This is a genomic window from Nocardia sp. CA-136227, from assembly GCF_050955695.1.
Classification (GTDB): domain Bacteria; phylum Actinomycetota; class Actinomycetes; order Mycobacteriales; family Mycobacteriaceae; genus Nocardia.
In genome coordinates, this window is record NZ_CP192081.1 from 6,436,368 (window position 1) to 6,492,178 (window position 55,811).

Genomic DNA, 55,811 nt, shown 5'->3' on the forward strand with positions numbered 1-55,811 from the left:
CTTGGATTCGGTGGCGGAGGCGTCGGTGTAGCCGTCGAACGGCGAGCGGTCGGTGACCTTGGCCAGCAGCAACCCGACCCCGCCCGCGGGCACCCGGCGCAGCCGGCCGTCGGGGTGGCGCAGCGCTTTGCCGGTGGCGTCGTCGTATTCCACGATGGCGAAGGGCAGCGGGGTGAATCCGGCGGTGCGGGCGACCGAGAAGGCGTTGATGAAGGCGACGTTTCCCTCGCTGGCGCCGTAGAACTCGACGATCCGCGCGATGCCGAACCGCTGCTGGAACTCGTCCCACAGTTCGGGCCGCAGGCCGTTGCCGACGCACAGCCGGATGGTGTGCTGCCGGTCGGTGGGCTTGGCGGGCTGGTTGAGCAGGTAGCGGCACAGTTCGCCGATGTAGACGAAGGCGGTGGCCCGATTGGCGATGGCCTCGTCCCAGAAGCGGGTGGCCGAGAACTTGCGGCCCAGCGCGAAGGTGGCGCCGCCCGCGATCACCGAGGACAGGGCCACCGTGAGGGCGTTGTTGTGATAGAGCGGCAGGCAGCTGTAGAGGGTGTCCTTGCCGTCCAGTCGCACGCCGAGCCCGCCGATCCCGGCCATGGACTTGGTCCAGCGCATGTGGGTCATGACGCTGGCCTTGGGCAGGCCGGTGGTACCGGAGGTGAAGATCAGGTAGGCGCGTTCCTTGGCCGTGATCTGTTCGGTGACAGCGGGATTCGAGGGGTCGGCGGTGGCGGCCTCGGCTTCCAGCTGTTCGGTCCACAGCAGGGCGGGTCGCGTCTCGGTGAGGGTGTCCAGCGCGTCGGCGCACTCCTCGCCGATGACGTCGAGCACCGAGTTCAGCAGGCCGAAGCTGTGCTGCAGCACCACATCTCGCTGATTGTGGTTGAGCAGGCCCGCGGTGGCGCCGAGTTTCACGGTGGCGAGCACGGTGAGCAGCGCCTCGGGCCGGTTCACCATGAGGATGCCGACCACGTCGCCGCGCGTGACGCCGTGCGCGGCGAGCACCTTCGCGTACCGATTGACCAGCGCGTTGGCCTCGCCCCAGGTGTATTCGCGCCCTTCGAATCTCAGGAAGGGCCGGTCCGGGTGCTTGGCCGCGCCGCGCTGGAAGAACAGCCCGATCGAGGCCTGGTCGCCGGGTTTCACCATCAGGTGCCCGACATTGCGGACCATGCCGGGGGCTTGCATCGCCATGCCGGGCAGGGCGCGAACCAGGTCGAGCAGGCTCACCGTCGATCGGGCGTCGGTACTCACTTCGTTGTGCTCCTCACCGGGTCGTGCGCACGCCCCGCTCTCGTGTGCCTACCCTGACCGATTCGTCCGATCTTGTCGAGTGAAACCGTGGAGTTCCGGTCAGCGGGTGAGACGCAGTCCGGCGAAGGCGGTGTCGAAGCTCTTGGTCACCAGCACCCGGTCGATGGCCTCCAGTCCGGCGTAGCCGCGCACCCGCAGCTCCCCGATCCAGTCGAACAGGCCGCGGTAGTGGTCCTGCGGGTCGAGCACCACCACCGGTTTGGCGTGCACGCCCAGGTAGGCGCCGGTCCAGGTTTCGAAGAGCTCCTCGAGCGTGCCGATGCCGCCGGGCAGGGTGAGGAAGGCGTCGGCGCGTTCGTCCATCACCTGTTTGCGCTCGCGCATGGTATCGGTGACGACCAGCTCGTCGGCGTCGGTGTCGGCGACCTCCTTGTGCACCAGGTGCTTGGGGATGACCCCGACGGTGTGCGCCCCGGCGGCCCGCGCCGCCTGCGCGACCGCGCCCATCATGGATACGTTGCCGCCGCCGGACACCAATTGCCAACCGCGACGGCCGATCTCGGCGCCGACCCGGGTGGCCAGGTCCAGCGCCGCCGGATCGTCGACGCTGGCCGAGCAGTACACGCAGACCGCGTAGGCGTCGCTCACCACTGCTCCTCCACCCCTGTCTCGTCCATCTCCCGGCGCGCCCGCGCGGCCAGGGTGACGATCTCCACCACCTCGTCGACGCTGTCGGTGACGTGCAGCAGCCCCAGGTCGCCGGCCGCGATCTTGGCCGTGCCGAGCAGCGAGTCGCGCATCCAATCCACCAGTCCCGCCCAGTATTCGGTGCCGAACAGGATGATCGGGAAGCGGGTGATCTTGCGGGTCTGCACCAGGGTCAGCGCCTCGAACAGCTCGTCGAGGGTGCCGAAACCGCCCGGCATGCACACGAACGCCTGCGCGTACTTGACGAACATGGTCTTGCGCGCGAAGAAGTACCGGAAGTTGATGCCGAGGTCGACCCACTCGTTGAGGTGCTGCTCGAACGGCAGCTCGATGCCGAGGCCGATCGAGTAGCCGCCCGCCTCCGACGCGCCCCGGTTGGCCGCTTCCATCGCGCCCGGCCCGCCGCCGGTGATGACCGCGAAACCGGCATGGGCCAAGGCGCTTCCGATCGCGACCCCGGCCTCGTACTCGGCCGAGTCGGCGGGCGTGCGGGCGGAGCCGAAGACGGCCACCGCGCGCGGCACCTCCGCCAAAGCGCCGAAGCCCTCGACGAATTCGGCCTGGATGCGCAGGACGCGCCACGGGTCGGTGTGCACCCAGTCGACCGGACCGCGCTCGTCGAGCAGATGCTGATCGGTGGTTCCGATCCCCTTCTTGCGGTCCCGCCGCAACATGATCGGGCCCCGGAATCGTGGTGTCTTCGACAAACCCGCACCCTCGTTTTCGCCGTCAGCAGACATACAGGCAACCGTACAGCGAGCGCATGACCGCTGTCGGTCGCCCGTTCAGCGTGGTGCTGAACAGTTCATCGGCTTTTCTCGCCGGTGAGGTAGCTGCGCAGCATCGAGGCCACCTGGGTGATCTGCTCGACGGGCAGGTGCTCGTCACGCTTGTGCGCCAGGTTCGGGTCGCCGGGACCGAAATTCACCGCGGGCATGCCGCGCGCGGCGAACCGCGAGACATCGGTCCAGCCGTACTTGGCGCGCACCCCGCCGGAGCCGTGCGTGTGCACGATCTCGATGAGGTCCTTGGCGGCCGGATTCGACAGGCCGGGCAGGGCGCCGGGCGCGCCGTCGGTGCGCTCGAATTCCAGTTCCAGTCCGGCGAACACCTCACGCACGTGCTCGGTGGCCTGGTCCAGGGTGCGGTCGGGGGCGAAGCGGAAGTTCACGTCCACGGTGGCGACGTCGGGCACGACATTGCCCGCCACGCCGCCCTCGACGCGGACCGCGGACAGGCCCTCGCGGTAGGTGCAGCCGTCGATCTCGACCTCGCGGGCCTGATATCCGGCCAGCCGCTCCAGGATCGGGGCGAGGCGGTGAATGGCGTTGTCCCCCAGCCAGGCTCGCGCGGTGTGGGCGCGCACGCCGGCGGTGGTGAGCCGCACGCGCAGGGTGCCCTGGCAGCCCGCCTCGATCCAGCCGCCGGACGGCTCACCGAGAATCGCGAGGTCGCCCTCCAGCCATTCGGGCAGTTCGCGTTCGATGCGGCCCAGCCCGTTGTACTCGGCCGCGATCTCCTCGCAGTCGTAGAAGATGAGGGTCAGGTCGTGCACCGGGTCGGCGACGGTGGCGGCCAGGTGCAGGAAGACCGCGTCGCCGGACTTCATATCGACGGTGCCGCAACCCCACAGCTGTCGTTCGCCGTCGGCGGTGGTCTCGAAGTGGCCGGGCACATTGTCGGCGATCGGCACGGTGTCGAGGTGCCCCGCGAGGATCACGCGGCTGGGCAGGCCCCGATTGGTTCGCGCCAGCACGGTATTGCCGTGGCGCAGAATCTCGAATCCGGTGGTCTGTTCGCGCAGGGCCTTTTCGACGATGTCGGCGATGACCTTCTCGTTCCGAGAGACGCTCGGAATATCCACGAGCGCGGCGGTGAGTGAAATCGGGTCGGCTCTCAGATCGATGGTCACTCGATCCACCCTAAAGGAGGAATAACCGCAGTTCTTCGCACGGTGGCTGCGTTGGCACAAATCGGCACCGCATGCGGTATGAATTCGCAGCCCGGTAACGTGTGGGAACGTGAGTACTCAGGGAGCAGCAGCAGTCGGCATCGCCACCATCACCGTCAATGGGACGGTCCTCGACACCTGGTACCCGTACCCGACGCTCGGCGAATTCTCCGCCGACGAGGTGGGCACGGTGCGGCTGGACGCCTCCGATCCCGAGTACGCCAAGTTCGCCGCCTCGGCGGGCGTCGACGAGGACCGGCGGGTCGAGACCGTGGCGGTCCGCACCGTCATCGCCGACCTGTCCGCCGCGCCGATCGACACCCACGACGCCTACCTGCGCCTGCACCTGCTCTCGCACCGCCTGGTCCGCCCGCACGGCGCGAACCTCGACGGCGTCTTCGGGCTGCTCGCGAACGTGGTGTGGACCAACCACGGTCCGTGCTCGACCGAGGAGTTCGAGCTGACCCGCCTGAAGCTGCGGGCCCGCGGCCAGGTCACCGTGTACGGCGTCGACAAGTTCCCGCGCCTGGTGGACTACGTGCTGCCCTCCGGTGTCCGCATCGCCGACGCCGATCGCGTGCGCCTGGGCGCGCACCTGGCCTCGGGCACCACCGTCATGCACGAGGGCTTCGTCAACTTCAATGCCGGCACGCTCGGCAATTCCATGGTGGAGGGCCGTATCTCGGCCGGTGTGGTGGTCGGTGACGGCTCCGATGTCGGCGGCGGCGCGTCCATCATGGGCACCCTGTCCGGCGGCGGCAAGCAGGTCATCTCGCTGGGCGAGCGCTGCCTGCTGGGCGCGAACTCGGGCCTGGGCATCTCGCTCGGCGACGACTGCGTGGTGGAGGCGGGCCTCTATGTCACCGCGGGCACCAAGGTGGCGCTGCCCGACAGCCAGATCGTGAAGGCCGGTGAGCTGTCCGGCAAGTCGAACCTGCTGTTCATCCGCAACTCGCTGACCGGCGCGGTCGAGGTGCGGCCTCGCAAGGGCACCGGCATAGAGCTGAACGCGGCCCTGCACGCCAACGACTGAGTCGTAACAGACGAAAACCCCTGCCGGCTTGGGCCGCAGGGGTTTTCGTCGTTTCGGGGCTCAGCCGCGGGGCGCGCTCACTTGTAGAGGGCGCACCACGGAGCGGGCTGTCCGTCGAGCGGAGGGATCGGGCCGGTGTTGTTGCACTGGCCCGAACCGGTCTGGAGCGCCTTGATCAGGTTCGAGGAACCGGCCGCGGACGGATCGAACGATCCGGTGCCGGTGGGCCCGGTGTTCACCGATCCGGTGGTGGTGGTCCCGGCGACCGGCTCGGCGGGCTGAAGCATCGGGGTGAGCGACAGTGGCGCGGCGGTCGCCGCGGCGGCGGGGGCCAGCAGTCCGGCGAGGACGGCGGTGGCGGCCATGGTGGTGCGCAGTGCGGTGGGCATCGTTCGGCCTTCCTGGATGACGAGAAACAACCTCCAGGACGCTAGAGGCGGCCCCGATCCGCGGCCAGACCCCGAAACCCTCGGCAGCAGAACCTCGGTGTCAGTCGATGCCGAAGGCGATGACGCGCTCCGGGGTGATGCGGATGATCTCCGGGGACAGGCCGGGGTAGAACGGTTCGACATCGCGCAGAGCCTGTGCGGTGCCGCGGATTTCGAGGCAGCGCACGGTCCACGGGTCGACGGACGGGACGTCGTCGACGACGAAGGCGATCCGGTCCTCCTTCGACAGATTGCGGAACTTCTGGCTGGCGCCCATATGGTGGCCGCCGATGTCGATGGTGCCGAGCGCCGCGTTGTAGCGATAGCCGACCGGATTGTTCTGCGGGGAGCCGTCGGGCCGGACGGTGGCGAGCCGTCCGAGCCGCTGACTGTTCAGGTAGTCGATCTGCGCGGGCGACAGGGATGCGGTCATGTCGATCACGCTAGAACCTCGACCGCGCTTCAGGTCAAGACAAGAGCTTCTTCTGCACCTTGCCCATGGCATTGCGCGGCAGCGCGTCCACCAGGCGCACCTCGCGGGGCCGCTTGTGCACCGAGAGTTCCCCCGCCACGTGGGCGATGAGCTCGTCGGCGAGCGCGGCGTCCGCGGCGTCGCGCGGCACCACGTAGGCGACGATGCGCTGTCCGAGGTCCTCGTCCGGGACGCCGATGACGGCGGTCTCGGCCACCGCGGGATGCCCCAGCAGGGAGGTCTCGATCTCGCCCGCGCCGATCCGGTAACCGCCGGATTTGATCAGGTCCACCGATTCCCGGCCCACGATGCGGTGGAAGCCCTCGGCGTCGATGACGGCCACGTCACCGGTCTTGAACCAGCCGTCGGCGGTGAAGTTCTCGGCGGTCACCTCCGGCTTGCCCAGGTAGCCGGCGAACAGCATGGGGCCCCGAACCTGCAGTCCGCCAACGCTTTCCCCGTCGTGCGGCACCGGCGCGCCGGACTCGTCGCGCAGCCGGGTCTCCACCCCGGCGACCGGGGTGCCCACCCAGCCGGGGCGACGTTCGCCGTCGGGCCGGGTGGAGAGGGTGATCATGGTTTCGCTCATGCCGTAACGCTCGATCGGGGCGTGCCCGGTGAGGTCGGCCAGCCGCTCGAACACCGGCACGGGCAGCGGGGCGCTGCCCGAGATCAGGATGCGCGCTTTCACCAATTCCCGTGCGGCGTCGGGCTCTTCGACGATCCGCGACCACACGGTGGGGACGCCGAAGTACATGGTGCCATGCGCGTCGGCGTAGGCGCGCGGGGTGGGCTTGCCGGTGTGGACCAGCGGGCTACCCGCCCGCAGCGGACCGAGCAGGCCCAGGATCAGGCCGTGCACGTGGAACAGCGGGAGGCCGTGCACCAGAACGTCGTTCGAGGTCCAGCCCCACGCCTGGATCAGGGCGTCCAGCCCGGCGGCGATGGCGGCGCGGCTGAGCATCACCCCCTTGGGCGCGCCCGTGGTGCCGGAGGTGTAGAGCACGAAAGCCGTTGCGGTCCCGGCGGGTTCGGCGTAGCGGTGCCAGGATCGGGCGTGCTTGCGGACCGGGATCACCGGCAGTTCGGAGCCTTCGGGGGCCTTGCCCAGCCAGGCCTGTGCCTCGGAGTCGCGCAGGATGTGGGCCAGTTCCGCGCTGCCCGCGTCCGGCGGGACCGGGACCACGGTGACCCCGGCGATCAGGCAGCCGATCACCGCGAGCACAGTGGTGACGGTCGGCTCGGCCAGCACCGCGACCCGGCGGGCCTGGGCGACGCGTTCGGCGACCGAGGTGGCCGCGCCGAGCAGATCACTGCGCGACAGGGTCTCCCCGTCGATGGTGACGGCATCGGGGATATCGGCTCCGGCGGCGATGGCGACCGGATTCAGCGAACTCAGCAAGAGCGGCGACACGGGCTCACGCTACCCGAGGCCGCGGTCCGCCGACCCGCCGCGCGGCGCGCAACGGTTCGCTTGCGAAGCCGTCGCGCCGGTTGACAGACCACCCGAGTGGGTAAGACAGTTTCTGTACAACCTTCTCACCCGAGGATGTGGTCAACGATGACCAGGCCGCTGCCCCACCCTGTCGAATCCGGCGCGCCCGCACCGGAGATCGATGTCTGCCGCTACCTCGACGGCGCGGCCGGTTTCTTCGGCGCCGCCGCGAACGTGATCATGCAGCTTTCCAATCCCCCGGTCGGCTACGGCGTGGTGGAGAGCCCGGTGGAGTCCGGGAACGTCATGGTCCACCCGTTCAAGCGGTTGCGCACCACCCTGACCTACCTGGCCGTCGCGCTGCTGGGTACCGAGGAGGACCGCGCCGCCTACCGCGAGGCGGTCGACGCCGTGCACAAGTACGTCCGTTCCCGCCCGGACAGCACCGTGAAGTACAACGCCTTCGATCCGAGACTCCAGCTCTGGGTGGCGGCCTGCCTGTACTGGGGCGCACGCGACATCTACGAGCGCATGCACGGCCCGATGGACGACTACGACGCCGACGCCTTCTACCACCACGCCGCCCGCCTGGGCACCACCTTGCAGGTGCGCCCGGAGATGTGGCCCGCCGACCGCGCCGCCTTCGACCGGTACTGGGCCGAGAACCTCGCCAGGACCCGCATCGACCCGAAGATCAAGGCGTACTTCGACGATCTCATCGACCTGAAGATGCTGCCCCGCCCGCTGCGCCCGCCGTTCGCCGGCGCGCACCGCTTCTTCGTGACCGGGCTGCTGCCGCAACATCTCCGGGACGAGATGGGTATGACCTGGACGCCGGGTCAGGACCGGGCGCTGGCCGCCATGCTGAAGACGGCGGGCGCGGTCGAGTCGGTGGTGCCGGCCCCGCTGCGCGCGTTCCCGCTCAACGTCTATCTCACCGATATGCGGCTGCGCCGCCGACTGGGCCTGAAGCTGGTGTGAAACTCGTTGCCGGTCAGAGGATTCGGAAGCCCGGAATCACGTGCTCGCGGGCGAACTTGCGCAGCGCCTCCGGATCGTCGAGCGGGATGACGGTCTGCGGGGTGAGCGCCAGCGAGAGCGCGGCCCGGGCGGTCATCTCCGCCAGCGGCAGCGGATCGTACTGCGGCAGTTTGCCTTCCGCCTGGAGCCGGGCGGTGAACTCGGCCACGTAGTCGCGGCCCAGTTCGATCACCGGCGCGCCCTGCACGGTCAGATAGGGCAGCACGATCTCGGGTTCGGTCTTGAGCAGCCGGTCCAGCAGCTGGTTGTTGCGCAGGCCCTCGGTGAAGGCCACGAACAGCGCGACGATCTGCTCCTCGGCGCTGGCGTCGGCCTCGATCGGCCCCTGCACGGCGGCGTCCACGTCGTCGATGAACTGGCGGGCCTGCCGTAGCCCGACGGCCTGGATGAGATCGTTCTTCCCGGCGAAGCGCCGGTAGAGGGTGGCCAGCGAGAGTCCGCCGCGCCGGGCGACCTCGACCATGCTGGTGCGTTTGATGCCGAAGTCCAGGAAGGCGAGCAGGGCGGCGTCGAGGACCTTGGCCTGATTGCGGTCCTCGGGGCCGGATCCGCGGACGAGTGGCAGCAGTTTGGCCAGTTTGGCCATGGTCCGGGCCCTTTCCGGTCGCAAAGAAACGGTGAGGCACTAATCTTCGCACATTGACACCGGCACCCCATGATGAGAAGGTGAGTGGCGAAATTTCTCACACTCTCCTCACCGGCGAGGAGTGACGACGAGGAGTCGAGTCAACGATGACCGCCCCGCTGCGCAAATTCGACGAGTTTCCCCCGGCCTATCAGCCGTTGACCCCCGCGGACATCCGCGAGCACATCGACGGCGTCGCGGCCTTCCTGGGCGGCGCGGCCAATGTGGTGATGCAGCTGTCGCTCAAGCCGGTCGCCTACGGCGTCATGGAGAGTGACGTGGACAGCGGCAAGGTGACCCTGCACCCGGTCAAGCGGCTGCGCACCACCCTCACGTACCTCTCGGTCGCCCTGCTCGGCAACGACCTGGACCGCAGTACCTACCGCGAGGCCGTGAACGGCGCGCACCGCAGCGTGCACTCCAAGCCCGGCAGCGCGGTCAAGTACAACGCCTTCGACCCCAAACTCCAGTTGTGGGTGGCGGCCTGCCTGTACTGGGGTGTGGACGACCTGTACCACCGCATGCGCGGCCCGATGGATCCCGAACTGGCCGAAGCCTTCTACCAGTACTGCGCCCGCCTGGGCACCACGCTGCAGATGCGCCCGGAGATGTGGCCCGCCACCCGCGAGGACTTCTACGCCTACTGGGACGAGAACCTGGCGACCAAGTCCATCGACGGGCCCACCCGAAAGTACTTCAACGACCTCACCGATCTGAAGATGGTGTCGTGGCCGGTGCAGTTCGCCCTGGGCGGCCTGCACCGCTTCATCGTCACCGCGCTGCTCCCCCAGCACCTGCGCGACGAGATGTCCATGACCTGGAGCGCCCGCGACGAGCGCGTCTTCACCGGCTTCCTGCGCGTGATCTCCGCGGTCTGGACCCGCATGCCCACGGTGCTGCGGATGTTCCCCTACAACTTCTTCCTGGCGGACATGCGTCTGCGCCGGCGCTTCGGCCGTCCGCTGGTCTGAATCCGACCGGCGGCCGGAGGGCCCTCAGCCGCGCTCGGTCAATGCGCGCAGGAAGAAGCCGAGATTGGCCGGGCGTTCGGCGAGACGGCGCATGAGGTAGCCGTACCACTGGGTGCCGTAGGGAATGTAGACGCGCAGCGAGTGGCCGTCGTCGACCAGGCGGCGCTGTTCGGCGTCGCGGATGCCGTAGAGCATCTGGAACTCGAAATCGCCTGGTTCGCGGTGGTTTTCGGCGGCCAGCGCGAGGGCGGCGGAGATCATGGCCGGGTCGTGCGAGGCGATCATGGGGTACCAGGCATTGCGGAGCAGCACCTCGAGGCAGCGCAGGTAGGAGGCGTCCACCTCCGCGCGGCGCTGGTAGGCGACGGTGTCGGGTTCCTGATAGGCGCCCTTGCACAGGCGGATTCGGGTGCCGTCGGCCGCCAGGTCGCGGGCATTGTGCTCGGCCTGGCGCAGATAAGTCTGCAAAGCTACCGCCAGCCACGGGAATTCGGTGCGGGCATTGCGGACCGCTTCGAGAGTCTCGGCGGTCGTGGTGTGGTCCTCGGCATCGACGGTCACCCAGACGTGGCGTTCGACGGCCTTCGCGCACAGCTTGTGCAGGTTCTCCGCGGCGATGGCCGGGCCGTCCTGCCCCAGGGACTGGCCCAGCGCCGACAGCTTGAGCGAGACCTCCACCCGCGGGATGTCGGTGAGCACCCCGGCGGCCGTCCGGTCCGCCTCGGCCAGATCGTCGATGAGCGAGAAGTATTCCGCCACCGCGGCATCCGCCTGGGCGCGGTCGGTGGTGTACTCGCCCAGGAAGTCGACGCTGACCGAGCGCCCGCTCTCCAGCAGCGCCCGCGCGACCGGCACCATGTCCGCGCGGGTCTCCCCCGCGACGAACCGCCGCACCACCGCGGCGGTCACCGGCACCTTCGTGATGACGTCCTTGATCCGGGACGACCCGGCGGCCGCCAGGATCGCCGGGCGCAGTGGATTCATCACGCCTCCATGTGGGGGTAGCGGTACTCGGTGGGCGGGACGAACGTCTCCTTCAGGGTGCGGGGCGCGACCCAGCGCAGCAGGTTGAGGTGGGAGCCCGCCTTGTCGTCGGTGCCCGAGGCCCGGGCACCGCCGAAGGGCTGCTGGCCGACCACCGCGCCGGTGGGCTTGTCATTGATGTAGAAGTTCCCGGCCGCGAATCGCAGTGTGCTGGTGGCGGATTCGACGGCCTGGCGGTCGCGGGCGAAGATGGCGCCGGTGAGGGCGTACGGGGAGGTCCCGTCCACCACGTCCATGATCTCCTCGAAGGCGTCGGGCGCGCCGTCGTCGTAGACGTAGACCGACAGGATCGGCCCGAAGTACTCGGTCTCGAAGGACTCGTCGCCGGGGTCGTCGCTGAGCAGCACGGTCGGCCGCACGAACCAGCCCTCGCTGTCGTCGTAGCCGCCACCCGCCGGAATCGACACGCCCTGCTCGCGGGCGCGCCCGATGGCGGCCACGCACTTGGCGTAGGAGCGGTCGTCGATCACGGCACCACCGAAATTCGAGAGATCGGCGACATCCCCGTAGGTCAGCGACTCCACCTCGGCCAGGAAGTCCGAGCCCATCCGCCGCCACACCGATTTCGGAATATAGGCGCGCGAGGCGGCCGAGCACTTCTGGCCCTGATACTCGTAGGCGCCGCGAATCATGGCCACGCGCAACGCATCCGGATCGGCGGAGGGGTGCGCGAGGATGAAGTCCTTGCCGCCGGTCTCGCCCACCAGCCGCGGATAACCGTGGTATCGGCCGATATTCGAGCCCACCGTCTGCCACAGGTATTGGAAGGTGCGCGTCGATCCGGTGAAGTGGATGCCCGCCAGGTGTGGATCGGCCAGCACGACCTCCGACAACTGCGCGCCGGCACCGGTCACCATGTTGATGACCCCCGGCGGCAGTCCGGCCTCCTCCAGCAATTTCATGGTGTAGTAGGCCGAGAGCGTCTGTGTCTGCGACGGTTTCCAGATGACCGTATTGCCCATGAGCGCGGGCGCGGTGGGCAGGTTCCCGGCGATGGCGGTGAAGTTGAACGGCGTGATGGCGCACACGAACCCTTCCAGGGGCCGGTAGTCCATCCGATTCCACACGCCCGGTGAGGATTGCGGCTGTTCCCGCAGGATCCCCCGCGCGAAGGCCACATTGAACCGCCAGAAGTCGACCAGCTCGCACGGTGCGTCGATCTCGGCCTGCTGCACCGATTTCGACTGTCCGAGCATGGTGGCGGCGGCGATGGTCTCGCGCCAGGGCCCGGCCAGCAGGTCGGCGGCGCGGAGCAGGATGGCGGCCCGTTCCTCGAAGGGCATGGCCCGCCAGCCGGGCGCGGCCGCGGTCGCCGCGGCGATGGCCGCCCGGGCTTCGTCGTGGGTGGTGTTGGCGTAGGTCCCCAGTACGTGCCGGCGCCGGTGCGGCATCACGATATCGCGGCGTTCACCCGCGCCGGGCTGATGTTTGCCGCCGATCACCAGCGGCACTTCAACGGCTTCGGCGGAGAGTTCGGCCAGCCGCCCGGCCAGCAGCTCGCGTTCGCGGCTGCCGGGGGCGTAGGTGTGCACCGGTTCATTGACGGGAGCGGGGACAACCGTGACAGCGTCCATATCCAACACTATCGCGATCACCCCCGCCCGGCCGGACAGAACACGCCCCGACGGCCGCTACAGCGGAATATTTACGTCAGTGAAAGTCCTCCGCGATGATCTTCTCGATATTCCGTTCCGCCAGAGCCGTAATGGTTACGAAGGGGTTCACGGTGGTGAAGCCCGGGATCAGGGAGCCGTCGATGACGTAGAGGCCCGGGTAGGACGAGAGGCGGCCGTAGTTGTCGGTGGCCACATTGAGCACGCAGCCGCCGAGCGGGTGGTACGCGAAGTCGTCGCCCCAGGTCTTGTAGGTACCGAACAGGTCGGTCCGGTAGATGGTGCCTTCCTTGCTGTTGATCTTGTCGAAGATCCGCTTGGCCGCGTCGATGCCGGGCTGGTTCCAGGCGGTCTGCCAGTTCAGGTCGACACCGCCGCTGCCCGAGTTGTAGGTGAACTTGGCCCGGTTCGGGTTCTTGGTGATCGCCAGATACAGGCTGGCGAAGGTCTCGATCCCGGCCGGGAACGGCGAGACCTCGGCGAAGGCCGGACCGCCGCTGTCGGCCAGGTTGTCGATGCCCAGGCAGGGGATGCAGGACTGCAGGCTGCCGGTGGCGTCCCAGGCTTGGTTCTGCCGGGCCACCATGACATTGCCGTTGTTGCCCCAGCCGGCGCCGACCGAGTCGGGCAGGTTGGGCAGCTTGCCGGTGGCCTTCTGGGTCACCAGCAGTTTGCTGGTGCCCACGCTGCCGGCCGCGAAGAAGACCTTCTGCGCCGTAACCGTTTTCGACTTCACGGTGTTGCCGCTGGTGTCGATCTGGTTCATCACGACCGAGAACCCGCCGCCGTTGGCCGGGGACACGGTGGTGACCACGTGCTGCGGGACGATGGTCACCTTGCCGGTGGCCGAGGCGTCCGCGAGATAGGTCTTGTCGAGGGAGTTCTTGCCGTAGTTGTTGCCGTAGATGACCTCGGCGTTGAGGGCGGAACGCGGCGCGGTGTTGGCCTGCTCCTGCTTCATGTAGTTGAAGTCGTAGACGTTGGGGACGAAGGTCCACTTGAAGCCGGACCGCTCGGCCTGCTTACGGCCGACGCGGGCGAACTGGTAGCAGTCGGCGTTCTCGAACCAGGTCGAGTCGATGTTGTTCACCTTCAGCCCGGCATTGGCGCGCGGGTAGTAGGTGTTGTACATCTCGCCCGGGTCCACCGAGGGCAGGATGGTCGGGAACCAGCTCTGCTGCGGCGTCACCGCCATACCGCCGTTGACCAGCGAGCCACCGCCGACGCCGCGGCCCTGGTAGATGCGAATCCCGCTGAACTGCTCGGAATCCAGCACGCCGGTGTACCGGGAGATGGACTTGTTGTAGGGCGCGCCCATGAAGTGGTTGACGGGCTGGTCGGTCTCGGTGCGCAGCCAGAACGAGCGGCCGTCGGGCTTGAGCATGTTGCAGAAGACCTTGCCGTCGGAACCCGGCTGACTCCAGGACATGCCCTTCTCGACCATGACCACGTTCTGACCGGCCTGCGCGAGCCGCAGGGCCGCGACCGCGCCGCCATAACCTGTTCCAATTACCAGGACCGGCATCTGATCGCCGTCATTGACCGACCCGGCAGGTAAGGCCCGGGCCGCTGGGAGCTTCCCTAGTAGCGCGGCCGCCCCGAGAACAACCCCCGTTGCAGCTAGGAACCCTCGTCGGCTGACATTGCTGCCGTAAACACTCTTGCCGGGGGTTTCATAAGACAATCCACGCACTGAAATACTCCTCATCGAGTTGCGATGAGAACTTGTTATAGATGTTCTGGAGAGAACGTGTGTCAGTTTTCACAAAACGAGAGCTGACAACATATCTCGCTAACGGCGAGCAACCGAGGACGCAGCCGGAGGCAGAACAGCAAAAAGCCTCCCCACCGAAATCGGTGGGGAGGCTTTCACACTTGCGACCCTGACGGGACTCGAACCCGCGACCTCCGCCGTGACAGGGCGGCGCGCTAACCAACTGCGCCACAGGGCCTTACGAATCGCTCAGCCTTCGGCCTGGCGACGTCGTAGACGGTATCACGCGGGCCCGGGTAACCGAAAATCAGCTGGTCAGGCGATCAGCCGCAGTCGCGATGCGCTCGTCGGTGGCCGTGAGGGCAATGCGCACATGCTGATTCCCGCGCGGTCCGTAGAACTCGCCCGGGGCCGCCAGGATGCCGCGCGCGGCCAGCCAATCGAGGGTGGTGCGGCACGGCTCGTCGCGCGTCGACCACAGGTACAGACCCGCCTCGGAGTCGTCGATCCGGAATCCCGCGCGCTGCAGCGCATCTCGCAGCACCACCCGGCGGGCACGATAGCGGTCCTTTTGCTGGACCTCGTGCGCGTCATCGCCGAGCGCTGCGGTCATGGCCGCCTGGATCGGGAACGGCAGCATCATGCCGGAGTGCTTGCGCACCTCCAGCAGCTCCGCCACCAGCTCCGGGTCACCGGTCACGAAACCCGCGCGGTAACTGGCCAGATTCGAGGTCTTGGACAGCGAGTGGATGGCCAGCAGACCGGTGTGATCACCGTCGCACACCTCGGGATCGAGGATCGACACCGCGCGGCCCTCCCAGGCCAGGCCCAGGTAGCACTCGTCGGAGGCCACGATCGCACCGCGCTCGCGGGCGAACCGCACCACCTTGCGCAGATGGTCGACGCCGAGCACCTTGCCGGTCGGGTTGGACGGCGAGTTCAGGAAGATCAGCGCGGGCCGCTCGGGGCCCAGCGCCACCGTGCTGTCGGCGCGCAGGTACCGGGTGCCGGCCAGCAGCGCGCCCACCTCGTAGGTCGGGTACGCGACCTCGGGGATGACCACCAGATCCTCGGCGCCCAGCCCCAGCAGCCGCGGCAGCCCGGCGATGAGCTCCTTGGTGCCGATGGCCGGCAGCACCGCCGCCGGGTCCACCCCCGTGATCCCGAATCGCCGTTTCAGGGCCGCCACGACGGCCTCACGCAATTCGGGCGTGCCGTGCGTGGTCGGGTACCCGGGCACCTCCGCCACCGACGAAAGCGCCTCGCGGATCAGCGGATCCACCGGATCGACCGGGGTCCCGACCGAGAGGTCGACGATGCCGTCCGGATGCGAAGCGGCCTTCGCCTTCACGGAAGCGATGGTGTCCCAGGGGAAATCGGGTAGCAGTGCGCTGACCCGGCCACGCGCGGTCAAATCTCGGTCCTACTCGCTCGCCATCGGCGGCAGCGCGGCGATGAACGGCGGGTCGTAGTCGACCTTGCCGACCTTGGTGGCGCCGCCCGGGGAACCCAGGTCGTCGAAGAAGTCGACGTTGGCGTTCACGTAACCGGCCCACTGATCCGGGGTGTCGTCTTCGTAGAAGATGGCCTCCACCGGGCAGACCGGCTCACACGCACCACAGTCCACGCACTCGTCGGGTTGGATGTACAGCATGCGTCCGCCCTCGTAGATGCAGTCCACGGGGCATTCCTCGATGCACGCCTTGTCCTTCACGTCAACGCACGGTTCAGCGATGATGTACGGCACTGCCGCTCTCCTAGTCTGTCCACACCTGAGGGGGATACCTCCCCCCGGCGAAACCCTATCCCGGCCAGCCAACATTACTCTTGCACAGCCTGCCCTAACTTCGCGCGGTCACCTCGGGACCCCGTCCGGGCCGCGGGAGGTCGTCCCAGTCCTGCCACGGCAGGCCCTTCGGCCGCACGTCGGCGGCCAGACCGGTCACCGGATCGACCAGCGCGGCCACATGGCCCGCGATGCGCGGATCGATCCAGGGTTCGCCGGCCAGCACGTATTCCGGGTGGGCGGTGACGCGCTCGGTCAGCACGTACCCACAGTCGGCGGTGATCCGCGCCAAAGTGTCCAGGTTCGGCCACGGACGTTCCGGATTCACGTGGTCCGGGGTCAGCGGCGAGACCCCGCCCCAGTCGTCGATGCCCGCCCCCAGCAGCGCCCGGCACTCCTCGAGCGACACCAGGTTCGGCGGCGCCTGGATGCGCATCCCCGGGCCCATCACCAGCCGGGTCACCGCGATGGCGGCGCGGAACTCCTCCATCCCGGCGTCGGGACTGTGCCGCATGGCGGTGTCGTGCTTGGCCAGGAAGTTCTGCACGATGACCTCCTGCACGTGCCCGAAAGCCTTGTGCAGCTGGTGAATCGCGAGAATGGACTCGGCCCGCTCGACGATGGTCTCGCCGATGCCCACCAGGATGCCGGTGGTGAACGGCACCGCGAGTCGACCGGCGTCGGTCAGCGCCCGCAACCGCACCGCCGGATCCTTGTCCGGCGAACCGTAGTGCGCCTGGCCGGGTTCGGTGAACAGCCGGGTGGAGGTGGTCTCCAGCATCATGCCCATGGACGGCGACACCGGCTTGAGCCACGCCAGTTCCTCGTGGCTCATCACGCCGGGGTTCAGGTGCGGCAGCAGCCCGGTCTCCTCGAGCACCCGGATCGCCATGGCGCGGATGTAGTCCAGGGTGGAGGCATAGCCGCGTTCGTCGAGCCACTGCCGGGCCTCGGGCCAGCGGTCCTCGGGACGGTCGCCGAGCGTGAAAAGCGCTTCCTTGCAACCGAGTTCGGCGCCCTGGCGGGCGACGTCGAGGATCTCCTCGGGCTCCATGTACATGCCCTTGCCCTGGGCGCGCAGCTTGCCGGGCACGGTGACGAAGGTGCAGTAGTGGCAGCGGTCGCGACACAGGTGCGTAATGGGGATGAACACCTTGCGCGAGTAGGTGATCGGCAGAGTCTCGCCCGCATACCCGGATGCCCGCAGCCCGGCGTCGCGCACCCGCGCCGCCGACTCGCACAGCTCGACCAGGTCCGCGCCGCGCGCCCGCAGCAGCACGACGGCCGTATCCAGGTCGAGCGTCGCGCCGTCCCGGGCCCGTCCCAGTGCGGCCCGCATGACCTCGGCATCGGGTGTCACCTGCTCCCGCGGCGCGCTGGGCAGGCTCGGGGTGGGTAGATCCGTCACGTCCACGATCATGCGCCATCCATCCCGTTGATCCGACTCGGGTGCCATGGAACGAGGCAACCCGCGAGCCCGCCGAGGTTATTCCGATGCAATTACTTGCATCCTCGAGTACATCTATTCAAATCTCGGAAACGATCCAATAGCCTCGCGGGCGACTACTTCCCAGCAGAAAAGGGAGAGATCTTCGTGCTCGCGCAAATCCGACGTGCCGCCGTCGTCGCCGGCCTCGGCGCCACCGCCCTGCTCACCATCGCCACCAGCACCGCATCGGCCTTCGGGCCGCTCCCACCAGCAAATCCCTATCTGGGACCGGTCGGCACCGCGACCATGCACGGCGATTCGGAAGCCTCCGACACCACCCCGCTGCCGGGCGTCGGCACCGGCGGAGTGAACGCCGACTTCCACGAACAGGGCGCGGCCTGCCCGACCATCCTGCAGGGCGCGGACGGCCTCCCGCAGGCCCTGTGCACCAAGATCACCGATCGCGCGCCCGAGGTGCTGCTGCTGGATCCGGGCAACGGCAACACCCTCGCCAAGCTCGACCTCACCAAGGGCAGCCTGCTCGGCGGCGTCTACGCCTACCTCGACAACCAGGACCGGATGGTCACCGTCGACGGCTCCGGCAACCTGCTGCGGATCGGGCACCAGCGCGGCTCCGACGGCAAGTGGTCGCTGTCCATCGCGTCCAAAACCGATGTGACACAGGCGGTCACCGGGCACTGCGGCGGCGGCGACTGCGACGCGGTCAGCTCCGTCTCCCCCGACTACCAGGGCCGGGTCTGGTTCGCCACCGATGGCGCGGCCGCCGGATTCGTCAACCTCGACGGCAGCGCGCGCTCCATCGTGCTCGCGCCCGGCGAGAACGTGGCCAACAGCATCGCCACCGGACCCCAGGGCATGGCCGTCGCCACCGACCACGCCCTCTACCTGCTCGACGTGGACGGCGGCGGCAACCCGCGGATCGTCTGGCGGCAGGCCTACGACCGCGGCCCCGCCCGCAAACCCGGCCAGCTGAGCTGGGGCACCGGCGCCACCCCGACCTTCTTCGGCCCCGGCGACGGCACCGAATACCTGGCCATCACCGACAACGCCGCCACCAAGGAGAACCTGCTCGTCTACAACACGGCCACCGGCACGCCCGTCTGCTCGGTGCCCGCCATCGACGGCACCGAGAACTCCCCCATCGGATCCGGCAACAGCGTGTTCGTGGCCAGCACCTACGGCTACCCGTACCCGGCGCTGCCGCCCAACGCGGGCACCAGCCAGCCCGCCAGCGCGCCGATCTCGGGCGGCATGACCCGCATCGACGTCACCGGCTCCGGCTGCACCGTGGTGTGGACCAACACCGTGCCGTCCTCGGCGGTGCCGCGCCTGTCCGTGGCGGACGGCAAGATCTACACCTTCACCCGGCACTCGCTGCTCGGTAGTGGCAGCAGCGCGCTCGGCAGCGGCAGTTCCGCGCTCGGCAGCGGCAGCGCGGGGCTGGGCAGCGGCAGCGCGGGCGTCACCGACAACTACAGCTTCGCGGTGATCGACGCCAATACCGGCAAGGTCGACTCCGAGCAGTTCGTCGGCGCGACCACGATCAACGACACCCTCGAGATGGTCGGGACGATCGCGCCCGGCCGAATCCAGTACCAGGGCACCACGACCGGGCTGTACCGAGTCACGCCCAAGTAGACGGTCCGCCGCGGCGGCGGAGGCGATAGAACCGAGCGTTCGGTACTCGCTCGCAACAACCGCCTCCGCGGCCCGATTCATGCAAGCATGGGCACCATGTCCCAGCCCCTCGCTCCCGGCGGCCTGCCGGCCGACCCGGCCCGGCGGCCCAGCCCCCGCGCCAAACTGCTGTGGGCGCTGAGCGCCGCCCTGTCCTGGGTGGTGCCGGTCCTCGGGGTGGGGGTCTGGGCGTTGTTCGACACGCACCGGCGCGGGTTACAGGGACTGGTGCTCGGAATCGTGCTGCTGGCAGCGGTTTTCAGCATCGTGGTGATTCCGCTGTGGCGGTACGCGGTGCACCGGTGGGAGATCACCGACGAAGCCGTCTACACCCGGACCGGCTGGTTCACCCAGGAGAGCCGGGTCGCGCCGATCACCCGGGTCCAGACGGTCGACACCTATCGCGGGCCGCTCGAGCGACTGCTCGGGCTGGCCACCGTCACCGTCACCACGGCCTCCTCGGCGGGGGCGGTGCACATCAGCGCGCTGGCGCTGGCCGACGCGCGGGACACCGTCGCCCAGCTGACCGCGATCGCCGCCCAGCACCGCGGGGACGCCACGTGAGCCTGCCGCCCGACGAGGACGCCTTCTCCGATTCCTATCCGACAGAACAGCTTTCACCGCTGCCCGCGAGCCTCGAACCGGCCGGCGCGGGCTGGCAGCGGCTCGACAAACGCATGCTGCTGGTGCACCCGGTCACCGAACTCATCCGCTTCATCCCGGTGCTGATCGCCACGCTGGTCGCGGGCGCCCGCGCCGACAGCCCGCTGTGGAGCCTCACCGTGGTCGGCGTGATCGTGGCCTTCGCCCTCACCCGCTGGTTCACCACCACCTACCGCATCACGCCCGACAATGTGGAACTCCGCACCGGCCTGATCCAGCGCAAACGACTCTCCGTCCCGCGCAACCGGGTCCGCTCGGTGGACGTGGAGGCCGACCTGCTGCACCGGGCGCTCGGACTGGCCGTGCTGTCCATCGGCACCGGGCAGCACGCGGAGAAGCGGGAACAGTTCAAGCTGGACTCCCTGGACGCGAAACTGGTGCCGGACCTGCGGACCGCACTGCTGGCGCACACCCGGGCGAGCGCGGAATCGACTGCCCCGCAGTCGATCACGCCCGAAGCAGCCGCCCCGGTCGTGGCCGGCGATGCCGTGGAGATCGCGCACTGGCAGGCGGAATGGGTGCGGTACGCCCCGCTCTCGCTGACCGGCTTCGCCATCATCGCCCCGGTCGTGGGTCTGGCCTTCCAGTACGGCTTCGCGCAGATCTTCCTGAAGTCCGGCACCGTCCAGGATGTCGGCCACCGCAGCGCGGGCGTCATCGCGGGCGTCATCGCGCTGCTGATCGTGCTGCTCGTGGTCGTGGTCAGCGTGGCCGCCTGCGCCCGCTACCTGCTGACCTGGTTCGGCCTCCTGGTCCACGACGACGGCAAGACCCTCACCATCCGGCACGGCCTGCTCACCACCCGTCAGACCACGCTCGACCTGGCCCGCCTGCGCGGCGCGACGGTGAACGAACCGCTGCTGCTGCGCCTGGCCGGGGCCGCCGAGCTCGAGGCCATCATGACCGGCACCAGCCCGCGGCAGAAGATCCTGCCGCAGGCTCCGCGCGCCGCCGTGCACCGGACGCTCGGCCACCTGCTCGGCACCGGCCGGACCGGCACCGCCGACACGGCATCGCTTGCCACACAACCGATCTCCGCTGTATCGGCGGTGGACGCCTCCGCGCTCGTGACCGTGCCGCTGCTCCCCCACGGCCCCGCCGCGCACCGCCGCCGCTACACCCGCGCGCTGGGCCCGCTCGCGGCGGCCGCCGCGATTCTGCTGGTGATTTCCCTTGCGGGAGGCCAGGTTCCGCTGTGGGTCTGGATCGCGCTTGCCGTAGCCGTGCCGCTCGCGGCGGCCCTGGCGTGGGACCGGTACCGCGGTCTCGGCCATGCCGTCCTGCCCGCCGCGGACGGCAAGCCCGCCTGGCTCATCACCCGCAGCGGCTGCCTGGACCGCGACCGCGACTGCCTGGAAGCGCCCGGCGTCATCGGCTGGACCGTCCGCCAGACCTTCTTCCAGCGCCGCGCGGGCGTCGCCACCGTGGTGGCGGCGTCGGCGGCGGGCAAGAAGCGGTATCACGTCATCGATCTGCCGCTGGAGCAGGCGTGGGAGCTCATCGAGGCGGTCACGCCCGGACAGCTGGGCGTCCCGGCCCGGCCGTGATCCGACTCAACCCTGGACCGGGAAGTTGGCGCGAATCACGTTGTGCGGGTCGCGCTCTCGCTTGACCGCCCGCAGGCGGTCCAGGGTCGCCGGGTCGAACGCGGCGGCCGCCGACTCCCCCGGGGACAGGAACGTGAAGGGCTTGCGCCCGGTGACCTGACCATCGAGCTGCGCGACCAGGGTGTCCACCTTGGCGTGCACCGCGTCCCGCAGCTGCGGCAGTCCGATGCCCAGCAGATACACCAGGTACCCGTCGGCCAGCGCACCGCGCGCGCCCGCGGCGGGTCCGGCGAACGCGCCGCCGAGCCCGCGCACCTGGATATTGGCCAGTGGCGCAACGGATTCGCCGAGCAGGATCTTCTCCGCCTCCGCCGTCAGCTCGGGCAGCAGTTCGGTGCGGCCGATGGCCGGGCTGGGATCGGTCGGCTCGGAGGTGATGGTCCCGATCTCCGCGACCGTCATGGCCGCCCGCGAATCGGAGACCGCGCCGCCGATCCGGTCCAGCGCCGACACCAGGTCCCGGCCCGTGCCGGCGTCGCCGAGGTAGGCGACATCGAGGGCCACCATCTCCGGCGACTGCGGGAATTGGAAGCGCTGGAACCACACCGACAGCTCGTCTGGCCCGTGAGAAGTCAAGGCCCGGAAGGCCTCCCACACCTCGGGCAGACGCTCGGCGGGCCACATCACCCGGCCGCCGTACAGGTCGGGCGCGGGGAACAGCTCGAACTCGAGCCCGGTCACCACCGCGAAATCACCGCCGCCGCCGGACAGCGCCCAGAACAGGTCCGGATCGCTGTCGGCGGTCACCCGGGCGGGGCGGCCGTCGGCGTCCACGATCTCGAAGGCGCGCACCGCGTTCGACGCCCACCCGTACTTGCGGCCGAACCAGCCCGCGCCGCCACCCAGCGTGTAGCCGGTCACCCCGACCACCGGATTGCTGCCCGCCAGACCGGTGAGCCCGTGCTCGGCGGCGGCCGCCTGCACCCGGCCCCACTGCAGGCCCGCGCCGACCCGCGCCACCCGCGCCGCCGGATCGATCTCCAGGCGATCCAGCGCGCCCGTGCGCAGCAGGATGGCGGTCTCGACGCCGCCCGCCGCGCCGTGCCCGGTCGGCTGGGTCACCACCGGACGACCCGCGGCGCGCGCGTACGCCACCACGGCGGCCACGTCCTCGGCGTCGGCGGCCTCGGCGACCGCCGCCACCGGCTGCGTCACCGCCAGGCTCCACGGCCGCGCGACCTGATCGAAGTCCGCGTCACCGGCCTCCAGCACCCGGCCCCGGACGGTGTTGCGCAGTTCGTCGAATCCCATCGTCTTCCCCTCGTCTCTCTCGCGAACGCGATTCCGCAAGAAGGACGAGACAGGACGACGAAGTGTGACAGCGCCCCGGAGACTCAGGCTCCGGCCGACGCCAGACGCGCGGTGGCGCGGTAGTAGAGATACATGCCCGCGGGCAGCAGACCGCAGATCAGCAGCAGCATGGTGGGCCAGTCGCCCATGAGCAGCGCGTAGCCGCTGGGGCTGAAACCCGCGCAGATCAGGAAGCCCAACGCCCACACCAGGATCGGCAGCGCCATCACGCCGATCCGATCGGTCGCCACGCCCATGCCCATCACCAGCAGCACGTTCACCACCGCGGCCACCAGGGCGGCCACCGGCACCGGGATCGCGCCCGAGGTCATGCTCGAGGCCAGCGAACCCGCGGCCAGCACGGGGGTGGGCTCGGGAATGGTCGCCCGCCCGGCGTAGAGGGGCAGGAACAGCACTTCGAGGCCGAGCGTGATCACCGCGTCGATCAGCAACAGCCCGGCGATCACCGCGTTCAACACGACGCGACCCGGGCGCGGGCCCGCCACCGCGTCACCCGCGCGGGCTCCCAAGGCGGCCGTCACGGCACCGGCGGGAAACCGAGCAGCGTCAGCAGGTGACTCTGCATGTCCACGAAGCCGTACAGCACCGACAGGTACAGCTCGTGCTGCCACTCGAAGTAGGGCCGCTGGCTCTCGACGAACGCCGCGATGGCGTTCTGGAGGTCCCAGTTGTACATAGCCTCAGTCTCTCATTCCAGCCCGCCGAAGAGATCATGTTCCCGACCGTCGGGGCCGAGTGGGCCGCGCTCACCCCGCACCAGAATGTAATGCTCCTCCGGCAGCACCGGCTGGGCGACATCGTTCGAGAGCGCGAACTCCCGGCCCGACGGCGCCACCGTCACCTGGGTGGCGTGCGCCCGCAGCGCCGCCCGCTTCGCCGTCAGCACATCGGACACGTCCACCGCGGTGGTCACCGATTCCGCCGGGACACAAGCCAATTCGCCCTCGTGCGGCAGCCGCCAGCCGCGCGGCAGCGCGCCCGGCAGCTGATCCACGGTGCGGCGCTTCAACGCCTCGGTGTGCATGGCCAGCACCGCGGCGTCAGTGACCGTCCAGTACACCTTCGGGACCGTCCAGCCCCAGTCCGAGGCCGCGTGCACCGCCGCCATCGTGATCTCGTGCGCGCGAATGTGATCGGGATGCCCGTACCCGCCGCGTGGGTCGTAGCCGATCACCACCCGCGGGCGCAGCTCCAGCAGCACCCGCACCAGCGCGTCGGTGGCGGCGGTCCCGGAATTCACGAAGGCCCGCGGATTGCGCGCCGACGGCGTCCCGGCCATGCCGGAGTCCCGCCAGCGGCCCGCGCCGCCCAGGAAGTGCGGCACGCCCGCGTCCAACGCGTCCAGGGCCCTGGTCAATTCGGCGATCCGGTAGCCGCCCAGCTGATCGGCCGACCCGGCCACCAGCTGCTCGTACTCCTCGCCGATGACCTCGCCCTCCTCACCGAGCGTGCAGGTCACCACGGTGACCGGGACGCCGCGGCGGCGGTAGTGGGCGATGGTGCCGCCGGTGGTGATGGATTCGTCGTCGGGGTGCGCGTGCACCAGCAGCAGGCCGTGGCGCGCGGAATCGATGGTCACGGCAGCCTCCGCCAATTGGCGGCATCCGCGAAGATGCCGGTCTGGATGGCGCCGCTCAGCGAGGCCCCGTCCACGCGCGGGCCCGCAGCGGCCACCTGGGTGTCCTGCACGATCGGCAGCACGGTCGACATCTCCCACAGCCGGGGCTCGACCTCGGCGATCACCTTGCCGGGATCCAGGCCGCGCAGGGCGGCGTCGATACCGGGCTGCAGCGCCGCGTCGCAGACCCCGGACAGATTCGACGGCGACTTCTTCGCACCGTCCGCGACCGTGGTGTCCCCGTTGTCGCCCGGCGGGGCCACCGGCGCACAGCCGTACCGGGAGGCCAGTACGGTGGCCGGATCCTGACCGGTGCGCTCCCAGCCGACCACCGCGTCGATCCCGGCGTCGGTCAGTTCCTTGCCGTACAGCGTCGCCGCGGCGACGCTGCGGACGATGACATCGATTCCGGCGCTGCGCAATTGGTCGGCGGCGGTATTGGCCACCGCCAGCGACGTGGTGTCGCCGTCCACCGCGCCGACCCGCACCGTCAGCGATTTGCCGTTCTTGGCCAGCGGACGCGGCTGCGGCGCGGGCGAGGTCGCCGACGGCGCCGCGGGCGTCTCCGCGGCCCGCGCGAACCCGGCCTCCGCGAGCAAGGCGAACGCCTCCTCCACCGGCAGCCGCGGCGGCTGCGTGGCCGCGTACCCGGGGTCCGACGGCGAGAGCACCTGCGCCCGAACCGGTTCCACCCAGCTGCCGGTCTGCGCGCCGACCGTGGCCAGCAGCACCGGATCCAGCAGCGCCAGCACCGCGCGCCGCACCCGGACGTCGGCGAGATCCCCGCTGCGCCCGTTGAGCACCAGCGACATCTCCCGCGACTGCGCCATCACGGCCGTGCGCACCGAGGGGATCGCCGCCAGCTGCGCCTGCAACGCCACCCCGCCGTGCACCAGCGCCATCTGCGCGTCCCCGACCCGCAGCGACTCCGCCACCTGCGCGGGAGTTCCGCCGCGCCGCAACAGGATCTGATCCGGCACCGCGGGCTGACCCCAGTACCGGTCATTGCGTTCCAGCAGGATCTCCTCGCGGCCACGATCGGCCTGCTTGATCCGGAACTGGCCGCCCGAGATCCGGATGGTGTCGACCAGGCCCTGCTCGAAACCGCTGTCCTTCACCAGATGCTGGGGCAGCAGATCCGTGAACAGCTGCCGCCACGCCGGATACGGCTGCGTCATCGTGACGTTCACGGTCTTGCCGCCCGCCGCGGAACTGACGTCGGAGATCAGCCGATACCCCGCCGGATCCACCGTGCCCGGCTGCGTGATCATCTGCTGCCACAGGTATTTGAAGTCCTCGGCCGCGATCGGAGCGCCATCGGACCAGGACGCCTCGTTCTTGATCTGGTAGCTGATCGTGAACGGCTCCTGCGAGGTCACGTCCGCCGACACCATGAGCGCCGGATTCAGAATCCAGTCGGTCGCACCCGGCACCCCCGGCGTCGGCGCGGCCTTGAACGGGCTCGGCAACACCATGGACGCCACCGCCGCCGTCGCGGGCGACTGCTGCGACCGCAGATGCGGATTGAACCCGATCCCGATGTCGTCCACCGCGACCACGACCGAATTCTTGCCGGGCTTGGCGGGCTGCGTCTTGGGAGAGTCCGTGGACTCGATGGGCGGCGGCGGATTCGCGGTGCAGCCGGTCGCGACCGCCAGCAGGGTCGCCACCATCAACAGCACCGCGCGCACCGATGCGCGCCTCCGGGCCCCCGTCATCACGTTCGGCACTCTACTGGATCCCCTTCACGCCACCCGGCTACCGGCACTGGGCCGGGGCAAGGTCCGTCAGAGCTGGAACCGCCCACCCGGGGAATCCGGGTGGGCGGTCGAGGTTTCGGGGCCGATCCACCGCGATCGGCGGTTGGAGGTTCGGGCGCGAAGCCCCCGAGAGTCCCGAGAGTTGGTCTGCCTACTGGGCGGCGGCCCGGTCACGCGCCTTGCGACGCGAGATCTCACGCTGCCGGTCGGTGGCGCTCAGGGTGACCTTGCGCACGCGCACGATCTCCGGCGTCACCTCGACGCACTCGTCATCGGTGCAGAACTCCATCGCACCCTCGAGGTCCAGCTGCAGCGGCTTGGCCAGCGTCTCGAACACGTCGGCCGTGGCGGACCGCATATTGGTCAGCTTCTTCTCGCGGGTGACGTTGACGTCGAGATCCTCCGAGCGCGGGTTGATGCCGACCACGTGGCCCTCGTAGGTGTCCGCGCCCGGCTCCACGAAGAACTGACCGCGGTCGGCCAGCTGGATCATGGCGAACGGGGTGACCGAGCCGTTGCGGTCGGAGACCAGCGAACCGGTGTGGCGAGCGCGGATCTCGCCGGCCCACGGCGCGTAGCCGTCGAAGACCGCGTTCGCGATACCGGTGCCGCGGGTCTCGGTGAGGAAGTCGGTGCGGAAACCGATCAGGCCGCGCGACGGCACGATGAATTCCATGCGCACCCACCCGGCGGAGTGGTTGCTCATCTGAACCATCTTGCCCTTGCGGGCGGCCAGCAGCTGGGTGACGGCACCCAGGTACTCGTCGGGGCAGTCGATGGTCAGCTCTTCGAACGGCTCGTGGGTCTTGCCGTCGACCTGCTTGGTGACCACCTGCGGCTTGCCGACGGTGAGCTCGAAGCCCTCGCGGCGCATCTGCTCGACCAGGATGGCGAGCGCGAGCTCACCACGGCCCTGGACCTCCCAGGCGTCCGGGCGGCCGATGTCGAGCACACGCAGCGACACGTTGCCGACCAGTTCCTGGTCCAGGCGCGACTTCACCATGCGGGCCGTCAGCTTGTGGCCCGACACCCGGCCGACCAGCGGCGAGGTGTTGGTTCCGATGGTGACCGAGATCGCGGGCTCGTCGACGGTGATCTTCGGCAGCGCGACCGGGTTCTCGACGTCGGCGAGGGTGTCGCCGATCATGATGTCCGGGATGCCCGCGATGGCGACGATGTCACCGGCCACGCCCTCTTCGCCCGGCTGGCGGTCGACGCCGACGGTCTTGAGCAGCTCGGTGATCTTCACGGTCTTGACGCCGTCACCGTGCATCCAGGCCACGTTCTGGCCCTTCTTCAGGGTGCCGTTGTAGATGCGCACCAGGCCGATTCGGCCCAGGAACGGGGAGGCGTCGAGGTTGGTGACGTGGGCCTGCAGCGGCTTGGTCGCGTCGCCCTTCGGGGCCGGCACGTACTTCATGAGGACCTCGAACAGCTCGTCGAGGTTCTCCGCGTCCGGCACCTGGCCGTTCTCGGGGCGGCTGGTGGAGGCGACGCCCGCGCGGCCGGAGGCGTAGAGCACCGGCAGGTCGAGGGCCAGCTCGGCGGCTTCCGAGGCCTCGTCGTCGAGGTCGGAGGCCAGGTCCAGCAGCAGGTCGTGGGATTCCTCGACGACCTCTTCGATGCGGGCGTCCGGGCGGTCGGTCTTGTTGACCACCAGGATCACGGGCAGCGAGGCGGCGAGGGCCTTGCGCAGCACGAAGCGGGTCTGCGGCAGCGGACCCTCGGACGCGTCGACGAGCAGCACGACGCCGTCCACCATCGACAGGCCGCGCTCGACCTCACCACCGAAGTCGGCGTGGCCGGGGGTGTCGATGACATTGATGACGGTGACCGATCCGTCGGCATTATGCCGGTGAACAGCGGTGTTCTTGGCGAGAATGGTGATGCCCTTCTCGCGCTCGAGGTCACCGGAGTCCATCACCCGGTCGACGAGTTCGGCGCGTTCGGCGAACGCACCGGATTGCCGGAGCATGGCGTCGACCAGTGTTGTCTTGCCGTGGTCGACGTGCGCCACGATGGCGACGTTGCGGAACTCGACAGACGACACGTTTGATTCCTCCTGGTGAAAAGTCTGTAGCCGACCCGGATGGGTTCTCATGCGTGGGGCTGCCTACGACGAGACATGGCGAACTCCACCGGGCATGCGGCGAGCTACACATTACCGGGCGACGTGGGTCACCTGTTCAACGGCCAGAGGTTAGGTTAAGCTAACCAACATGGGCAAGGTCAAGGCAAAGGACGTCTCGCGTCTCAAGCCTAAGAAGAAATGCTGCCGCAAGAAAACGCGGTGCATGAAATGCCCTGTGGTCATCATGAAGATGAAGAAGGCAGAGGCCGCCGGCTGCTGCGGCAAGGAACTCAAGAAGTGCCTCAAAGCCGCACGCGCCGCCTGAAATCGGAGTAGACCAGGACTTATGAGTCCTGTGTTGCTCTCCGACGACGAGATCGCCAAGGCACTGACCGACCTGCCCGAATGGACCCGAACGGGCGACAGCATCAGCCGCACCGTGCAGGCCGACTCGTTCCTGGCCGGAATCGAGCTGGTCCGCCGGGTGGCGGCCGCGGCCGAGGCCGCCGACCACCATCCCGACATCGATATCCGCTGGCGGCGGGTCACCTTCACGCTCTCGACCCACTCCGCCGGCGGACTCACGCCACTGGATATGGCTCTCGCACGGGAGATCGATCGACTGCGGGAGCAGGGCTGAGCCGCTTCACCGCGATCATCCAACCGAACAGCACCAGCACCCCGGCCGCATTGGCCGTACCCGCCCAGGCCAGGTACCAGGGCCGGGAGATCTCCCACATGTTCGTCTGCACCGTGCCCAGCAGCCACGGGATGCCGACAATCGTGTTGAACAGCCAGAACGCGCGCATCAAGCCCGCGCCCGGCGCGTCGCGCAGCGGGCCGAAGCGCAGCCACAGCACCAGCGGGACCAGGCAGATCCAGTGGTGCGACCAGGAGATCGGCGCGGCCATCATGCCGAACAGCTGCACGATCAGCAGCGTGCCCAGCCGATCGTCGGAACGTAGTGCGCGCCAAGCGAAGAAGGCCAGCACGGCCGTGGCCAGCACCGCCGTCTTCCACAGCAGCCCGCCGCCGATATCGTGCCCGGCCAGGCGGCTGAGCGCGCCACGCAGCGACTGGTTGACCACCGAACCGACCGGCCCGATGCGGTGCGGGTCGCCGACCAGCTCACCGAAGTACTTCTTGGTCTCGTTGGGCGTGAGCAGGTAGGTCAGCCCGATGGTCCCGACGAACGCGCCCACCGAGGCCGCGATCGCGAGCCACTGCTTGCGGGCCACGAAGTACAGCCCGGTCACCGCCGGGGTCAGCTTGATGCCCGCGCCCAGGCCGACCCACGCGCCCGCCAGCCACCACCGGGTGCTGCGCGCCGCGGCCATCGCCATGAACACCAGGAACACGTTGACCTGGCCGTAGTCGAGGGTGGACCGCACCGGTTCCAGCCACATGCCGCCCGCGGTCCACGCCACCGCGGAGGTGCGCCAACGCTGTTCCTGCATGGCCTCCGGACCGAGGATCATCTCCAGGGCGATCCAGATGATGCCGAACAGCGCCCCGACGGTGGCCAGCAACCAGCCCACGGCGACCACGTCGAAGGGCAGGAAATGCAACGGATACAACAGCAGCGCCGCGAACGGCGGATACGTGAACGGCAGCGGAAATTGTGGTGACCGACTGGAATCGGTCCATTCGTAGAGGTTCCCGCCGAAGAGATTCGCGGCGCCTTCGACATAGACGTGCAGGTCCACGAGGATCAGGTTGCTGGGCCAGAACAGCGCCCAGGCCACACGAGCCAGCACCGAGATGCCGAGGGCGACGGCAGCCAGCTGGAAACGTCGATTCACAGACGGACTTTCGGGTCGGATTGGTCACCGACCGGAGGTCACGGCTGGCGATCTCGCCTGACGGCGCGCGGATAAGCGTAGCCGTAGTAATGAATATCTCGCGCACCCAAGAAACGTGGGCACCGGGACCCGCCTATTGCGAATTTCACACCGCGACTTTCACTTCAGCGTCTGTCCGGCTACGACTCTCGAGGCGACCGGCCCAGATGATCCAGGCGAACAGCGCCAGCACACCGATCACATCCACCGCGCCGAGCCAGGACAGGATGCCCGGCCGCGAGATGGTCCAGATCGAATCCTGGAAGAACCCGAGCACCCACGGCACGCCGATCAAGGTCACCGCGAGCCAGTACCCCGCGAGCGCCCGCGCCCCGGGGGCGTCGCGCAGCGGACCGTAGGTCAGCCACAGGATCACCGGCACCAGCCAGATCCAGTGGTGCGACCACGAGATCGGCGACACCATCAGCCCGAACAGCTGCACGATGATCAGCGTGCCCAGTCGATCGTCGGAACGCAGTGCGCGCCAAGCCAAGAACGCCAGGACCGCGGTCACCAGCGCCGCGGCGATCCACACCGGACCCGACACCACGTCGTGGCCGAGCAGACGGCTGAGCGCACCGCGCAGCGACTGATTGGTCGACGAGCCCACCGGGCCGATCCGCTTGGCGTCGCCGAGCAGCTCCCGGAAGTACTTGTTGGTCTCCCCCGGCGTCAGCAGATAGGTCAGGCCGATGGTGCCGAAGAAGACCACCGCCGACCATAACGCGGTGAACCAGCGCTTGCGGGCCGCGAAGTACAGCCCGGTGACCGCGGGGGTCAGCTTGATGCCCGCCGCCACACCGACCAGCGTGCCCGACACCCACCACCGCGAGCTGCGCACCGCGAGCATGGCCAGCAGCACCAGGAACACATTGACCTGGCCGTAGTCGAAGGTCGTGCGCACCGGCTCGAGCCACATCCCGACCGCCGTCCACGCGACAGCGGCTGTGCGCCAACGCTGTTCGCGCATGGCCTCGGAGCCCAGGATCATCTCCAGCGCGAACCACACCACGCCGAACAGCGCCGCCACCGTGGCCAGCAGCCACCCGATGGCGACCACGCCGAAAGGGAGGAAATGCAGGGGGTAGAACACCAGCGCCGCGAACGGCGGATAGGTGAAAGGCAGCGGAAAGTCGGGCGTCTTACTGGCATCGGTGTACTCGTACAGATGGCCACTGCCCAGATTCGCCGAGCCGTCGACGTAGACATGAAGGTCCACGAAGTTCATGCCATTGGGCAACAGGAGCACCCACAGCAGGCGGGCCAGCACCGAAATACCCAGTGCCGCGGCGGCCATGTGGAAGTGTCGTTTCACGCGGCACGTCTTTCAGCTCAGGCGGTCTACGGCCGCGGTCAGCCTAGTCGTATCCCGAATTGCGCCGCGCATCGGACACTCTGCGTAACATTTGCATCACTGGCCCCATCAGTAACACGCATTCTGGTCGCTCGTTCGATAGCGTCAGCTGATCAAGTTCGCCAAGATCACACGCTGGCTGTACAACACGGCAGCCCGGTCCCTAGAGTGGCGCGGAGCGATGGGGCTCCATCGCCGCTAGTTGTACCCGAGGTAAGGACGGCTACACCAGTGCTTCGCACCCGAGGAACGCGGTTCACAGTCTCCGCGCTGGCCCTGGCGGCCTGCGCCACCGTCGCCGTGCCGACTGCGGCAGAGGCGAAGCCCGCGCCCGCGCCCCTGAGCGCGGTGTCGATTCCGATGATCCCCGAAGGGGTTCCGGTCGACGCCCTGGCCTCGCTGATCCCCGCCATCGTGGGCGCGGCCGCCGGGCCCGCCGATATCGCCGATGCCGGCCCCAAGAACACCATCCTCGCCCAGGCCAAGCAGCTGCTGGAGAACAGCAACCTGCCGCCGCAGGTGAAGACCACGCTGCTCGCGGTCATCAAGTTCCTCGACGGCAGTGGCGGTGGCGGCCCGGACATTCCGGAGGACGGCCCGGTCATCTCGCAGTTCCTGTGGCCGACCATCGGCAAGGGCTGCATCTCCTCGTCCGCCGACTCGGTGGGCACCGCGCTGGCCGTCGCCGGTCCCGCGCAGCTGCCCCCGCCGGGACCCGCGCAGGGCCAGGCCGGTTTCGTGTTCACCGCGCTGGGCACCAAGCGGCCCACCGACCCGCAGCCCACCCCGATGACGGTGCAGTGGCTGAACCTGGACACCCGCGCCACCGGCACCATGAACCTGACCGACGACGCCAAGATCAACCCGGACGGCCCGGCCACCCTGTCGGCCATCGCCAACACCGGCGCCGGTCGCGTGGTCGCCATCGTCTCGGGTTCGCTGACCACCCAGTCCGACCCGGAGGCGCAGCCGATCACCTGCTCCTTCCTGCCGACCATCGGCTTCTTCACGGTCTAGTCTCGGCGCACGCCGAGAATTCGCCCCCGTCCCTCCCGAGCGAAAGCCCGGGAGCGGCGGGGGCGAAATCGTTTGCAGGAGCGGATTCCTGTGGTAGACCGCTAAGTATGGCCGCTGTTTCCAACCCGCTACGGGGACTGCATTCGCGCCGATCGATCCTCTCGATTCGTTCGGAGGGATCGATCCTGTCGATCGGCTCGGCCTATTCGATCCTGTCCATCGGCAGCGTGGGCTCGGTGCTGTCGATCGGGTCGGTGGGCTCGTTCGGCTCTCTCATCTCCTCGGCTTCCTTCGGCAGCCTGGGATCCGCCTTCTCCGGCTTGTCCCGCTTCTCGCTGTTCTCCTGGAACGGCAATGGGCAGACCTTCGCCAACGGCGCCGACGAGGAACACAACGATCCCCACCTGATGCTCCGGGTAGTCGCGGAGGAGCCCGATCTGGCGCAGGACCCCACCTGCCACTGCCAGACCTGACCTCGGGCCTGTTCACGAGAGCGCCGCGAGTCGGCGATCACCACCACTGGCCGTACTGGGGGACCAGTACAGAGTTCACGTCCACCGAGATGCCGCCCACCTCGCGCTTGTCGATCTCGAACTGGTGCAGGGTGGCGGCGGGGTGGACGTAGCCCTTCGGGGTGCCCCAATTGTGCTGCCAGAAGAACGAACCCAGCCCGACGTCGCGAATGTTGTCGATGGTCGGCGAGTTGGCGTACACGCCGGTCCGCCGGCGCCCGATGACGGTTTCCCATCCGCGCAGGTAGGGCTCGATCATCGACTCGAACTCCTCGTCACTGGGGTTGTCGTCGATGGAGGCGTAGATGGGCGCGCTGTCCGGGCCGCCCGCCGCCTTGTGCAGCACCAATCCCCGTGCGGCGTGCTTCAACCCGGCCGGGTAGCCGCCGCGCCAGTCGGCGGTCGGGCCCTTGCCGAACTGGTAGCAGGACACCACCGCCAGGCCCGCGGCGCGCAACGCGTCGACCTCGCGGGCGAGCAGCGGTTTGCCTTCCATCCATTCCGCGCCGGGCCGCCGGTCGGAGACATAGCGGATGACGCCCATATGGCCGTCGTCGCTGATGGATTCGGCTGTGGGGACGCCGCCCGCGTAGTCGAGCAGGGTGCCGAGGGATTCCTTGGCGGCGGCGGTGGCGGGTGGGAGGGCCATTCCAGCGGTGATCCCGGCGGCCAGGGCCGTTGCCCCGGAGAGGAAATTCCGTCGGTTGACAGGGGCAGAACTCATCACGGCTCCTTCGCGCACTGGTCGAACATTCCGATCGAGTGCTGGAGGAGTCTGGCTCTGGACCTATTCGGTCCACCTGCGGCGTACCCGGCGCACCTTCCCCGATGACAACAAGATCATCCGTGCGCCGGGAGCCCCTGAACGTGCCCTCATTTCACCATATTCACATTGGAATCGCCAGACTCATCGAGCACATCGGCACCATATGTCACATCAATGGAAAACCAGGCAACGACCGGCCGACAGCGAACAAATAGCTATGAATTTTCGTGGCTGCCGAGACCGTCAGACGCGGGTCTTGTTCAGCTGCGCGCCCACGTCGATGGTCCGGCGCGAGACATCCGCGACCTCGCTCCGCACGACCGTCGCCACCTGCGCGGCGATCTGCTTGCGCATGCCCGCGAGCTTGCCCAGGGCGGCGGCCCGCCAGCCCTCCGCGATCATCTCCAGATCGATGTCGCGAGCCCGGGGCGGGGCGGCGTCGATGACGATCAGCAACGGTTCGGCGGCGCGCGCGGTGAGGGCCACGGGCACGTTCACCTCGGCCCGGTAGCGATTGGTCTTCAGCACGTCCACGCTGATGTCCAGGCTCACGGGAATGGTGAGGTCGAAGCGCACCAGCGCAGGATCATGGACTTCGGCGGCAGCGGCTTCGGCGGCCTGCGCGGCCGCGGCGGATTCGGCGGCGGCCCTGGGCAATTCGGCGATCCGCGGCGCGGGCGGGGCCGTCGGGGTGACCGGTGCGGCGGCGGCCACCTTGGGCAATCGCACGCTGCCCTGCACCCAGACCTCGGCCTTGTTGCCGGGGCCGGTGCGCAGCGGCCCGACCTCGATGGGTTTGCCGGCCATCGACTCCACCACCTGCCGGACCCGGTCCGCGGTGACGATCAGGTCGAAGAACCGGTGCCCGAACTCGTCGTAGCCGATCCATTCGTGGGTGGGGCGGCCCCTGTAGGGCGAGCGGGTGCCGTCCAGGATGGCCTGCACGTCGAAGGTGCGGCCGCGCTGGGAGTCCGGGTCGGCCAGGATCACATTGATCCGGTTGGCGACCTCGCGCTGCACCAGCTGCGCGATCGGGTTGAGCAGGACTTCCCACGCGGTGCCGATGGCCTGCGCGCGCATGACGAAGCTCACGTCGCGGCCGGTGACCGGGGGGATGTCGATGACGATGAGCAGCGGGTCGGCGGTGCGCGCGTGCATGGTGAGGTCGATCTCCACGACCGCCTCCAGCCGCAGCCGCTGCCCGCCGAGGGTGACGTCGACCCGGAGAGTGACCGGGAGCATGACGTCGAAGTGCACGTGGGGGGCGCGCCGGATGATGGTGGGCTTGCCGATGCTGCCCTTGGCCACGAAGCGGGCCAGTCCGGCGGGCCCGATTCCGAAGGGCCCGATGGTGATGCCCTGACCGGCCACGCTGGAGACCGCGGATTCGATCCGGGATTCCGTCACCGCCGCCGCCACGAAACGTTCGCCGAATTCGGCGTAATCGATCCAGGTCGGTGCGTCGGGCAACGTCATCCAGCTCTTTCTTCGGGCGGGGACCCCTGTCCTGCCGATGAGGGGGCAGCAGGACAGGGATCAATCGGCGACGCTGCCGGGCGCCGCCGAAACCATCGTAGGCGGAAGATGCGCTCGGTTGTACACCCCGCCCCGCGTGTTTCCAGAATGTGGAATCAGCGTGTTCCCAAACGCCCGAAACCGACCAGCCCCGTTGTGCCGGATGGGCGGAATTCATGGATGGCGACGCCACCGGATTCTCCGGCTTCATTGCCACCCACCGTGGTGATCGTATCCGAATCCACCGCGATCACAATATTCGTGTGCTGATGGAACACACTGGAATCGGAGTACATGACAACGTCTCCGACACGCGGTAGAAAACCTGCGTTCGCCTCCTCGAAACGGCGCTGACCCCGGTAGTACTCCTCCAACGTGTAAACGCCCGGTATGCGCCAGGATCCGGAATTCGGATTGTGCAACGGTTGCCCGGCGGCACGCATCACCCAGCTCACGAAGTCGGCGCACCACGGTTCGGCAATACCCTCCGAGTATTTATCGCGTCCGCTCTGTTCCTCGAATTGTTGCCGCAGCACATCCACGACGCGGTTCTGCGCGTCGGTCAGCCCGGTGGAATCGATGGCCGGAAAATCGTGCACCAGGCCGCCGGCCAGGTTGCGCGGACCGGTGAACGGATTCGTCCCGGGGTGTCCGTGCTGCCACCAGCGCACCCCGGCCACTCCCCCGGCCGCGAGGCCGCCGACCACCGCCAGCACCAGGACGGCCACCAGCATCCGGCGGCCGCGCACCCACTTCGTCATGTCGCCCTCCCCCTCCGGCCGGTGATCGGCCTCGAAGGTTAGGACGTCTCACACCGGTTGGAAGTTCCCTCGCCCACCCGTGCGGCCGATTCGGCGGCCGGTTCGAGGCGGCCGTGGCCGACCGCGCCGAGCCGCCCGGCCCGCATCAGGCCCAGGCCCGCGGGCGCGAGTTCGCCCAACTGGGTGCGCAGCCGGGTCTGGAGTTCCGTACCGGCGGACCGGTGCCCGGCGGCGCGCGTGTGGTCGCCGAGGTAGGCGGCGAGTTCGGCGAGCACGAAGTCCATGGGCCCCATCGCCGAGGCTCCCGATTCCAGCCCGCAGACGGTGCCCGCGTACGGCAGCAGCTGCGTGTAGATGTCGCGCGCGTCGGCCGGTTCGTCGAGGGCGATGGCCAGGCGGGCTTTCACCGCGGTGAAGGTGGACCAGAACTGCGGGGCGAGGGGCGGCGCGGCGGCGAGGGTGCGGCGGGCCTCCTCGGGGCGGCCCGCGTTCACCAGCGCCAGCGCGTAGCCGTGCACGAACAGTTCGGGTTTGAGCGCGGTGCGTTCGCGCAGGTCGTTCAGGTACTCCGACATGTCGCCGCGCAGCCAGCCGATGGATACGGCGATGCCGACGTGCAGCGCGTTGGTGTCGCGGGTCGGTTCGGCGGCGCCCTCCAGCGAGTGCGCCACCAGGTCGTCGATGCCCGCGCTGCCCTCGGCGAGCAGGCGCAGCACCTCATCGGTGTTGCCGCGCAACAACTCCAGCACCATGCCGAAGGGCGCGATGGCGTCGAGCAGGTGCCGCAGCTGCCCGTCGGTGGCGTAGGCCCCCGCCTGGGCGGCGTGTTCGGCGGCGGCCACCAGGTCGGCGTCGGCGAGGGTGGCACGGAACAGCAGATAGTGGGCGAGCGCGCGGAATTCGGTGAGTTCGGCCTCGGCGGAGATGCGCAGCAGGTGGGTGGCGTAGCGCCGCAGGTCGTGGGCGCGCAGGAAGCCGCCCGCCGCGAAGGCCGCGAACGCCTGCGCGTTGAGCACCGTGCACAGCAGATCCGGGTCGTCGAGCGGTTCGGCCAGCGCCATCGCGGTGGCCGCCAGCACGCAGGCGGCGGCCGGATCCTCGACCGCGCGATCGAAAACAGCGGTGACCTGCAACATGATTCGCGTCCGCACCGGCTGCACCGGATCGGCCGACGCGGCCCGCAACGGCCCCCGCAGCCCGGGATCCGGCGTGTGCCAGTCGTGCACCGACCAGATCAGCGGCGTCGGCCAGCAGGTGACCGCGTGCGCGAGAACCGCTGTCCCACCGACCGATTGGGCGAGATCCAGCGCCTGCGCCCGCGCCGCCCGCGCCGCGATGTGCTGCCCGTCGTAGGCCAGCGCCACCACCAGCTCGCACCGCGCCTCGAGCACCGCCAGCCGATCCCGCTGCGCCGCACCCTCCCCGGTGTGCCCCGCCAGATCGTGCAACGCCAGCACCGACCGCCACCGCCGCACGGCATCGGCCCGCATCCGCCGTTCCACACACCGCCGCGCCGCCGCCCGCACATAGGGCAATGCCACCGTCGCGGTCTCGCCATCGGCCCCGAGCGCCGCGTGATGCGCCAACTCATCGATATCCCGCCCGCGCGGAACCGCTGGCTCATCCGTGCCGGAATACGCTCCGGCAAAGGGGAACTCGGCCGCGAACCCGCCCACCGCCGATGAACTCAGAGCTGCCATTGCCGACTTGTTCGCCGCGCCGGGTGTTCCGCTGGTGCCGGGCGATCCATTCGCGGGGGCGGCGGTTCCGTGCGCGAAGGCCGCGCCGGCATCGCCGGCGGCGTGCCTGATTCCGGCCTGGAACAATCCCGCCATCCGCAGCGACGCGGCCGAGAGCGCCGACGGATCGGGTCTCGGTGCGCGTGGACCTGGGGCGTTGGGGGTGGCCGAGGCGACCTCGTCCGCACCACGCAGTGCCGACAACGTGCGATCGATGCGAGATCCGTTGGCGTACCGCGGCATTCCGAGGAGGGCCGCGACCACTTCGTCGGCGCCGCGCAGTGCGGACAGCGCCCGGTCCGCCTCGAGGGGGAAGCCCGCGCCGTCGACCGGGGGACGGGTCGACGACCTTCCGGCATCGGCGTCATGTTCCGAGCTCAGCGGGTTGCGGGTCGCGGCGTCGGGGTCGTGGCGCAGGTATTCGAAAGCGGCCCAGTGCATTCGGGTGCGGCGGAGCGCGGGCAGGTCGTAGTAGACGGTTTCGCGGACGAGCGCGTGGTCGAAGGTGACGCGCCCGGCGCGGTCGGTGCGCAGCAGCCGCGCCGTTTCGCCGGCGGCGACGAGGTCGATGACGGCATCGTGGGACTGCCGGGTGGAGCCCGCGAGGGTGGCGATATCGCTGTCGCCCCATACCGACAGGTGCCGCAGCAGGTCCACCACGTCCGGCGGCAGCTGGGCGATCCGGCGCCCGAGCAGGTCGCGCACGCTGTCCGGCAGCGCGTCGGTAATCCCCTGGTTGGCAACGAGTTTGGCGAGTTCGCGGACGAACAGCGGGTTGCCGCCGGTGCGGCGGCGCAGCAGTTCGACGGTGCGGTCGTCGAGGGCGGTGAGTCCGGCGGCGGCCGCGGCCCGGCGGGTCCCGGCCATGTCGAGTCCGTCGAGTTCGATGCGGTCGGCGGTGAACAGGGCCAGGGCGGCGGCGGTGTCGCGGACGCCGGGTCCGGCCTCGGTGCCGCGCAGCGTGGCGACGATGAGTATCGGGCTGTCGCGCAACCAGTTCACCACCTGCCGCAATACCTGCAGGGTGGCGGTGTCCGCGCCGTGCACGTCCTCGAGCACGATGGCGACGGGTGTCCCGGCGGACCGTTCCCGGCAGGACCGGACCACGCGGCGCGCGAGGGTGAAAGCGTCGGCGGCGGTGAAGGTTTCGGGGTCGGCGGCGTCGAGTCCGGTGAGCACCTCGGCCCAGGACCAGGCGGGCGGCGCGGAGTCGACCTCGGGGCAGCGGCCGAAGACGGTGGTCCAGCCGCGTTCGCTCAGGTGCGTCGTGATGGCGGTGGCGAGGGTGGTCTTCCCGGCCCCGGCCTCGCCGGACAGCCAGACCAGTCGCACGTGTCCTTCGGCGGCGGCTTCGGCGGCGACCAGCACGGCGTCGCGCTGGGTGGCATATCCACTGTCCGGCAGGGGTTCCGGGGCGGGCAGGGGTTCGGTTTCGGCGGGCCGGACCACCACGACGGGCGGTGTGGTCTCGGCGTCCACCGAGTGGGTGAGGATGGCGGTTTCCAGGTCGCGCAGCGCGGGTCCGGGGTCGACCCCGAATTCGAGGGTGAGGAATTCGCGGCTGCGGCGCACGGTGGCGAGCGCGTCCAGCGACTGTCCCAGTCGGTATTGGGCGAGGGCCAGCAGCCGGGCGGTCTCCTCCCGGCCGGGATGCTCCTCGAAGACGGGCCGCAGCGCCAGCACTACCTCGGCGGGACGGTTCATCTCGAGCGCCGCCTGGGCGCGCAGTTCGGCCGCGGTCATCTTGAGCGCCTGCAGCCGCGCGGTCTCCTGGGTCGCCCAGGTCATGCCGGGGAACGATTCGAAGGCGCCGCCGTGCCAGCAGGCGAGCGCGGAGTCGAGCACCCGCACCTGTTCGAGGGGTTCGGGTCGTCCGGCGGGATCGCGCATGGCGGCCTCGTGGCCGTGCAGCAGTTGTTCGAAGAGCCAGGAGTCGACCTGGTTGGGTTCCAGGTTGAGCGCGTAGCCGTGGGATTCGGAGACGATGACGCGCGAGTGGGCGCGACGCGGCCGGTCGGGTTCGAAGACGCGGCGCAGGTTGTGGATGTACACCTGGAGCGCGGCAACGGCTTTGGCGGGCGGGTCGCCGTGCCAGAGGTCGTCGATGAGCCGTTCGGTGGGCACCACGCGGCCGCCGGCGGCAACCAGCCGGCCAAGTACCGCGCACTGCATGGGCGCGCCCGGAGGCACGCGCTGGCCATCGATGCTGATGTGCAGCGGGCCCAGCACCCCGATCCGTATCAGCGCCATAGCCGGTGTCCGACCCCCGTACCCACTTCGAATAAAACCAAACAGGATCCTCTCAATATGGCAGAAATTCTGCGACAGTACCCAGTCTTGTGATCCGGCTTAACTCGATACGAAGTCATTCCGAAGAGCTATCCCGCACACTGCCTAGGGTGTTCGACCCCTCCCCGCCGCCCGACGCCGATCTCGCGGTGCTACACAGCCTCCCGCATCCGGCCTGCCTGCACGACGGCGGCTACGACGTGGTCGCGGCCAACGACGCGTTCAAGAAATTGTTCCCCGGCACGGGCCCGGGCGCGAATCTGATGACCGCGATCCTGCTCGAACCCATGGCCCGCTATCGGCTGGGCGATTGGGAGGCCGAGGCGCAGGTGATGGTGTCGGCGTTCCGTGCCGCCGCCCCCGAGCTGCACCCGGATCGGGTGGAGGAGATCGTCAATCTGGCCCGCCGCTCCCCCGACTGGGATCGCCTGTGGGACAGCGGGGTCGTTCCGGCCGCGCCCTACGAGCGCACGGTGCTGATGAACGATCCGCTGACCCGTAAGGAGCGGCGGATGTACGTGCAGACCTTCGAGTTCCGGTCGCCGCAGCGGCCGTGGTGGCTGCTGACCGTCGTCCCGTTCGACTAGGCCTCCGCGGCCGGGATCTCGAACCAGCCGTCCTCGGGTTCGGCGTATCCGTGGTACATGAGCGGGATGCGCCGGTCGACGCCGAAATGCCGGTAGACGGCGAGCATGGCGGACCGGACGGCGTAGTTGTGGAAGTCGTCGATGCGGCGCGGGCCGAGCCAGTGCTCGGGGAGCAGTTCGAGCCGGGCCAGTTCGTCGGGATCGTCCGCGTCCAGCCCCATGGGGGGCTCCGGATCGGCGATGAAGTGATCGTGCAGCACCACGTGCATCCGGTGCGGATCGTGCTCTCCGGCGGTGAAGGCCAGGAATCGGGTTCGGATGCTGGGTACGCCGTGCGCGTGCAACCACTCGACGAGGTGGGGGTTGGGGCTCGGGATCGGGGCGGGTGACCAGCGGGGCCCGGCGGCGAGCGGCGTCTGCTCGACCAGGTGCAGGACTCCGGCTCCGGGAACGCGGGGTTCGGGGACGAGGAACAGGCTCAGGACCGGGGATCCGGACACGCTGTCGGAGAGGCAGACTTTCGTGCGCATGGGGTCGGGCATGCGCCGCTCCTTCGGGAGAAGGGTTGCTGGCATCGTCATCCGAGGTGGTGCCGGCTCGTCGAGTGACCAGACTCGGACAGATCTCTCCTCGACGCCCGACCGGTGCAACACCCGGAATTATAGTCGCCGGCCATGGCTCGGACCGACCGGTCTTCCGGCCGGTCCGAACGGGTTCGCGGGCGCTCCCCCGGCCTACGCGCCGACCAGACGACTGCGCGTCCCCGGCGCGGGCAGCGCCGCCAATTCGCCCTCGATGATGGCCCGGACATTGGGCCACTCGTCCTCCAGGATCGAATAGAACGCGGTGCTGCGCACCTCGCCGTCCAGCCCGCGCGAATGCGCTCGCCGGACCCCGTCGCTGGTGGCGCCGAGCCGTTCGATCGCCATGCGGGAGCGCAGGTTCCGGACGTCGGCGCGCATGGCGATGCGCCGCACCCGCCACACCTCGAAGGCGTGTTGGAGTAACAGCAGTTTGGACTCCAGGTTGATGCCCGAGCCGCGGGCCTCCCGGGACAGCCAGGTGTTCCCGATCTCGGCGGCGTCGGGCACCGCCAGCAGCGGATCGTCGCTGGGCGCACCATGGACCAGCGGCCACACCACCGGACCCTGCCAATAGTCGAAGCGGGTGAACCGGGTCGAGCCCAGCACCCGGCCGCCGGCCATGGCCACGATGGCGAAGGCCAGCGAGGTGCCCGCGGCATGCCCGGCCAGTGCCTGGGCGATGTATTCCAGCGCCTCGTCCACACCGTGTGGGACAGGAGTGAACGCATAATCGTCGCGATTCCCTGCCGCGGCCTCCGCGAGACCCGACGCATGCTGCGGCGCAAGGGGTTCCAGCCGTACCAGACGGCCGGTCAGAGTAACGGGTACGGGCACGTTCCCTCGATCTTTCGGAGACGGTCGGGGGTCGCGTCAGGCATTGGCCGCCCCGGCCACCCACTCCGGAATCGACGAACCAGCCCTGGCGCGCCAGTAGCAGCATCGGATAGTGGGATGAACGATAGCGGAACACCAGCGCACCGCGCCGCAGGCGGCATGTAAATTTCGAGCGCTTTTCCGCGCGTCGCGCCGCTATTTTCACAGGTGTCATTCAGCCGATTCCGAGCCGACCGTCCGCTACCATCCGGCGACCCCGCCGCGACCTCAGGAAACATCGAATACCTATGCGCTGGAAGGTATTACTACGCCATCGTTCCGCGCCAGAACCCGCCGTGCACCGCCCGCGCCTCCGCGAGCTCGACCGGCCCCACCACGGCGATCCCCCGCTGCCCCGCCGCGAATACCGCCCGGCACGGCAGCGCCATCGTCGGGTTCTCCCGATTCGCCCCGGTCAGCCCCAGAAGCTGGTCTTCTCCGAGTGCATAAACCACCCGGCCGATATTCGCCCAATAGATCGCCCCGGCACACATGACACAGGGCTCACAACTGGTGTAAACCGTACAGCCACGCAGAAACTCGGCATCATAAGCCGCACTGGCCGCCCGCACCAGATTCGTCTCCGCGTGCCCGGTCGCGTCCCGTCCGGTCACCACCGTGTTCTCGGCCTCCAGCAACACCGCCCCATCGGGCCCGGTGAGCAACGCCCCGAATGGGTGATTGCCCCGTTCCCGCGCCCGCCCCGCAATGGCGATGGCCGTCGCGAGAAGACGGGTATCCAGATCGGTCGGGACGCTCTCCTGCGAACCGGGGCTCATTCCACCATCATCACCCACTGCGATGCCTTCCGGCCGGAAGGCCCAGCCACTCAAACCGTTTCCGCCGCCCCTAGGTGTCCCGCACGGTCGGGGGCCTCGGGTCAGGGCGTGACCAGTCCGGTGCGGTAGGCGATGACGACGAGTTGTGCGCGATCGCGCGCCCTCAGCTTGCGCATGGCATTGCCGACGTGGGTGCGGGCGGTGGCGGGGCTGAGCCGCAGCCGGGTGCCGATCTCGGTATTACTCAGACCCTCGCCCACCAGGGCGACGATTTCCCGCTCGCGATCGGTCAGCACCGAGAGCGTTTCCTCGGCTATCCGCGCGGCCGCCTGTTGCGCGGTGAAGCGGCCGATGAGGCGGCGGGTGATGCGGGGCGCGAGGAGGGCGTCGCCGGCGGCGATGACCCGGATGGCGTGCAGGAGTTCGGCCGGGCCCGCGTCCTTGAGCAGGAAGCCGCTGGCCCCGGCCTGGAGGGCGTCGAAGACGTTCTGGTCGGTGTCGTAGGTGGTGAGCACGAGAACGCGGGTGCGTTCGAGGCCGGGGATACGCGTGAGGTGGGAAGTCGCTTCGATGCCATCGAGTTTCGGCATGCGGATGTCCATCAGGACGACGTCCGGGCGGGTGACGCGGGCGCGTTCGACGGCTTCCGCGCCGGTGGCGGCCTCAGCAACGACGGTGATGTCGTCCTCCAGGTCGAGCAAGACCTTGAAGCCGGACCGGACGAGGATCTCGTCATCGGCGAGCAACACCTTGATGGGCTCGATGGGTTGGGCCGTCATCGCGGCGACCCCGCCGGGGCGAGGGGCAGCCAGGCCGCGACCTCGAATCCGCCGTCCGGATGCGGTTGCGCCTCGAGGTCGCCGCCGAGCAGTCGGCAACGCTCTCGCATCCCCGGAATACCGCGCCCACCCGGCCCCGCCGGGGGCGGGTGGGCGGAGCCGGTTCGCCCCGCGTCGGTGATCCTGACCCGCAGGGTGTCAGCGTCGTGGTCGAGTACGATCGTCACCCGCGTCGGGCCGACGTGGCGGATCACGTTGGTGATGGACTCCTGCACGATGCGGTAGGCGGCGACACTCACCGCACTCGGTAAAACCACTGCGGTAGACAGGTTTTCGGACATCTCGACATCAAGACCGGCCGAGCGCGCCCGGTCGGCCAGCTCCGAGACCCGATCCAGGCCGGGGTACGGCGAGCGCTCGTCGTCACCGTCGTCGCGCAGCACGCCGAGCACCGCCCGCATCTCACCGAGGGCCCGCGAGCTGGTCTGTTCGATCGCGCGCAGCGCGTCTCGCGCCTGTTCCGGTTTCCGGTCCAGCACATGCGCGGTGACACCGGCCTGCACATTGATGACGGCGATGGCGTGTGCGACGGTGTCGTGCACTTCGCGCGCGATGCGCAACCGCTCGGCATCGACGCGGGCCCGCGCCTCCTCCTCTCGCGTGCGCTCGGCCAGCTCGGCCCGCCGCTGGGCCTCGACGGCGATCACCCGCCGGGTCCGCACCGACTCCCCCAGCGCCGCACTCATCACCGACGCGCCGATCCGGAAATACACCCACCCGATGGCTGCACGCGGCTCGATCCCGATCGAGGTGATCAGCCATACGGCCGAGAGCAGGCCGATCCCGGTCCCGGCCAGTACCAACGATCGGAGCCCATCGCCGACGGCCGCCAGGGTGTACAGCGCGACGAACAGCGCGAGCCAGGTCGGCCCGTCCGGAAACCCGCAGCCGTAGTACACGATGCTGGCGATCGCGGTCGTGACGAAAACCGCTGCGGGCCACCGTCGGCGGGCCACGATGGCCACACCACTCACGATCAGCAGCGCGTATCCCAGGAACCCGAGGTCGGTCAGCGGCCGGGCCCCCACCTCACCGATATTGCGCACCACGGTGCCCTGGACCTGCATCACGGTGATGAAGAGCGTCAGCGCCAGGTCCTGCACCCACACTGGTGGCCGCGGGATCAGCGCACGATGCTCCTCCATGCAGCGATGGTAGGTCGCACGCCGGTGCGGATCCTCACCCTGTGGTCGCGACCGTCTACGTCGACGAACGTAGACGCGTGCCAAAACCGTACGCGGAACTGCGCATTCACTCCCGTTCCGGGACGGAGGCGGACCGGCTGGCCCGCCGCGATCATCGAAAGTCGTCGATCCCGTCAGCAAGGAGACCCGTCATGCTCGTCCACCAGCTGTCCGCCGCGTCCGCGCCGATCTGGCTCGCAGTCGGCGGATACGGCCCTGGCTCAGGCAGATTCGGCGCCAACGTCGCCGCCCTGGTCGCCCTGGCCGCCCTCACCACCGCCTTCCTGGCCCGATCCCGCTTCCGCAGCACTCCGACCGCCGCGTTGCTCGCTCAGGCGATGGGCCTGACCGCCATGAATCTCGCGGTCTGGCACGTGGCCCGGTCCGCGGCCGGTTTCGGCACCGGCAACGGCCGGGCGGGCGGGATCGTCGCCGCCGCGATCGCCCTGGCCGCCCTGGTTCTCGCCGCCCGAACCCTGGCCCGCCCGCGCGACTGACAGGTTCAGGGTTGCCACCTCCCGACCGCACCACGGTCACCGTCGCGAAGGAGAGCACCGGCCCGGTGAACACCGGCAGCGCCGCCGACACCCTGGGCTCGCTGCTGGGCGGCACCGGCTCCAGCCACTAGACCTCGCGGCGAATCCCGCTTGTTTGCCGGCCTGACCGGGCGACTAAACGCACTCCGGCCACGCTGAACACCGCGGACACCGACCCTGAACTGGGCTGCTTGAAGCACAGTGCTGCAACATCCGCGCAAATCGGGCGAACTTTGGGCTAGCTTCCGAAGGTGCGTTCGCTGTGGGCACTCGGCACGAGGAGGCATCCATGAGATCCAAGCGCGCGGCATTGGGGCTGGCTACGGCCATTCTCGCAATAGCGTTCGGCTCCGGCATGGCCGCCGCCGATCCAGACGATCCAGGCACCGCGGGCACGGGCCCCGATTCGGAGCTCTGCCAGTACCCCGATGTGAACAATCCGTATTGCACGAACTTCCCAGATGATCACAACAACGAGGGCGATATGGGCAACGGCCACGACGAAGGGGGCATGGGCGACCACCGCTGAACCGGGCCGATAGCAGTCGAGCCCCCACCCGGATACCGGGCGGGGGCTCGTGCTCTCACGATGGCGTCGGCTCGGCGGCCAGATCGTTGATGTCGGCGGTGAACAGGATTCGCGTCGGGGATCCGGTGCGAGCGGTCCGAATCATCGCCTGCCCCAACCGAAGTGCCGAGGTGATCCGACGCGGAGCGATGCGGCCGACCAGTGGGTAGAGCGGGACCAGGACTCGCTGCAGCACGGCATTGGCCTTGGTCTTGGGCTCGCCGCCCGGCAACGGCTCGATGAGCGCGGGCCGGAACATGTACGCGCGCTCGGTGAGTGCCAGCAGGGCGTTCTCGGTTTCGCCCTTGACCCGCGCCCACATCTGGCGGGATCCCGTGCCGGTGCCCGCGCCGGAGACATAGCAGAAGGTCAGTTCCGGGTTGGCGGCCAGAACGGCGTGCGCGGCCGCCAGACCGATGTCGAAAGTGACAGTGCGGTAGTCGGTTTCGCTCATGCCCAGCGACGAGGTGCCCAAGCAGAAGAAGCAGGCGTCGTAGCCGCGGAGCCGCTCCTGGATCGCGGTGAAGTCGGTGAAGTCCGTGTGGTGCACCTCGTGCAGCTTCGGGTGCGCACGCCCGGTCGGCGAGCGGCCGATCACCAGCACGTCGGTGACGGCGTCATCGCGCAGACAGGCCTCGAGCACGCCCCGGCCCACCATCCCGGTGGCGCCGAAAAGGATGATTCGCATGGTCAGCCGATCGGGTAGGTGACGCCGGTCAGTTGCTCGGAGGTCTGCCACAGCCGTCGGGCCAGGTCGGCGTCGTGGGATTGCTTGCTCGACGACACCAGCTTCGGGTAGCCGCGGATACCGGCGAATCCGTCGGGGCCGTAGTACTGGCCACCGGTCGCCGCGGGGTCGATGGCCGCGCGCAGGGTGGGCAATGCGCCCATGGCCGCGGACTGACTCACCAGGCGCATCATCGGCGTCCCGATCACCGCGGGCAGGTGTCGGCCCAGTTCGGTGTTCGAGCCGCCGGGGTGGGCGGCCAGGGCGACCGTCGATTCGCCGGTCGCGGCGAGGCGGCGCTGGAGTTCATAGGTGAACAGCAGGTTGGCCAGCTTGGATTGGCCGTAGGCGGCCACCCGGTTGTAGTGCTTGTCGAAGTTGAGGTCGTCGAAGTGAATGGCCGCGCGGATCCGGTGCCCGATGCTGCTGACGGTGACCACGCGCGATCCCAGTGTAGGCAGCAGGGTGTCCAGCAGCAGTCCGGTCAGCGCGAAGTGGCCGAGGTGGTTGGTGCCGAACTGCAGCTCGAAGCCGTCGGCGGTGGTCTGCTTGGGCGGGTACATCACTCCGGCGTTGTTGATCAGCAGGTCGATGCGCGGATGGGCGGCTTTCAGTTCCGCCGCCGCGGCGCGAACCGAGGTCAGTGATCCCAGGTCGAGACGCCGCAGTTCGAGGGTGGCCGCGGGGGTGGCGGCGGTGATCCGGTCGGCGGCGGCCTTGCCCTTGTCCAGGTCGCGCACGGCCAGTACGACGCGCGCGCCCTTGGCGGCCAGCGCGGCGGCGGTTTCGAAGCCGAGTCCGGAGTTCGCGCCGGTCACGATCACGGTGCGGCCGGTCTGGTCCGGAATATCGGCGGTGGTCCAGTTGGTCATGAGGGGCTCCTCGCTACAATCCAGGTAATCGGAGTGAGCACTCCGCTTAGATCCGACTATACGGAGTCTTCACTCCGTTTGCAGTGAGTACGGCACAGGAGGCGATTCGCCGTGAGCGAAAAGGTCAGGCCATTGCGCGCCGACGCGGCCCGTAATCGGGCATTGGTCCTGGAAACCGCCTATCGGGCCTTCGCCACCGAGGGCCTGTCGGTGGCCGTCGACGAGATCGCCCACCGCGCCGGTGTGGGGATCGGGACGGTCTATCGCCACTTCCCGACCAAGACGGCTCTCTTCGCGGCCGCCGTCGAACACCGGCTCGGTCAGATCGTGACCGCGGGCCGAGCCCTGCTCGACGATGGCGACCCCGGCGAGGCACTGTTCGGCTTCGTGCGTTCCATGGCCACGGATTGGGGTGCGGCCGACCGGGGTTTGACTCAGGTGATAGCCGGAGACGATATCGGCACCGCCCAGATCGACGCCGCCGAAACCCAATTCATGAGCCTGCTCGCCGAGCTGGTGACCGCCGCCCAGCAGGCCGGCACCGTGATTCCGGAACTCACCCCGCGCGAAGCCAAGGCGGTCATCGTGGCCTGCCAGGCCGTCGGCACCCACACACCCGACGTCGCCGACCGGGTGATCAGCCTGGTGCTCAACGGAATCCGGCCCGCGGGATGATCCACCCGATCGGGGCGATCACTGCCGGAGCCCTGAATTACCGGCGCAGGTTGCGGTCGAAGAGGGCCAGCAGTTCGCGGTAGTGCCGTTCGGCCGATGCGGGGTCGTAGGCCGCGGTGTCGGCCTGGGTGTAGCCGTGCTGGGCGCCTTCGTAGACCTCGGTGCGGTGGCGGACGCCGGCGGCGGCGAGTGCCTTGTCGAATTGGGCGATGTGTTCCGGGGTCATGTGGTGGTCCTCGCCCGCGTGGGCGAAATACAGTTCCGCGGTGATGTTTCCGACCGTCAGGTGCGGGCTGTCCGGGGTGTCGGTGACGAGTGGTCCGCCATGGAATCCGGCGACGGCACCGATCCGATCGGGGAACATGGCGGCGGCCATGACCGCCAGCCGGGCACCCATGCAGTAGCCGGTGACGCCGACCTTCCCCGCCGCGACCCGCGGTGACGCTGCCAGCCAGTCGAGGTAGGCGCCGATATCGGAGCGCAGTACATCCGGGGTCAGCTCGCGGATCATCGGAAAGACCTGCTGGAAGATCTCCGGCCGCTGCGCGGGATCGATCAAGTCCGGCAGCTCGATCACCGGGGCCCGGCCGTGCCGGTAGTAGGCGTTCGGCACCAGCACCGTATAGCCGTGGGCGGCAATGCGATCGGCCATCTTCCGCAGGCTGGGTCGCAGCCCGAATCCGTCCTGGATCACCAGCACGCCCGGATGGGCGGCGCCATCGTCGGGGTAGGTGACATAGGCGTCGGCGACACCATCGGGGGTGTGCACGTCCACCGGCATTTCGTGTGTTGCGGTCATCGTCGAATCCTTTTGTCGTAGTTGATGTCCTGTGAATCAAAACGACGAGGCGGATCCCGCGCGGCGCTCAGGAGAGCACCGGGTAACCAATCCGTGTGCGGCGCAAGCCAGTCCCGGTAGTCATCACCGCACACTGTAACCGAACCAACGATCTTGGTCACTTGACCTCGAGTGGGGTTGGGGTTCGAAGATTGCTACATGACAACCACGGAGCTCGAGCAGACCGAAGACATCGCCGCCATCCACGCCGTCGTGGCCGCGGTGGCCAAGGCGCAGCGCGCCGAGGACGCCGACGCCTTCCTCGCCCTGTTCCACCCCGACGCCATCTGGACCACCGGCGGCGGCAAGTTCCTCAACGGCCTCACCGAGATCTCCGAGTTCACCCGCGCCGTCCTTCCCGGCGCCACCAAGGACGGCTACGCCACCTACGAGCCGTTCTTCATCCGCTTCATCCGCCCCGACGTGGCCGCGGTCAAGGTCCGCCAGCAGTACTTCAACCACGCCGACGAACTCCAGGCGGAGGGCTCGCCGCTGTACGGCATGACCAAGGAGGACGGCCGCTGGCTCCTCACCTTCTGCCAGAACACCCCGGTCGCCGACCACTGACACCCGGCGACACGATTGAGCCCTGCCCGGATCACCGGGCGGAGCTCAATCAGCCTGTGCGCGTGGCTGTTGCTCCGCGATGACCGCCCAGTCGTCCGCCCCACGACCCTCGGCGATGGCCTGATCGAACACATCCCGCAGCAGTTGACCGATCGGGAGCGGAATGTCGTGGTCCGTCGCCGCCTGCAGCGCGAGGTGGAGATCCTTGCGGCCGAGCACCGTGGTGAATCCCGCTGGCTGGTAACGCCGTTCGGCGATCATCGACCCGTAGCCGGCGTACACGGGCCCGGGGAAGAGGGTCGACGTCAGCAGTTCGACGAACCGCCCGGAGTCGACACCGGCGCCTTCCGCGAGGCTGACGGCCTCGCCCAGCGACTGGATCGTGCAGGCGATCAGGTAGTTCCCGAGAATCTTCACGATATTGGCCTGCTCCGGACGGTCGCCGAGTCGCCAGGTCCGCGAGCCGATCACATCGAAGAACGGCTGCACGCGATCGATCAGCGCGCTCTCGCCGGCCGCGAGAATGTTGAGCGCTCCGGCTTCGGCGACCGGAACCCGGCCGAAAACCGGTGCCGCGACGTACCCGACACCGTGCTCGGCATGCGCCGCGCCCGCCTGGCGAGCCAGACCTGTGCTGACTGTTGCGAGGTTGACGTGAACGGTCCCACCCGGGGTTCCGGCGAGGACACCGGAGTCGATGAAGGTCTCGGCGACAGCCTGGTCGTCGGACAGGACCGAGAACACCACCGGCATCCGCATCGCCTCCGCGACGGAAGCGGCCCGGCGGGCGCCCGCTGCCACAAGTTCATCCACAGGCCGATCGGATCGGTTCCACACCACGACGTCGTGGCCGGCTTTCACGAGGTTGTGCGCGATGGCGCTTCCCATAGCTCCCAGACCTATGACCGCGATGCCGCTCATGAGTACCCCTTTCCGTGAACCGCCCAAGACGGTTCAACAATGCCATGGGGTTACCATCATGTCGAACCAGCCAAGACGGTTCGAGGTACTGCTGTGGATCTATGGAGGCTGGAATGACCGACGACATTCGGCAGGCTTTCCGAATGGACAACGAGGTCCTGGCATTCCGGTTCACAGCCACCGTCAGCGATCGCGTCGGCTCGGTGCCGCACGAGCGGCTGGACGCCCCCGCACGACTCGAATCATGGCTGCGGGCAGCGGAGTTCGACGTCGCAGCGGTGTCGACGACCGATCTGCGGGATGCCGTCGAACTACGCGAAGCGATCTATCGGATCGGGTCGGCGATCGCCGCGGGTGAACCGCCGGATTCCGGAGATGTCCACACCCTCAACGCATTCGCCGCGGCCGGACACGCGAAAGCCACGCTGGAACACGGCGAACACGCAACCTGGCGCTTGACGAAGACGGCCCCGGTCCGCGACGCCCTCGGGGTCCTGGCCACCAACGCCATCCACACCCTCGGAGGCCCCGACCGCGGCCGCGTCAAGAACTGCGAAGGCCCCGGCTGCGCCGGACTCTTCCTCGACACGAGCCGCGGATCCAACCGACGCTGGTGCTCCATGAACACCTGCGGCAACAAGGTAAAGAAGTCACGCCTCGCCGCGAACCGACCCGACAAAGCCGCGGTCAGGCGCCCGAGCAGGTAGTGCTACAAACCATCGAAACAGCGCTGCACATCGTTCAGCACGAACTGGAGAAACTCGGCGAATCCGACGGTGGCGCTGGTTAACTCGATTGATGCGTTTGACCGAGCTCCGCCCGGGTAGGTCGAGAGCGGGTTGCGCTCGCCGCAGCCCATCCGCCGAAGCGAGAAAGGAGATGCTCATGAGCGCCACCGACAAGGCCAAGAACAAATCCGAAGAACTCCGCGGTAAGGCCAAGGAGAAGTTCGGTGCGGCCACGAACGACCCCGAGCGTGAGCAAGAAGGCAAGATCGACCAGGTGAAATCCGACCTGAAGTCGGCGGGAGAGAAGGTCAAAGACGCCTTCAAGCACTGACCTGGTACCGCGACCGTTCAGAGGGACGATCACTCGCAATGCCGTACGACAGCATGCTTGTTAGCGAAGTGATCATTCGGGTAAGCGGTGGTCAGAGGAGGTGCAAAGACATGGTTGCGCTACTGCTCGTGCTGCTGCTCGTCCTGGTTCTGTTCGGAGCGGGTTTCGCACTGAAAGCCTTGTGGTGGGTCGCGGTCGTGGTGCTGGTGCTGTGGATCCTCGGATTCTTCTTCGCCAGTTCCGACGCGGCCGGGACCCGAAAACGTTGGTACCGCTGGTGAATCAGCAGTATGGCCGGGGTTCGTGTGCCCGGCCGAAACAGTCAGAACGTGGCGCGATAATTCACCGGTGTTCGATACCGCCGACTTTTCGATCAAGCCCACCTTGATCGGCTCGAAAGTGATCCTGCGGCCGTTCGTTTCCGATGACCTCGACGCCATCGTGGCGGCGCTGCGCGATCCCGACGTCCGCCGGCTCACCGGCACCGTCCACGACGAGACCGCCGAAACGACGCCGCAGGATCCGGCCGAACGACAGCGCCTCAGCGACTGGTACGCCACCCGCGCAACCCAGACCGACCGCCTGGACCTGGCCATCGTCGACCTCGCCACCGGCCATTGCGTCGGCTACAAGGTCAAGAAGTCACGTCTCGCCGCGAGCCGACCCGACTAAGGCCGCGCTCGGCGAAGTCGACAACTATCACCGTGCTCCCCGCGCCGCAGCCGAAACACCACGGGTTGGGTGCACAGGAGTGGTTATCGCGGGTCTGGGGTTGTACCGGTCCCGTCGGCCAAACCACCGCCGTCGGCTGGGAAGCCGCCGTCGTTGCCACCCCACCCGGGGCCATCGGGCCAGCCGCTGCCCCCGCTGACGCCACCCGCGTCATAACCCGCCCCGCCGTAACCACCGCTGGGATCGGCGGGCTGGTCGTTGTGGTGATGGCGGTGATGGTGGTGGTTCTGGTTGGACAGCATCGAATAGAGCATCCATTGCTCGATGCCCGATGATTCGGTGCGTCCCGCACTCCACGCTTCGTTTTCCGGAGTGCTTTCACGCGCTCGACGGCGCCGGGATTCGGAATTCATGGCCAGGATCGCGATGAGCCCCACTATGGCCAGACCAATGAAGAACACGATCGCCATATGCATTCAACCAGGATGACCTGTGCAAACGTGGACAGGAAACCCACACGCCGGGTCCTCCGCAATCCATCTGGTGTCCGCAGCGCGGGCGCCAGTCGTCACATGCGGCTGACGCGGCCGGCAGCGGACCTCTCTCGGGGACGCCGCGCCGAGGTCACAGTGGGCGGAAGGTCTTGGCTCGCCCGAGATCCAGCGCTTCGTTCATGATGTCGCCGAGCACGGCGCGGGCGGTGGCCACCTGTTCGGCGCCGATGCGTCCGGCGAGCCGGCGCTCGTAGTCGGCGTGGAACTCGCGGACGACGCGAAGCATGTCGTCCCCTCTCGGGGCGAGGTGGAGCCGTTTGGCACGCTTGTCGATCGGGTCGGGTCGGCGCTCCACATACCCGTGCCGGACCATCTCGTCGACGACCTTGGCCGCGCCCTGGGCGGTGATGCCGAGCTGTTCGCCCAGTTGACTTGCGGTGCAGGGGGATTCGGCGAGCGCGCGCAGGACGTACCCGTAGGAAGCGCCGAGGATCACATGACCGTGCTCGCCGAGGTGGGCGTGCAGCTGCTGCACGAACGACTGATAGGCCTGGCCCAGTAGTACGCCGAAATCCATGTGTTGACGCTCCTTTCGCAAGGCAATATATTCAACCGTAGTTGAACACCTTGGTTGAACATCTAGGAGCCATCATGCCACTCATCAAATCCGCCGACGCCCCCACCTTCGAAGCCCCTCTCATGACCGCGACCGGCCTGGCCTCACCCAGTCGCGGATCCGAGGAGAACAGCGTCTGGCGCTTCACCATGCACCCCGGCAACCCCGGTCACGCGCACGCCGTGTCCCGCGAGGAGATCTTCGTCGCGCTCGCCGGAGCCGCCCGCGTCGAGATGGACGGCCGGACATGCGATTTCCGCGCTGGCGACGCCCTGGTGATCCCGGCGAACACCGTTTTCAAGGTCTCCGTCCCCGGCGACGAGCCCTTCGAGGCCGTGGCCATCCTCCCCGTCGGCGCCTATGCCCAGGCCCCCGGCGGTGACCGCGTCAGCCCGCCCTGGGCCCGCTGACCAGAGCGGGTCAGGCGAAGGCGCTGCCGTGCCGCCCTGCTGGCTCCAGTGAGCTCGAGTGCGCGCTCATGCCGATGGCCGAGCGGCTTGTCGCCCGGAAAGTCTGTTCAGCCACTGGTGGGCCAGCGTTGCTCGATTGCTGGACGAGCCATAGTCCAGACCGTCTCGAATTCCTCGGGCGGCATGTGGTCGAGGACATCGACCTCGACGTCCCGGATCGGCCAGGAATGGTTCTTCGATTACCCAGCGTGCACAGAGATCGCCCGCTGGCGGGCCGGGCGCTGAAACCTACATCGCCACAACGCCTTCGGCGGCCATTACCTCTGCGGCGGCACGTTCCCCCGACCGCACCGCACCGTCGATCCAGCCGCACATGATCGCCGAGCTCTCAGTCCCGGCCCAGTGGATCCGCCCGCAGGGGGTGCGTAGCGCGTGACCGAACTCGGTGAGCACACCCGGTGGCGCATGACTGATCATTCCGCCGCCGGAGTAGCGCTCGACCGTCCAGTTCTGCTCGTGGTAGCTGACCGGGGACGAGGCCTTCGCCCCGAACCGGTCGACCAGTTCGTTGATCACCACCGCTTTGCGTTCCGCCGGATCGAGTAGCCCGAGCTTGCGAGCCGCGGGACCTTCGGTGATCACGCACATGATGCCGGGAGTGCCGGTGTCCGTGCAGGCGTCGATGGTCAGAGTGGCCGGGCTGCCGGGCGCGGCCGACTGTCCGCACAGGCCGTCAGCGCGCCAGAACGCGGTGTCGTAGACGACCGAGATCTTGTAGACGGCACCACTGGGCATTCGCCGGTGCAGGAAGGCGCGGTCGACGGGAAGCATTGGCTCGTAGGCGATTTGCGTGGCGACGGCCAACGGCACGGCGACGATCGCGTGCCGAGCGCGGACGGTGAGCCGCTCGGAACGGACGCTGACGCCGTCCTCGTCCTGCGCAATGAGATCCACCGGACTCGAAAGATGCAGCACGTCACCGAGTTCGGCGGCCATCGGCCCATAGATCGCACCCATACCGCCGTGCACCCTGGCGTCCTGGGCGCCGTCCTTGTTGGAGATGACGAACACCGGCCCGCCGCCCGAGCCCATCTGGTGCAGCGCCCACAACAACGACACCTCCGAGGCGGCCGAGGTGTAAATGCCGGCGAACGCCATGTCGAGCATCTCACGCGCCGGATGGGAATGAATATTTCGACTCAGCCACTCCCCCAGGGAGATTCGATCCCACTCGCTGGCCTTCTCGGCCTCCCACGGAGCGTCGAACGGGATCGACTTGCACATCTGCCCGACCTCGAACAGGCCGGCTCCGAGGTTGGCGATCGCCCACGGGCTCATCGCCCAGGGAATGGTGCCGGAGTAACGGTGCTTCTTGCCGTCGACGATCATCATCGCGTCGCCGTCGACATACTCCTTGTATTCGGTCACGCCGAATTCAGCCATCAGGGCCTTGATACGGTCCTGCCCGGGGCCGACCCACGCGCCGCCGCGATCAATCCAGGTCCCGTCGGGCAGGAACTCGGTGAAGGTGCGACCTCCGACCCGGTCACGCGCCTCCAGCAGAGCGACCGAGCGGCCGGCCTGCTTCAGCCGCAGCGCGGCGGTCAATCCCGCAAAACCCGCACCCACAACACAAAAATCGACATCGGCTGCCATGAGTCGCTCCTTCGTCCGGAAGTTCCGCACTCGAGCTACTTGTTCTTCGACGGGGACGCTACTCCGCTTCGGAACTCGACCACCACGCCGTCGAATATCTGCCACGTCAAACACCCTGCTCACCCCTCGGCTCGCGTTCCGGACCCGAATAACCTCTGCACGCGCCGCCGAACCCCAACCACGGTCGGCCCACGCTCCGGAGACACCGCACAGCTGCGGCTGGCTCCAGCGGGCTCGAGTGCACGCCCACACCGATGAGCGGATGTCCGTTGCCTACCTCAACGTTCAGTGGCGCCGACTGCTCTGCGGTCCGCCAAGGGGGGAGAGCGGA

57 protein-coding genes, 1 tRNA gene and 1 pseudogene (1 of these 59 only partly in view) are annotated in these 55,811 nt (G+C 68.7%); 20 read left to right on the top strand and 39 right to left on the bottom strand.

The features are described 5' to 3' along the window. From ACQP06_RS29850 to dapE, 4 genes are all read right to left on the bottom strand, one after another. On the bottom strand, positions 1–1,251 hold the 5' portion of the coding sequence (locus tag ACQP06_RS29850) for a long-chain-acyl-CoA synthetase (RefSeq protein WP_433668030.1). 519 nt of this gene lie to the left of the window's left edge; only the first 1,251 of its 1,770 coding nucleotides appear in the window; its start codon is at positions 1,249–1,251; the stop codon falls past the left edge of the window. A gap of 99 nt (positions 1,252–1,350) precedes the next feature. Next, entirely contained in the window at positions 1,351–1,902 is a 552-nt protein-coding gene (locus tag ACQP06_RS29855; protein ID WP_433668032.1) for a TIGR00730 family Rossman fold protein, read from the bottom strand. Beyond that, on the bottom strand, positions 1,896–2,699 hold the full coding sequence (locus ACQP06_RS29860; RefSeq protein ID WP_433668034.1) for a TIGR00730 family Rossman fold protein: 804 nt from the start codon (positions 2,697–2,699) through the stop codon (positions 1,896–1,898). Before ACQP06_RS29860 ends, ACQP06_RS29855 begins: the two co-directional genes overlap by 7 nt. Positions 2,700–2,764: 65 nt before the next feature. After that, a complete protein-coding gene (gene dapE / locus ACQP06_RS29865; RefSeq protein WP_433668036.1) occupies positions 2,765–3,871 on the bottom strand; it encodes a succinyl-diaminopimelate desuccinylase in 1,107 nt (368 codons plus the stop codon). 109 nt (positions 3,872–3,980) lie between these two features. On the opposite strand from dapE, the gene dapD reads away from it, so the two are divergent. Then, positions 3,981–4,943 carry a 2,3,4,5-tetrahydropyridine-2,6-dicarboxylate N-succinyltransferase gene (dapD, locus tag ACQP06_RS29870; protein ID WP_433668037.1) on the top strand — a complete coding sequence of 321 codons (963 nt, stop codon included), beginning with the start codon at positions 3,981–3,983 and terminating at the stop codon, positions 4,941–4,943. Positions 4,944–5,020: 77 nt separating this feature from the next. On the opposite strand, the gene ACQP06_RS29875 is transcribed toward dapD, so the two are convergent. The 3 genes from ACQP06_RS29875 to ACQP06_RS29885 form a co-directional block, all read right to left on the bottom strand. Continuing rightward, positions 5,021–5,332, bottom strand: coding sequence for a hypothetical protein (locus ACQP06_RS29875; RefSeq protein ID WP_433668038.1), 312 nt, complete (start codon positions 5,330–5,332; stop codon positions 5,021–5,023). 100 nt (positions 5,333–5,432) lie between these two features. Beyond that, positions 5,433–5,804 carry a PPOX class F420-dependent oxidoreductase gene (locus tag ACQP06_RS29880; protein ID WP_357091451.1) on the bottom strand — a complete coding sequence of 124 codons (372 nt, stop codon included), beginning with the start codon at positions 5,802–5,804 and terminating at the stop codon, positions 5,433–5,435. Between the two features lie 34 nt (positions 5,805–5,838). Continuing rightward, positions 5,839–7,257: an acyl-CoA synthetase gene (locus ACQP06_RS29885; RefSeq protein WP_433668040.1), complete on the bottom strand. Its 1,419-nt coding sequence runs from the start codon at positions 7,255–7,257 to the stop codon at positions 5,839–5,841. A gap of 147 nt (positions 7,258–7,404) precedes the next feature. Between ACQP06_RS29885 and ACQP06_RS29890 the strand changes: the two genes are divergently transcribed. Further along, complete coding sequence (locus ACQP06_RS29890) at positions 7,405–8,259, top strand: oxygenase MpaB family protein (RefSeq protein ID WP_433668042.1); 855 nt, start codon at positions 7,405–7,407, stop codon at positions 8,257–8,259. 13 nt (positions 8,260–8,272) lie between these two features. Here ACQP06_RS29890 and ACQP06_RS29895 read toward each other — a convergent pair whose 3' ends face one another. After that, a complete protein-coding gene (locus ACQP06_RS29895; RefSeq protein WP_433668044.1) occupies positions 8,273–8,905 on the bottom strand; it encodes a TetR/AcrR family transcriptional regulator in 633 nt (210 codons plus the stop codon). A 146-nt stretch (positions 8,906–9,051) separates the two neighbouring features. Between ACQP06_RS29895 and ACQP06_RS29900 the strand changes: the two genes are divergently transcribed. Then, positions 9,052–9,915, top strand: a complete 864-nt coding sequence (locus tag ACQP06_RS29900) for an oxygenase MpaB family protein (RefSeq protein ID WP_433668045.1) — start codon at positions 9,052–9,054, stop codon at positions 9,913–9,915. Between the two features lie 24 nt (positions 9,916–9,939). Here the strand turns inward: ACQP06_RS29900 and ACQP06_RS29905 are convergent, their stop codons facing one another. The 7 genes and pseudogenes from ACQP06_RS29905 to cofG all read right to left on the bottom strand — a co-directional run. After that, entirely contained in the window at positions 9,940–10,899 is a 960-nt protein-coding gene (locus tag ACQP06_RS29905; RefSeq protein WP_433668047.1) for a proline dehydrogenase family protein, read from the bottom strand. Continuing rightward, positions 10,899–12,533 (bottom strand): L-glutamate gamma-semialdehyde dehydrogenase, encoded by a 1,635-nt coding sequence (gene pruA / locus ACQP06_RS29910; protein WP_433668048.1) that lies wholly within the window; start codon positions 12,531–12,533, stop codon positions 10,899–10,901. The genes ACQP06_RS29905 and pruA overlap by 1 nt, the downstream gene beginning before the upstream one ends. Positions 12,534–12,609: 76 nt before the next feature. Then, positions 12,610–14,097, bottom strand: a complete 1,488-nt coding sequence (locus ACQP06_RS29915) for a GMC oxidoreductase (RefSeq protein ID WP_433668050.1) — start codon at positions 14,095–14,097, stop codon at positions 12,610–12,612. Between the two features lie 353 nt (positions 14,098–14,450). Further along, a tRNA-Asp gene (locus tag ACQP06_RS29920) sits at positions 14,451–14,524 on the bottom strand. Between the two features lie 69 nt (positions 14,525–14,593). Continuing rightward, positions 14,594–15,700 carry a succinyldiaminopimelate transaminase gene (gene dapC / locus ACQP06_RS29925; RefSeq protein ID WP_433668052.1) on the bottom strand — a complete coding sequence of 369 codons (1,107 nt, stop codon included), beginning with the start codon at positions 15,698–15,700 and terminating at the stop codon, positions 14,594–14,596. A 9-nt stretch (positions 15,701–15,709) separates the two neighbouring features. Further along, positions 15,710–16,033, bottom strand: a complete 324-nt coding sequence (gene fdxA, locus ACQP06_RS29930) for a ferredoxin (RefSeq protein ID WP_040812194.1) — start codon at positions 16,031–16,033, stop codon at positions 15,710–15,712. Positions 16,034–16,172: 139 nt separating this feature from the next. Continuing rightward, positions 16,173–17,492: pseudogene (gene cofG / locus ACQP06_RS29935) on the bottom strand (7,8-didemethyl-8-hydroxy-5-deazariboflavin synthase CofG); the annotation flags it as partial. A gap of 174 nt (positions 17,493–17,666) precedes the next feature. On the opposite strand from cofG, the gene ACQP06_RS29940 reads away from it, so the two are divergent. The 3 genes from ACQP06_RS29940 to ACQP06_RS29950 all read left to right on the top strand — a co-directional run bounded on the left by ACQP06_RS29940 (position 17,667) and on the right by ACQP06_RS29950 (position 21,409). After that, positions 17,667–19,160: a hypothetical protein gene (locus ACQP06_RS29940; RefSeq protein ID WP_433668054.1), complete on the top strand. Its 1,494-nt coding sequence runs from the start codon at positions 17,667–17,669 to the stop codon at positions 19,158–19,160. 96 nt (positions 19,161–19,256) lie between these two features. After that, positions 19,257–19,763, top strand: a complete 507-nt coding sequence (locus ACQP06_RS29945; RefSeq protein ID WP_433668056.1) for a PH domain-containing protein — start codon at positions 19,257–19,259, stop codon at positions 19,761–19,763. 113 nt (positions 19,764–19,876) lie between these two features. Continuing rightward, a complete protein-coding gene (locus tag ACQP06_RS29950) occupies positions 19,877–21,409 on the top strand; it encodes a PH domain-containing protein (protein WP_433673469.1) in 1,533 nt (510 codons plus the stop codon). 6 nt (positions 21,410–21,415) lie between these two features. Here ACQP06_RS29950 and ACQP06_RS29955 read toward each other — a convergent pair whose 3' ends face one another. The 6 genes from ACQP06_RS29955 to typA all read right to left on the bottom strand — a co-directional run bounded on the left by ACQP06_RS29955 (position 21,416) and on the right by typA (position 28,208). Beyond that, complete coding sequence (locus ACQP06_RS29955; RefSeq protein ID WP_433668058.1) at positions 21,416–22,720, bottom strand: FAD-binding oxidoreductase; 1,305 nt, start codon at positions 22,718–22,720, stop codon at positions 21,416–21,418. Between the two features lie 83 nt (positions 22,721–22,803). After that, complete coding sequence (locus ACQP06_RS29960; RefSeq protein ID WP_433668060.1) at positions 22,804–23,301, bottom strand: hypothetical protein; 498 nt, start codon at positions 23,299–23,301, stop codon at positions 22,804–22,806. Beyond that, positions 23,298–23,456, bottom strand: coding sequence for a hypothetical protein (locus tag ACQP06_RS29965; RefSeq protein ID WP_167333469.1), 159 nt, complete (start codon positions 23,454–23,456; stop codon positions 23,298–23,300). Before ACQP06_RS29965 ends, ACQP06_RS29960 begins: the two co-directional genes overlap by 4 nt. Before the next feature lie 12 nt (positions 23,457–23,468). Continuing rightward, positions 23,469–24,359 (bottom strand): N-acetyl-1-D-myo-inositol-2-amino-2-deoxy-alpha-D-glucopyranoside deacetylase, encoded by an 891-nt coding sequence (gene mshB, locus ACQP06_RS29970; protein ID WP_433668061.1) that lies wholly within the window; start codon positions 24,357–24,359, stop codon positions 23,469–23,471. Then, a complete protein-coding gene (locus ACQP06_RS29975) occupies positions 24,356–26,116 on the bottom strand; it encodes an ABC transporter family substrate-binding protein (protein ID WP_433673470.1) in 1,761 nt (586 codons plus the stop codon). The genes mshB and ACQP06_RS29975 overlap by 4 nt, the downstream gene beginning before the upstream one ends. Positions 26,117–26,309: 193 nt before the next feature. Then, positions 26,310–28,208, bottom strand: coding sequence for a translational GTPase TypA (gene typA / locus ACQP06_RS29980; protein ID WP_379273392.1), 1,899 nt, complete (start codon positions 28,206–28,208; stop codon positions 26,310–26,312). Between the two features lie 169 nt (positions 28,209–28,377). Between typA and ACQP06_RS29985 the strand changes: the two genes are divergently transcribed. Beyond that, positions 28,378–28,554 carry a hypothetical protein gene (locus tag ACQP06_RS29985; RefSeq protein WP_357091493.1) on the top strand — a complete coding sequence of 59 codons (177 nt, stop codon included), beginning with the start codon at positions 28,378–28,380 and terminating at the stop codon, positions 28,552–28,554. Between the two features lie 21 nt (positions 28,555–28,575). After that, entirely contained in the window at positions 28,576–28,869 is a 294-nt protein-coding gene (locus ACQP06_RS29990) for a 4a-hydroxytetrahydrobiopterin dehydratase (protein WP_379273396.1), read from the top strand. Here ACQP06_RS29990 and ACQP06_RS29995 read toward each other — a convergent pair. Together ACQP06_RS29995 and ACQP06_RS30000 are read right to left on the bottom strand one after the other, a co-directional pair. Continuing rightward, a complete protein-coding gene (locus ACQP06_RS29995) occupies positions 28,811–30,031 on the bottom strand; it encodes a mannosyltransferase (RefSeq protein ID WP_379273398.1) in 1,221 nt (406 codons plus the stop codon). The genes ACQP06_RS29990 and ACQP06_RS29995 overlap by 59 nt on opposite strands. A 145-nt stretch (positions 30,032–30,176) precedes the next feature. Beyond that, positions 30,177–31,385 carry a mannosyltransferase gene (locus ACQP06_RS30000; protein WP_433668064.1) on the bottom strand — a complete coding sequence of 403 codons (1,209 nt, stop codon included), beginning with the start codon at positions 31,383–31,385 and terminating at the stop codon, positions 30,177–30,179. Between the two features lie 270 nt (positions 31,386–31,655). Here ACQP06_RS30000 and ACQP06_RS30005 point away from each other — a divergent pair, with 270 nt between their 5' ends. After that, complete coding sequence (locus ACQP06_RS30005; RefSeq protein WP_357091504.1) at positions 31,656–32,441, top strand: Rv1157c family protein; 786 nt, start codon at positions 31,656–31,658, stop codon at positions 32,439–32,441. Positions 32,442–32,548: 107 nt separating this feature from the next. Beyond that, positions 32,549–32,914 carry a hypothetical protein gene (locus tag ACQP06_RS30010; protein WP_433668066.1) on the top strand — a complete coding sequence of 122 codons (366 nt, stop codon included), beginning with the start codon at positions 32,549–32,551 and terminating at the stop codon, positions 32,912–32,914. A gap of 37 nt (positions 32,915–32,951) precedes the next feature. Here ACQP06_RS30010 and ACQP06_RS30015 read toward each other — a convergent pair whose 3' ends face one another. The 4 genes from ACQP06_RS30015 to ACQP06_RS30030 form a co-directional block, all read right to left on the bottom strand. Beyond that, positions 32,952–33,677 (bottom strand): DUF1906 domain-containing protein, encoded by a 726-nt coding sequence (locus ACQP06_RS30015; protein WP_433668068.1) that lies wholly within the window; start codon positions 33,675–33,677, stop codon positions 32,952–32,954. Between the two features lie 285 nt (positions 33,678–33,962). Further along, positions 33,963–35,195, bottom strand: coding sequence for a hypothetical protein (locus tag ACQP06_RS30020; RefSeq protein ID WP_433668070.1), 1,233 nt, complete (start codon positions 35,193–35,195; stop codon positions 33,963–33,965). 155 nt (positions 35,196–35,350) lie between these two features. Then, positions 35,351–35,968: a CHAP domain-containing protein gene (locus ACQP06_RS30025; RefSeq protein ID WP_433668072.1), complete on the bottom strand. Its 618-nt coding sequence runs from the start codon at positions 35,966–35,968 to the stop codon at positions 35,351–35,353. A gap of 65 nt (positions 35,969–36,033) precedes the next feature. Next, positions 36,034–39,984: a BTAD domain-containing putative transcriptional regulator gene (locus tag ACQP06_RS30030; RefSeq protein ID WP_433668073.1), complete on the bottom strand. Its 3,951-nt coding sequence runs from the start codon at positions 39,982–39,984 to the stop codon at positions 36,034–36,036. A 149-nt stretch (positions 39,985–40,133) separates the two neighbouring features. Here ACQP06_RS30030 and ACQP06_RS30035 point away from each other — a divergent pair, with 149 nt between their 5' ends. Further along, positions 40,134–40,610 (top strand): hypothetical protein, encoded by a 477-nt coding sequence (locus ACQP06_RS30035; RefSeq protein ID WP_379273413.1) that lies wholly within the window; start codon positions 40,134–40,136, stop codon positions 40,608–40,610. Here ACQP06_RS30035 and ACQP06_RS30040 read toward each other — a convergent pair. The 5 genes from ACQP06_RS30040 to ACQP06_RS30060 all read right to left on the bottom strand — a co-directional run bounded on the left by ACQP06_RS30040 (position 40,607) and on the right by ACQP06_RS30060 (position 44,830). Continuing rightward, entirely contained in the window at positions 40,607–41,152 is a 546-nt protein-coding gene (locus tag ACQP06_RS30040; protein WP_433668074.1) for a hypothetical protein, read from the bottom strand. The genes ACQP06_RS30035 and ACQP06_RS30040 overlap by 4 nt on opposite strands. Positions 41,153–41,344: 192 nt before the next feature. After that, on the bottom strand, positions 41,345–42,028 hold the full coding sequence (locus ACQP06_RS30045) for a GNAT family N-acetyltransferase (protein ID WP_433668076.1): 684 nt from the start codon (positions 42,026–42,028) through the stop codon (positions 41,345–41,347). A 305-nt stretch (positions 42,029–42,333) separates the two neighbouring features. Continuing rightward, positions 42,334–42,846 (bottom strand): nucleoside deaminase, encoded by a 513-nt coding sequence (locus tag ACQP06_RS30050; protein ID WP_433668077.1) that lies wholly within the window; start codon positions 42,844–42,846, stop codon positions 42,334–42,336. A 101-nt stretch (positions 42,847–42,947) separates the two neighbouring features. Continuing rightward, the gene (locus ACQP06_RS30055) at positions 42,948–43,625 is read right to left on the bottom strand and encodes a response regulator (protein ID WP_433668079.1); all 678 of its coding nucleotides are present in this window, start codon (positions 43,623–43,625) and stop codon (positions 42,948–42,950) included. Next, positions 43,622–44,830: a sensor histidine kinase gene (locus ACQP06_RS30060; protein ID WP_433668081.1), complete on the bottom strand. Its 1,209-nt coding sequence runs from the start codon at positions 44,828–44,830 to the stop codon at positions 43,622–43,624. Before ACQP06_RS30060 ends, ACQP06_RS30055 begins: the two co-directional genes overlap by 4 nt. 191 nt (positions 44,831–45,021) lie before the next feature. On the opposite strand from ACQP06_RS30060, the gene ACQP06_RS30065 reads away from it, so the two are divergent. After that, the gene (locus ACQP06_RS30065; RefSeq protein ID WP_433668083.1) at positions 45,022–45,366 is read left to right on the top strand and encodes a DUF6223 family protein; all 345 of its coding nucleotides are present in this window, start codon (positions 45,022–45,024) and stop codon (positions 45,364–45,366) included. Between the two features lie 328 nt (positions 45,367–45,694). Further along, on the top strand, positions 45,695–45,934 hold the full coding sequence (locus tag ACQP06_RS30070; protein ID WP_433668084.1) for a hypothetical protein: 240 nt from the start codon (positions 45,695–45,697) through the stop codon (positions 45,932–45,934). Positions 45,935–45,989: 55 nt separating this feature from the next. On the opposite strand, the gene ACQP06_RS30075 is transcribed toward ACQP06_RS30070, so the two are convergent. Further along, a complete protein-coding gene (locus ACQP06_RS30075; protein ID WP_433668086.1) occupies positions 45,990–46,661 on the bottom strand; it encodes an NAD-dependent epimerase/dehydratase family protein in 672 nt (223 codons plus the stop codon). 2 nt (positions 46,662–46,663) lie between these two features. Then, the gene (locus ACQP06_RS30080; protein WP_433668088.1) at positions 46,664–47,572 is read right to left on the bottom strand and encodes an SDR family NAD(P)-dependent oxidoreductase; all 909 of its coding nucleotides are present in this window, start codon (positions 47,570–47,572) and stop codon (positions 46,664–46,666) included. Positions 47,573–47,683: 111 nt separating this feature from the next. On the opposite strand from ACQP06_RS30080, the gene ACQP06_RS30085 reads away from it, so the two are divergent. After that, positions 47,684–48,247, top strand: a complete 564-nt coding sequence (locus tag ACQP06_RS30085) for a TetR/AcrR family transcriptional regulator (protein WP_433668090.1) — start codon at positions 47,684–47,686, stop codon at positions 48,245–48,247. Positions 48,248–48,284: 37 nt separating this feature from the next. Here ACQP06_RS30085 and ACQP06_RS30090 read toward each other — a convergent pair whose 3' ends face one another. Continuing rightward, complete coding sequence (locus tag ACQP06_RS30090) at positions 48,285–49,046, bottom strand: dienelactone hydrolase family protein (protein WP_433668092.1); 762 nt, start codon at positions 49,044–49,046, stop codon at positions 48,285–48,287. Between the two features lie 198 nt (positions 49,047–49,244). Here ACQP06_RS30090 and ACQP06_RS30095 point away from each other — a divergent pair, with 198 nt between their 5' ends. Next, the gene (locus tag ACQP06_RS30095; protein WP_433668094.1) at positions 49,245–49,652 is read left to right on the top strand and encodes an SgcJ/EcaC family oxidoreductase; all 408 of its coding nucleotides are present in this window, start codon (positions 49,245–49,247) and stop codon (positions 49,650–49,652) included. Positions 49,653–49,697: 45 nt separating this feature from the next. Here the strand turns inward: ACQP06_RS30095 and ACQP06_RS30100 are convergent, their stop codons facing one another. After that, complete coding sequence (locus ACQP06_RS30100; protein ID WP_433668096.1) at positions 49,698–50,573, bottom strand: NAD(P)-dependent oxidoreductase; 876 nt, start codon at positions 50,571–50,573, stop codon at positions 49,698–49,700. 113 nt (positions 50,574–50,686) lie between these two features. Between ACQP06_RS30100 and ACQP06_RS30105 the strand changes: the two genes are divergently transcribed. The 4 genes from ACQP06_RS30105 (at position 50,687) to ACQP06_RS30120 (ending at position 52,304) form a co-directional block, all read left to right on the top strand. After that, positions 50,687–51,280, top strand: coding sequence for a CGNR zinc finger domain-containing protein (locus ACQP06_RS30105; RefSeq protein ID WP_433668098.1), 594 nt, complete (start codon positions 50,687–50,689; stop codon positions 51,278–51,280). 178 nt (positions 51,281–51,458) lie between these two features. Further along, positions 51,459–51,632, top strand: a complete 174-nt coding sequence (locus ACQP06_RS30110; protein WP_404204912.1) for a CsbD family protein — start codon at positions 51,459–51,461, stop codon at positions 51,630–51,632. 110 nt (positions 51,633–51,742) lie between these two features. Further along, on the top strand, positions 51,743–51,913 hold the full coding sequence (locus ACQP06_RS30115; RefSeq protein WP_433668100.1) for a DUF5670 family protein: 171 nt from the start codon (positions 51,743–51,745) through the stop codon (positions 51,911–51,913). A gap of 67 nt (positions 51,914–51,980) precedes the next feature. After that, positions 51,981–52,304, top strand: coding sequence for a GNAT family N-acetyltransferase (locus ACQP06_RS30120; protein ID WP_433668102.1), 324 nt, complete (start codon positions 51,981–51,983; stop codon positions 52,302–52,304). A gap of 83 nt (positions 52,305–52,387) precedes the next feature. Here ACQP06_RS30120 and ACQP06_RS30125 read toward each other — a convergent pair whose 3' ends face one another. Together ACQP06_RS30125 and ACQP06_RS30130 are read right to left on the bottom strand one after the other, a co-directional pair. Continuing rightward, complete coding sequence (locus ACQP06_RS30125; protein WP_433668103.1) at positions 52,388–52,780, bottom strand: hypothetical protein; 393 nt, start codon at positions 52,778–52,780, stop codon at positions 52,388–52,390. A gap of 148 nt (positions 52,781–52,928) precedes the next feature. After that, positions 52,929–53,375, bottom strand: coding sequence for a MarR family winged helix-turn-helix transcriptional regulator (locus ACQP06_RS30130; protein WP_433668105.1), 447 nt, complete (start codon positions 53,373–53,375; stop codon positions 52,929–52,931). A gap of 74 nt (positions 53,376–53,449) precedes the next feature. On the opposite strand from ACQP06_RS30130, the gene ACQP06_RS30135 reads away from it, so the two are divergent. Then, entirely contained in the window at positions 53,450–53,824 is a 375-nt protein-coding gene (locus ACQP06_RS30135; protein ID WP_433668107.1) for a cupin domain-containing protein, read from the top strand. Positions 53,825–54,112: 288 nt separating this feature from the next. Here the strand turns inward: ACQP06_RS30135 and ACQP06_RS30140 are convergent, their stop codons facing one another. Beyond that, complete coding sequence (locus ACQP06_RS30140; protein WP_433668109.1) at positions 54,113–55,732, bottom strand: FAD-dependent oxidoreductase; 1,620 nt, start codon at positions 55,730–55,732, stop codon at positions 54,113–54,115. Positions 55,733–55,811 lie beyond the last annotated feature (79 nt).

Coding starts and splice junctions, on each gene's coding strand:
- ACQP06_RS30050 (WP_433668077.1), bottom strand. CDS start 42,846: ATGAGCCCCGGTTCGCAGGAGAGCGTCCCGACCGATCTGGATACCCGT.
- ACQP06_RS30090 (WP_433668092.1), bottom strand. CDS start 49,046: ATGACCGCAACACACGAAATGCCGGTGGACGTGCACACCCCCGATGGT.
- ACQP06_RS30110 (WP_404204912.1), top strand. CDS start 51,459: ATGAGCGCCACCGACAAGGCCAAGAACAAATCCGAAGAACTCCGCGGT.
- ACQP06_RS29985 (WP_357091493.1), top strand. CDS start 28,378: ATGGGCAAGGTCAAGGCAAAGGACGTCTCGCGTCTCAAGCCTAAGAAG.
- ACQP06_RS30115 (WP_433668100.1), top strand. CDS start 51,743: ATGGTTGCGCTACTGCTCGTGCTGCTGCTCGTCCTGGTTCTGTTCGGA.
- ACQP06_RS29950 (WP_433673469.1), top strand. CDS start 19,877: ATGCTGCTGGTGCACCCGGTCACCGAACTCATCCGCTTCATCCCGGTG.
- ACQP06_RS29955 (WP_433668058.1), bottom strand. CDS start 22,720: ATGGGATTCGACGAACTGCGCAACACCGTCCGGGGCCGGGTGCTGGAG.
- ACQP06_RS30055 (WP_433668079.1), bottom strand. CDS start 43,625: ATGACGGCCCAACCCATCGAGCCCATCAAGGTGTTGCTCGCCGATGAC.
- ACQP06_RS30030 (WP_433668073.1), bottom strand. CDS start 39,984: ATGGCGCTGATACGGATCGGGGTGCTGGGCCCGCTGCACATCAGCATC.
- ACQP06_RS30060 (WP_433668081.1), bottom strand. CDS start 44,830: ATGGAGGAGCATCGTGCGCTGATCCCGCGGCCACCAGTGTGGGTGCAG.
- ACQP06_RS30105 (WP_433668098.1), top strand. CDS start 50,687: ATGACCGACGACATTCGGCAGGCTTTCCGAATGGACAACGAGGTCCTG.
- ACQP06_RS30065 (WP_433668083.1), top strand. CDS start 45,022: ATGCTCGTCCACCAGCTGTCCGCCGCGTCCGCGCCGATCTGGCTCGCA.
- ACQP06_RS29965 (WP_167333469.1), bottom strand. CDS start 23,456: ATGTACAACTGGGACCTCCAGAACGCCATCGCGGCGTTCGTCGAGAGC.
- pruA (WP_433668048.1), bottom strand. CDS start 12,533: ATGGACGCTGTCACGGTTGTCCCCGCTCCCGTCAATGAACCGGTGCAC.
- ACQP06_RS30135 (WP_433668107.1), top strand. CDS start 53,450: ATGCCACTCATCAAATCCGCCGACGCCCCCACCTTCGAAGCCCCTCTC.
- ACQP06_RS29915 (WP_433668050.1), bottom strand. CDS start 14,097: ATGCCGGTCCTGGTAATTGGAACAGGTTATGGCGGCGCGGTCGCGGCC.
- ACQP06_RS30015 (WP_433668068.1), bottom strand. CDS start 33,677: ATGAGTTCTGCCCCTGTCAACCGACGGAATTTCCTCTCCGGGGCAACG.
- ACQP06_RS29975 (WP_433673470.1), bottom strand. CDS start 26,116: ATGACGGGGGCCCGGAGGCGCGCATCGGTGCGCGCGGTGCTGTTGATG.
- ACQP06_RS29905 (WP_433668047.1), bottom strand. CDS start 10,899: ATGAATCCACTGCGCCCGGCGATCCTGGCGGCCGCCGGGTCGTCCCGG.
- ACQP06_RS30020 (WP_433668070.1), bottom strand. CDS start 35,195: ATGACGTTGCCCGACGCACCGACCTGGATCGATTACGCCGAATTCGGC.
- ACQP06_RS30100 (WP_433668096.1), bottom strand. CDS start 50,573: ATGAGCGGCATCGCGGTCATAGGTCTGGGAGCTATGGGAAGCGCCATC.
- ACQP06_RS30070 (WP_433668084.1), top strand. CDS start 45,695: ATGAGATCCAAGCGCGCGGCATTGGGGCTGGCTACGGCCATTCTCGCA.
- ACQP06_RS30010 (WP_433668066.1), top strand. CDS start 32,549: ATGGCCGCTGTTTCCAACCCGCTACGGGGACTGCATTCGCGCCGATCG.
- ACQP06_RS29860 (WP_433668034.1), bottom strand. CDS start 2,699: ATGTCTGCTGACGGCGAAAACGAGGGTGCGGGTTTGTCGAAGACACCA.
- ACQP06_RS29875 (WP_433668038.1), bottom strand. CDS start 5,332: ATGCCCACCGCACTGCGCACCACCATGGCCGCCACCGCCGTCCTCGCC.
- ACQP06_RS30040 (WP_433668074.1), bottom strand. CDS start 41,152: ATGCCCGACCCCATGCGCACGAAAGTCTGCCTCTCCGACAGCGTGTCC.
- ACQP06_RS30080 (WP_433668088.1), bottom strand. CDS start 47,572: ATGACCAACTGGACCACCGCCGATATTCCGGACCAGACCGGCCGCACC.
- ACQP06_RS29880 (WP_357091451.1), bottom strand. CDS start 5,804: ATGACCGCATCCCTGTCGCCCGCGCAGATCGACTACCTGAACAGTCAG.
- ACQP06_RS29890 (WP_433668042.1), top strand. CDS start 7,405: ATGACCAGGCCGCTGCCCCACCCTGTCGAATCCGGCGCGCCCGCACCG.
- ACQP06_RS29900 (WP_433668045.1), top strand. CDS start 9,052: ATGACCGCCCCGCTGCGCAAATTCGACGAGTTTCCCCCGGCCTATCAG.
- ACQP06_RS30125 (WP_433668103.1), bottom strand. CDS start 52,780: ATGCATATGGCGATCGTGTTCTTCATTGGTCTGGCCATAGTGGGGCTC.
- ACQP06_RS29895 (WP_433668044.1), bottom strand. CDS start 8,905: ATGGCCAAACTGGCCAAACTGCTGCCACTCGTCCGCGGATCCGGCCCC.
- ACQP06_RS30075 (WP_433668086.1), bottom strand. CDS start 46,661: ATGCGAATCATCCTTTTCGGCGCCACCGGGATGGTGGGCCGGGGCGTG.
- ACQP06_RS30130 (WP_433668105.1), bottom strand. CDS start 53,375: ATGGATTTCGGCGTACTACTGGGCCAGGCCTATCAGTCGTTCGTGCAG.
- ACQP06_RS29990 (WP_379273396.1), top strand. CDS start 28,576: ATGAGTCCTGTGTTGCTCTCCGACGACGAGATCGCCAAGGCACTGACC.
- ACQP06_RS30095 (WP_433668094.1), top strand. CDS start 49,245: ATGACAACCACGGAGCTCGAGCAGACCGAAGACATCGCCGCCATCCAC.
- ACQP06_RS29945 (WP_433668056.1), top strand. CDS start 19,257: ATGTCCCAGCCCCTCGCTCCCGGCGGCCTGCCGGCCGACCCGGCCCGG.
- ACQP06_RS30025 (WP_433668072.1), bottom strand. CDS start 35,968: ATGCTGGTGGCCGTCCTGGTGCTGGCGGTGGTCGGCGGCCTCGCGGCC.